44 protein-coding genes and 1 pseudogene are annotated in these 46905 nt (G+C 71.5%); 15 read left to right on the top strand and 30 right to left on the bottom strand.

All coding sequences use genetic code 11. The features are described 5' to 3' along the window. The 6 genes from AB0G50_RS31075 to AB0G50_RS31100 all read right to left on the bottom strand — a co-directional run. Positions 1–602 (bottom strand): N,N-dimethylformamidase beta subunit family domain-containing protein (locus tag AB0G50_RS31075; RefSeq protein ID WP_360115783.1); only part of this gene is annotated, 602 nt, incomplete at its 3' end. A gap of 270 nt (positions 603–872) precedes the next feature. Continuing rightward, positions 873–1988: a DegT/DnrJ/EryC1/StrS family aminotransferase gene (locus tag AB0G50_RS31080; RefSeq protein WP_360115786.1), complete on the bottom strand. Its 1116-nt coding sequence runs from the start codon at positions 1986–1988 to the stop codon at positions 873–875. Further along, positions 1988–2986: an NAD-dependent epimerase/dehydratase family protein gene (locus AB0G50_RS31085; protein WP_360115789.1), complete on the bottom strand. Its 999-nt coding sequence runs from the start codon at positions 2984–2986 to the stop codon at positions 1988–1990. The genes AB0G50_RS31080 and AB0G50_RS31085 overlap by 1 nt, the downstream gene beginning before the upstream one ends. Continuing rightward, the gene (gene rfbC / locus AB0G50_RS31090) at positions 2983–3585 is read right to left on the bottom strand and encodes a dTDP-4-dehydrorhamnose 3,5-epimerase (RefSeq protein ID WP_360115792.1); all 603 of its coding nucleotides are present in this window, start codon (positions 3583–3585) and stop codon (positions 2983–2985) included. Before rfbC ends, AB0G50_RS31085 begins: the two co-directional genes overlap by 4 nt. Then, the gene (locus tag AB0G50_RS31095) at positions 3582–4646 is read right to left on the bottom strand and encodes a Gfo/Idh/MocA family oxidoreductase (RefSeq protein ID WP_360115795.1); all 1065 of its coding nucleotides are present in this window, start codon (positions 4644–4646) and stop codon (positions 3582–3584) included. The genes rfbC and AB0G50_RS31095 overlap by 4 nt, the downstream gene beginning before the upstream one ends. Before the next feature lie 13 nt (positions 4647–4659). Beyond that, positions 4660–6078 carry a sugar transferase gene (locus AB0G50_RS31100; protein ID WP_360115797.1) on the bottom strand — a complete coding sequence of 473 codons (1419 nt, stop codon included), beginning with the start codon at positions 6076–6078 and terminating at the stop codon, positions 4660–4662. 642 nt (positions 6079–6720) lie between these two features. On the opposite strand from AB0G50_RS31100, the gene AB0G50_RS31105 reads away from it, so the two are divergent. Beyond that, entirely contained in the window at positions 6721–7242 is a 522-nt protein-coding gene (locus AB0G50_RS31105; protein WP_360115800.1) for a hypothetical protein, read from the top strand. 19 nt (positions 7243–7261) lie between these two features. Here AB0G50_RS31105 and AB0G50_RS31110 read toward each other — a convergent pair whose 3' ends face one another. Further along, a complete protein-coding gene (locus AB0G50_RS31110; RefSeq protein WP_360115803.1) occupies positions 7262–7483 on the bottom strand; it encodes an RNA-binding S4 domain-containing protein in 222 nt (73 codons plus the stop codon). Between the two features lie 118 nt (positions 7484–7601). Here AB0G50_RS31110 and AB0G50_RS31115 point away from each other — a divergent pair, with 118 nt between their 5' ends. Continuing rightward, positions 7602–8324, top strand: coding sequence for a DUF742 domain-containing protein (locus tag AB0G50_RS31115; protein ID WP_360115806.1), 723 nt, complete (start codon positions 7602–7604; stop codon positions 8322–8324). On the opposite strand, the gene mug is transcribed toward AB0G50_RS31115, so the two are convergent. The 3 genes from mug to AB0G50_RS31130 form a co-directional block, all read right to left on the bottom strand. Next, positions 8301–8810 carry a G/U mismatch-specific DNA glycosylase gene (gene mug / locus AB0G50_RS31120; protein ID WP_360115809.1) on the bottom strand — a complete coding sequence of 170 codons (510 nt, stop codon included), beginning with the start codon at positions 8808–8810 and terminating at the stop codon, positions 8301–8303. The two genes, AB0G50_RS31115 and mug, sit on opposite strands and share 24 nt — an antisense overlap. Then, a complete protein-coding gene (locus AB0G50_RS31125; RefSeq protein WP_360115812.1) occupies positions 8807–9376 on the bottom strand; it encodes a copper resistance CopC family protein in 570 nt (189 codons plus the stop codon). Before AB0G50_RS31125 ends, mug begins: the two co-directional genes overlap by 4 nt. 523 nt (positions 9377–9899) lie before the next feature. After that, the gene (locus AB0G50_RS31130) at positions 9900–10511 is read right to left on the bottom strand and encodes a hypothetical protein (RefSeq protein ID WP_360115815.1); all 612 of its coding nucleotides are present in this window, start codon (positions 10509–10511) and stop codon (positions 9900–9902) included. Between the two features lie 140 nt (positions 10512–10651). Here AB0G50_RS31130 and AB0G50_RS31135 point away from each other — a divergent pair, with 140 nt between their 5' ends. The 5 genes from AB0G50_RS31135 (at position 10652) to AB0G50_RS31155 (ending at position 17842) form a co-directional block, all read left to right on the top strand. Beyond that, positions 10652–11380 carry a response regulator transcription factor gene (locus AB0G50_RS31135; protein ID WP_360115817.1) on the top strand — a complete coding sequence of 243 codons (729 nt, stop codon included), beginning with the start codon at positions 10652–10654 and terminating at the stop codon, positions 11378–11380. Continuing rightward, positions 11358–12824, top strand: a complete 1467-nt coding sequence (locus tag AB0G50_RS31140; protein WP_360115820.1) for a HAMP domain-containing sensor histidine kinase — start codon at positions 11358–11360, stop codon at positions 12822–12824. Before AB0G50_RS31135 ends, AB0G50_RS31140 begins: the two co-directional genes overlap by 23 nt. A gap of 145 nt (positions 12825–12969) precedes the next feature. Then, entirely contained in the window at positions 12970–14769 is a 1800-nt protein-coding gene (locus tag AB0G50_RS31145; RefSeq protein ID WP_360115823.1) for a glycosyltransferase family 39 protein, read from the top strand. A 38-nt stretch (positions 14770–14807) separates the two neighbouring features. Further along, on the top strand, positions 14808–16022 hold the full coding sequence (locus tag AB0G50_RS31150) for a bifunctional glycosyltransferase family 2/GtrA family protein (protein WP_360115826.1): 1215 nt from the start codon (positions 14808–14810) through the stop codon (positions 16020–16022). After that, on the top strand, positions 16022–17842 hold the full coding sequence (locus tag AB0G50_RS31155) for a glycosyltransferase family 39 protein (protein WP_360115829.1): 1821 nt from the start codon (positions 16022–16024) through the stop codon (positions 17840–17842). Before AB0G50_RS31150 ends, AB0G50_RS31155 begins: the two co-directional genes overlap by 1 nt. Here AB0G50_RS31155 and AB0G50_RS31160 read toward each other — a convergent pair. The 3 genes from AB0G50_RS31160 to aspS form a co-directional block, all read right to left on the bottom strand. Beyond that, the gene (locus AB0G50_RS31160; RefSeq protein ID WP_360115832.1) at positions 17839–18672 is read right to left on the bottom strand and encodes an SGNH/GDSL hydrolase family protein; all 834 of its coding nucleotides are present in this window, start codon (positions 18670–18672) and stop codon (positions 17839–17841) included. The genes AB0G50_RS31155 and AB0G50_RS31160 overlap by 4 nt on opposite strands. A 51-nt stretch (positions 18673–18723) precedes the next feature. Continuing rightward, positions 18724–19629 (bottom strand): hypothetical protein, encoded by a 906-nt coding sequence (locus tag AB0G50_RS31165; protein ID WP_360115835.1) that lies wholly within the window; start codon positions 19627–19629, stop codon positions 18724–18726. A gap of 790 nt (positions 19630–20419) precedes the next feature. After that, positions 20420–22189 (bottom strand): aspartate--tRNA ligase, encoded by a 1770-nt coding sequence (aspS, locus tag AB0G50_RS31170; RefSeq protein ID WP_360115838.1) that lies wholly within the window; start codon positions 22187–22189, stop codon positions 20420–20422. 198 nt (positions 22190–22387) lie between these two features. On the opposite strand from aspS, the gene AB0G50_RS31175 reads away from it, so the two are divergent. Beyond that, entirely contained in the window at positions 22388–23071 is a 684-nt protein-coding gene (locus AB0G50_RS31175) for a peptidylprolyl isomerase (RefSeq protein ID WP_360115841.1), read from the top strand. 104 nt (positions 23072–23175) lie between these two features. Here AB0G50_RS31175 and AB0G50_RS31180 read toward each other — a convergent pair whose 3' ends face one another. Then, complete coding sequence (locus tag AB0G50_RS31180) at positions 23176–24363, bottom strand: S8 family peptidase (RefSeq protein WP_360115844.1); 1188 nt, start codon at positions 24361–24363, stop codon at positions 23176–23178. Between the two features lie 219 nt (positions 24364–24582). Between AB0G50_RS31180 and AB0G50_RS31185 the strand changes: the two genes are divergently transcribed. After that, positions 24583–25044 (top strand): GNAT family N-acetyltransferase, encoded by a 462-nt coding sequence (locus tag AB0G50_RS31185; protein WP_360115847.1) that lies wholly within the window; start codon positions 24583–24585, stop codon positions 25042–25044. On the opposite strand, the gene AB0G50_RS31190 is transcribed toward AB0G50_RS31185, so the two are convergent. Further along, complete coding sequence (locus AB0G50_RS31190) at positions 25023–26150, bottom strand: S8 family peptidase (RefSeq protein WP_360115850.1); 1128 nt, start codon at positions 26148–26150, stop codon at positions 25023–25025. The genes AB0G50_RS31185 and AB0G50_RS31190 overlap by 22 nt on opposite strands. Positions 26151–26703: 553 nt before the next feature. On the opposite strand from AB0G50_RS31190, the gene AB0G50_RS31195 reads away from it, so the two are divergent. Continuing rightward, entirely contained in the window at positions 26704–27666 is a 963-nt protein-coding gene (locus AB0G50_RS31195) for a hypothetical protein (protein WP_360115853.1), read from the top strand. 1 nt (position 27667) lies between these two features. Here the strand turns inward: AB0G50_RS31195 and AB0G50_RS31200 are convergent, their stop codons facing one another. The 13 genes and pseudogenes from AB0G50_RS31200 to AB0G50_RS31260 all read right to left on the bottom strand — a co-directional run bounded on the left by AB0G50_RS31200 (position 27668) and on the right by AB0G50_RS31260 (position 40791). Beyond that, on the bottom strand, positions 27668–28828 hold the full coding sequence (locus AB0G50_RS31200; protein ID WP_360115856.1) for an acyl-CoA dehydrogenase family protein: 1161 nt from the start codon (positions 28826–28828) through the stop codon (positions 27668–27670). Then, positions 28825–30693 carry a biotin carboxylase N-terminal domain-containing protein gene (locus tag AB0G50_RS31205; RefSeq protein ID WP_360115858.1) on the bottom strand — a complete coding sequence of 623 codons (1869 nt, stop codon included), beginning with the start codon at positions 30691–30693 and terminating at the stop codon, positions 28825–28827. Before AB0G50_RS31205 ends, AB0G50_RS31200 begins: the two co-directional genes overlap by 4 nt. Before the next feature lie 7 nt (positions 30694–30700). After that, positions 30701–32296 (bottom strand): carboxyl transferase domain-containing protein, encoded by a 1596-nt coding sequence (locus AB0G50_RS31210; protein WP_360115861.1) that lies wholly within the window; start codon positions 32294–32296, stop codon positions 30701–30703. Then, a complete protein-coding gene (locus AB0G50_RS31215; protein ID WP_360115864.1) occupies positions 32293–33435 on the bottom strand; it encodes an acyl-CoA dehydrogenase family protein in 1143 nt (380 codons plus the stop codon). The genes AB0G50_RS31210 and AB0G50_RS31215 overlap by 4 nt, the downstream gene beginning before the upstream one ends. Beyond that, a pseudogene (locus tag AB0G50_RS31220) lies at positions 33432–34930 on the bottom strand (acyclic terpene utilization AtuA family protein). The gene AB0G50_RS31215 and the pseudogene AB0G50_RS31220 overlap by 4 nt, the downstream one beginning before the upstream one ends. Positions 34931–34986: 56 nt before the next feature. Continuing rightward, a complete protein-coding gene (locus AB0G50_RS31225; protein ID WP_360115867.1) occupies positions 34987–35730 on the bottom strand; it encodes a TIGR03084 family metal-binding protein in 744 nt (247 codons plus the stop codon). Further along, positions 35727–36311, bottom strand: a complete 585-nt coding sequence (locus AB0G50_RS31230) for a TetR family transcriptional regulator (RefSeq protein WP_360115870.1) — start codon at positions 36309–36311, stop codon at positions 35727–35729. Before AB0G50_RS31230 ends, AB0G50_RS31225 begins: the two co-directional genes overlap by 4 nt. Positions 36312–36361: 50 nt before the next feature. After that, positions 36362–36730 carry a nuclear transport factor 2 family protein gene (locus tag AB0G50_RS31235; RefSeq protein ID WP_360115873.1) on the bottom strand — a complete coding sequence of 123 codons (369 nt, stop codon included), beginning with the start codon at positions 36728–36730 and terminating at the stop codon, positions 36362–36364. Between the two features lie 31 nt (positions 36731–36761). Continuing rightward, complete coding sequence (locus tag AB0G50_RS31240) at positions 36762–37436, bottom strand: TetR family transcriptional regulator (RefSeq protein ID WP_360115876.1); 675 nt, start codon at positions 37434–37436, stop codon at positions 36762–36764. Further along, positions 37402–37767, bottom strand: coding sequence for a DCC1-like thiol-disulfide oxidoreductase family protein (locus AB0G50_RS31245; protein WP_360115879.1), 366 nt, complete (start codon positions 37765–37767; stop codon positions 37402–37404). The genes AB0G50_RS31240 and AB0G50_RS31245 overlap by 35 nt, the downstream gene beginning before the upstream one ends. Continuing rightward, entirely contained in the window at positions 37764–38168 is a 405-nt protein-coding gene (locus AB0G50_RS31250; protein WP_360115882.1) for a hypothetical protein, read from the bottom strand. Before AB0G50_RS31250 ends, AB0G50_RS31245 begins: the two co-directional genes overlap by 4 nt. A gap of 73 nt (positions 38169–38241) precedes the next feature. Continuing rightward, on the bottom strand, positions 38242–38886 hold the full coding sequence (locus tag AB0G50_RS31255; RefSeq protein ID WP_360115885.1) for an NAD-dependent epimerase/dehydratase family protein: 645 nt from the start codon (positions 38884–38886) through the stop codon (positions 38242–38244). A 9-nt stretch (positions 38887–38895) separates the two neighbouring features. After that, positions 38896–40791, bottom strand: coding sequence for an intein-containing Rv2578c family radical SAM protein (locus tag AB0G50_RS31260; RefSeq protein ID WP_360115888.1), 1896 nt, complete (start codon positions 40789–40791; stop codon positions 38896–38898). 46 nt (positions 40792–40837) lie between these two features. Between AB0G50_RS31260 and pnuC the strand changes: the two genes are divergently transcribed. Then, positions 40838–41470: a nicotinamide riboside transporter PnuC gene (gene pnuC, locus AB0G50_RS31265; RefSeq protein WP_360115891.1), complete on the top strand. Its 633-nt coding sequence runs from the start codon at positions 40838–40840 to the stop codon at positions 41468–41470. Beyond that, on the top strand, positions 41467–42546 hold the full coding sequence (locus tag AB0G50_RS31270) for an AAA family ATPase (RefSeq protein ID WP_360115894.1): 1080 nt from the start codon (positions 41467–41469) through the stop codon (positions 42544–42546). Before pnuC ends, AB0G50_RS31270 begins: the two co-directional genes overlap by 4 nt. Here the strand turns inward: AB0G50_RS31270 and AB0G50_RS31275 are convergent. Next, positions 42543–43169 carry a nitroreductase family protein gene (locus tag AB0G50_RS31275; RefSeq protein WP_360115909.1) on the bottom strand — a complete coding sequence of 209 codons (627 nt, stop codon included), beginning with the start codon at positions 43167–43169 and terminating at the stop codon, positions 42543–42545. The genes AB0G50_RS31270 and AB0G50_RS31275 overlap by 4 nt on opposite strands. A gap of 173 nt (positions 43170–43342) precedes the next feature. Between AB0G50_RS31275 and AB0G50_RS31280 the strand changes: the two genes are divergently transcribed. Further along, the gene (locus tag AB0G50_RS31280) at positions 43343–44746 is read left to right on the top strand and encodes a YibE/F family protein (protein ID WP_360115897.1); all 1404 of its coding nucleotides are present in this window, start codon (positions 43343–43345) and stop codon (positions 44744–44746) included. Here the strand turns inward: AB0G50_RS31280 and AB0G50_RS31285 are convergent. Beyond that, positions 44673–45035 (bottom strand): DUF1304 domain-containing protein, encoded by a 363-nt coding sequence (locus AB0G50_RS31285; RefSeq protein WP_360115900.1) that lies wholly within the window; start codon positions 45033–45035, stop codon positions 44673–44675. The genes AB0G50_RS31280 and AB0G50_RS31285 overlap by 74 nt on opposite strands. 65 nt (positions 45036–45100) lie before the next feature. On the opposite strand from AB0G50_RS31285, the gene AB0G50_RS31290 reads away from it, so the two are divergent. Continuing rightward, a complete protein-coding gene (locus tag AB0G50_RS31290; protein WP_360115903.1) occupies positions 45101–45958 on the top strand; it encodes a fused MFS/spermidine synthase in 858 nt (285 codons plus the stop codon). A gap of 438 nt (positions 45959–46396) precedes the next feature. Continuing rightward, positions 46397–46771 carry a DUF6086 family protein gene (locus AB0G50_RS31295; protein ID WP_360115906.1) on the top strand — a complete coding sequence of 125 codons (375 nt, stop codon included), beginning with the start codon at positions 46397–46399 and terminating at the stop codon, positions 46769–46771. Positions 46772–46905: the final 134 nt, after the last annotated feature.

Raw genomic sequence — 46905 nt, forward strand, 5'->3', positions numbered from 1 at the left:
TGACCCGGACCGTCACCGAAGTACAGGCTGTTGCCCCCGTACCGGTTGTAGGCCTCCCACGTCGCGTCCGAGGTCTGGAACAGCACCTTGGAGTGACTGGAGTCGTCGCGGACCACGAAGGCGATTTCGTTCTGCAACCCGTTGTCGTTACGGGTGAGCCGGGCGTAGTAGAGACCGGACACCGCGTCGGACGGCACGTTCCACGTCACCGACACGGCCCAGTTGCCGCAGTCGATCAGCGCGGTCGGGCCGTCGCGCAGGCAGGCGGGCTGGTTCTGCGCGGTGTTGCGGGACACCGAGCCGATCTGCCGGGCGCCGACGCCGTTGTACCAACCGAGCCGGAAGATGTCGATCGTGTACGAGGAGGCGTTGGTCAGCATCTTGAACGCGACCTGACCGCCGGGGGTGGAGCTGATGTCCGTGGTGTAACCCAGGATCGAGTCGTCACGGGACTGGACCTGCCAGTCCGGCGTGCCCGCCTTGGTGTTCTCGCACGCGACCTTGTTCACCACGGGGGTGTCGCACGGGGCGGCCTGGGCCACCGACGCGCTGAGCACCACCAGCGGGGTGACGGTGCCTGCCACGAGCAAGACCGCGGACACGGTCCTGATGAGACGTCTTACCGGCGACGCCATCGACCACTCAACTCCTCGAACGCACTCCGTAGTGCGGCCGTCACTACTCCCCGTAGCGCAACCATGTTTAGTCCAATGGTCGCCTTTCACAGTCAAGCTGTTATCCCACAAAGCATCTCGATTGGGTGACAACGCGAAGGCGGTAACCGAAGTTACTCTCAGTAGTCACCTGTGGACACGCAAAGACCCGGCGGCCGGGCCCTGCCCCCGGCCGCCGGGTTCCTTCGCGACCGCTGCCTAGGCGGTGGCGGCGGCCAACGCGGCCACCACCTCGTCCTGCTCCTCGTCGGACAGGCCGACGAAGTGGGGCAGGAGGATGTGGTCGCGCGCGACGCGCTCGGTCACCGGAAGCGAAGGTGTCTTGTCGCCCGCGTGGTACACGGGTTCGAGGTGGCAGGCGGTGATCCGCCGGGTGGCGACACCCCGCTCCGCCATCGCGTTCATGACGTCGATGCGCTCGTGGTCCTTGAGGCGCACCAGGTAGGACTGGTAGACGTGCCCGAAGCCCTCCGGCTCGTACGGGAGGATCAGGGACTCGTTGTCCCGCAACAGCTCGTCGTACCGGGCGGCCAGGGCGCGGCGGGTCTTGACCACGTGGTCCAGCTTCGGCAGCTGCACCACGCCGACCGCGGCCTGGATGTCGGTCATCTTGTAGTTGAAGCCGACCTCGTCGTAGCTCTCGGCGATGACGGCGGTCGTGGTGTGCCGCGCCAGCGTGGAGATCGAGGCGGCGTGCGCGCGCAGCGCCCGCAGCTTCTTGGCGATCTCGTCGCTGTCGGTCGTGACGACGCCGCCCTCACCGGTGGTGAGGATCTTGCGGGCGTCGAAGGAGAACACCGTGATGTCGCTGATCGTGCCGAGCCGCACGCCGTCGATCGTGGCGCCGTACGCGGGCGCGGCGTCCTCGACCAGGGCCAGGCCGTGCTTGTCCGCGATGGCGCGCAACGCCTTCAGGTCGGCCGGGAGGCCGATCTGGCTCGCGGGCATGATGGCCTTGGTGCGCGGCGTGATCAGCTGCTCGACGTGCGCCGGGTCGATGTTGTAGGTGCGCTCGTCGATCTCGGCGAACACCGGCGTCGCGCCGGTGTAGGCGATCGAGTTCGGCGTGGCGATGAACGTGAACGACGGGCAGATGACCTCGTCGCCCGCGCCGATGCCCAGCGCGGCCAGCGCGAGGTGCAGACCGGTGGTCGCGCTGTTCACACTGATCGCGTGCTTCGCGCCGACCTGCTCGGCCACCAGCTCCTCGAACTTCGCCGCGCGCGGGCCGACCGACAGCCAGCCCGAGAGCACGGCCGCCGCGGCGGCGTCCGCCTCCTCCTGGCCGACGTACAGCCTGGTGATCGGGATCATCACTTCGCTCCGCTCGTCACGAGGTTCGGGTTGCCCTTCGCGGTCTCCACCCGCCACCAGTCGACCAGCTCGCGCAGGCCGTCCTGGAGGGACACCGTCGAGGAGAAGCCGAGCTTCTCGCGCGCGGCCTCGGTGCTCGCGAGCCGGCGCGGCACCGCGTTCACCTTGCGCTCCGGGCCGTGCTCGGGCCGCAGGTCGGGGCGACCCATGACCTCCAGCAGCGCGTCGGCGAGCTGCGCGAGGCTGGTCTCCTCGCCGGAGGCCACGTTGAACACCTCGTCGGTGACGTCGCTCTTGGCCGCGAGGATGTTGGCCCGCGCGATGTCGGTGATGTAGACGAAGTCCATCGTGGACGAACCGTCGCCGAGGATCAGCGGCGGCGTGCCCGCGGAGATGCGCTCCATCCAGCGCACCAGGACCTCGGTGTAGACGCCGAAGACGTCCATCCGGGGGCCGTAGACGTTGAAGTAGCGCAGCGCCACGTAGTCCAGGCCGTACATCTCGTGGAAGCTGCGCAGCAGGCCCTCGTTGTAGACCTTGGCCGCGCCGTAGAGCGTGCGGTTGCCGTAGGAGTGGTGGTTCTCCTCGGTCGGGAACAGCTCGGCCAGGCCGTAGATCGACGCGCTGGACGCGGCGACGACCTTGGTCACCTTCGCCTCGACGGCCGCCTCCAGCACGTTGAACGTGCCGGTCGCGAGCACGTCGTGCGCGAGCCTCGGCTCCTCGGCGCACTGGGTGATCCGGATCGCGCCCTGGTGGAACACCAGGTCGACACCGTCCACGGTGGACTTCACCAGGTCGACGTCGCGCAGGTCGCCCTCGACGAACTTGATCTTGCCGGCCTCGACCGGCACGGCCAGGTTCTCCAGTCGACCGCGCACCAGGTTGTCCAGCACGACGATCTCGGAGACACCCTCGGCCAGCAGCTGGTCGGCGATGTGCGAGCCGACGAGGCCGGCGCCGCCGGTGATCAGGACACGTGCGTCACGCAGGTTCACGCTTGAACTCCGTAGTGGAAAGCGGGGTTGGTCAGGTAGGTCGCGAGGCTCGGGTTGGCGCTGTCCTTCGCCGACAGGGTCGGGTTCTCGACCGGCCACGGCACGCCGACCTCCGGGTCGTTCCACGCCAGCAGCCCCTCGGCGGCCGGGTTGTGGAACCCGGTGGTCTTGTACTGCACCTCGGCGACGTCGGTGAGCACCGCGAAGCCGTGCGCGAACTCGGGCCCGATCAGCAGCTGGGTCCGGTTGGTCGCCGACAGCTCGACGCCGAACCACCTGCCGAACGTCGGCGAACCGACGCGGATGTCCACGACCACGTCCCAGATCGCGCCGACGGTGCAGCGCACCAGGCGGTGCTGCGGCGCCAGCCCGTTCTGGAAGTGGAAGCCGCGCAGCACCCCCTTCGAGGACCGGGAGTGGTTGTCCTGCACGAAGTCCAGGTGCAGGCCGTGCTGCTCCCAGCGACGCTTGCTGTAGGACTCGAAGAAGAAGCCGCGCTCGTCCTCGAACCACTCGGGCTGCACGACGAACACGCCTTCGAGCTCGGTCGGCGTGACCGTCATGTCCATGCCCTGCTTGGGGGCCGCTACCCCGGTCATGCAACCGCCTCTTCCCACTCGGCCGGACGACGGACGTCCCGCACGGAAACGAACTCGCCGCCACCGGCGAGGCTTGCCGACGCCGCCTCCAGGATCGAGAGCACGCGCAGGCCGGACCAGCCGTCGGTCAGCGGCGGGCGCTTCTCGGTGATGGAGGCCGCGAACTCCGCCATGACACCGCGCAGCGCCTCCTTCTCGGGCAGCGCGGGCGCGACGGTGTCGCCGCGGCGGTAGGAGATGATCGCCTGGGTGCGGGCCTCGTCGGTCTCGATGAGGTCCGCGCCGCGGTCGTGCACCGAGATCCGCTGGACGACGTTCAGGTCGTCCCACACGATCGTGCGCCGCGAGCCGCCCACGATCATGGTGCGGATCTTGGTGGGCGAGAGCCAGTTCACGTGCACGTGCGCCAGCACGCCGCCGGTGAGCTCGAGCGTCAGGTGCCCGATGCACGCCCGGCCGGCCCCGATCGGGTCCGAGCCGTGCGCGGACACCCGCTCCACCCGGACGCCGTCCGGCAGGATCGCGTCGAAGATCGACAGGTCGTGGGGCGCGAGGTCCCACAGCACGTCGACGTCCGGCTGCACGAGGCCGAGGTTGACCCGCACCGAGTCCAGGTACTGCACGGTGCCGATCTCACCGCCGCGCACCAGCGTGCGCAGGTGCTGCACGGTCGGCGTGTACACGAAGGTGTGGTCGAGCATGAGGGTCAACCCCCGGCGCTCCGCCTCCTCCACGAGCGCGAGCCCGTCGGCGAAGTTGGCCGCGAGCGGCTTCTCCACCAGCACGTGCTTGCCCGCCCGCAGCGCGGCGAGCGCGACCGGGAGGTGGGTGGCGGCGGGCGTCGCGATCGCGATCGCGTCGACCGCGGGGTCCGCGAGCACCTCGTCCAGCGAGCCCGACACCCGGACCGTGGAGTAGTCGCCGAGCACACGGCGGGCGCGCTCGGTGTCCAGGTCGCACAGGTAGCGCAGCTTGAGCCCCGGGGTCGCCTGGGCGTTGCGCACCAGGTTCGGTCCCCAGTAGCCGGCGCCGACGACGGCGATGCCGATCGGCTGGTCCATACCGTTCTCCATGTCAGTAGGCCCCCTGACCGCCGAAGACGGCCCTGAAGGTCTTCCACAAGATCAACGCGTCCAGGGCGAGCGACCAGTCCTCCACGTAGCGCAGGTCGAGCCGGACGGATTCCTCCCACGACAGGTCACTGCGGCCGGAAACCTGCCACAACCCGGTGAGACCGGGCTTGACCAGCAGCCGACGACGCATGTCGGGGCCGTACTTGGCGCTCTCCTCGGGCAGCGGCGGCCGAGGACCGACCAGGGACATCGACCCGGTCAGCACGTTGAGCAGCTGCGGCAGCTCGTCCATCGAGTAGCGCCGCAGGAAGCGGCCGACCGGGGTCACCCGGGGGTCGCGCTTCATCTTGAACAGCACGCCGGCGCCCTCGTTGACCTCTTCGAGCTGCGCGCGCAGCTTGTCGGCGTCGGTCACCATCGTGCGGAACTTGAAGATCGTGAACAGCCGACCGTCCTTGCCGACCCGGCGCTGGGTGTAGAGCACCGGCCCGCGGGTGTCGACCAGGATGGCGACCGCGCAGGTCAGCAGCACCGGCGCGAGCAGCGTGAGCAGCAGCAGCGAGCCGATCCGGTCGACGGTGGCCTTGATCATCCGGCGGAAGCCGGTGAAGGACGGCTCGGACACGCGCAGCAGCGGCATGCCCAGCACACCGGTCACGTGCAGCCGGGGCCCGGCGAAGTCCATCAGCGCCGGCGCGACGACCATCTCGGTGCCGGTGCCCTCGAGCTCCCAGGCCAGTTGCTGGAGGCGGCGCGGGGTCCAGTACGCGTCGGGCGTGACCGCGACGATGCGGTAACCACCACGGCGGACCTGCTCGGCGAGTTCGCCGAACCGGCCGACGACCGGGATCCCGTCGAGTTCGACGCCGATCTCCGCGCGGCCGTCCACAGTGCACACCGCGTCGACCCGCCACCCGAGGTGCGGTGCGCGGCGGGTGCGCCCGATGAGGTCCTTGACCGTGTCGACGTTGCCGGCGGCGAGCACCGGCAGCAGGCAGCGGCCCTCGCCGCGGGCCCGGTGCAGCGGGCGGCGCAGCAGGTAGCGGACCGGGAAGACGAGGAGGGCGATCGCCGGACCCACGGCGAACACCCACAGGCGGGCGCCGGGCAGTCCGGCCGCCAGCGCGCCCAGGCCGAGGACGACGACAGAGCTGAACAGGCCTCGGCCGAGCCTGCGGAACTCTTCCGCGCCCTGGCCCAACACCGAGGTGTTCCAGACGCGGTGGACGTAGAGGGATCCGACGACCACGGCGACCGTCACGGCTTCCAGTGCCAGCAGCGGCAGCGGGCCGAACGTCGCGTGGTTCGCGGACAGCAGGAAGCCCGCCAGCACGACGACTGCGATGGTGCACAGGACGTCGGCGGCGATGACTCCATAGCGGTAGGCGGGTTCCCACCCGTTGACCGTGGGGTGGGTCATGCGGTTCGTGGTCGTGGTCGCCCCCACGACGGGTCTCCGTCGCGTGGGTTGGACCTGCTCGCTCATCGTGGTGCTCCCCCGGTTCTGCCGGTTCGGACGTGCACGTTCGCAGGGCATCCCCGACGGACCCGCGTGTGTGGTCTGACAAATGTGCGCCGGGAGATTTCTCACCTCGGCAAACCGTGATTCGTCACGCCAAGGGCAGGCGTTACACACACGGTGAGCGGGACTGTCGGTCGATTCCTCCGTAGTACGGCCATCAGCACCCAGAAGGTTCACCGGGTGACTTCGCGTCACCGTCGATGACTTGCGAAAAAGCGCCCGGAAAGGCCACTCCGGACAGTCCACTGTGGTGACTTCGGGGTCCGTCCACGCCTGTGGACCACACCCATCGGTGCTGGACGGCGGAACGTTACACCCGGTTTTCGACTCCAGTCGAAATAAGGCACGCGGGCGTCCGAAAAGGGCACTGCGCCCCTAACCGGGGCAGCCGCCGGTAGCGGCCGGCGACCGCCCATTCACAGAACGCACGCGACTATTCGGCGCAACCGGTCGGGCACTTCGGGTCACCCCCGGACGAAATGTGCGGGCACGCAGGTCGGGCAACAGGTGACCCACTTCACTTCGACGCACAATGGACCCGTGACGGTCGTGACTGTGGTCGGCGCAACGCTCGGTGCGCTCCTCGGCGCAACGGCGTTGGGCGCCGGGCTGTACCCGCGCGGCGCGCGGGGCTTCGGACTGGCTGTGGTGGACGCCACGTGGAGCCTGCCGAACACGCTCGCCGGTCTGGTGCTGCTGGCGTGGGCGCTGGCCCGCGGCAACCGGGTGGACCGGGCGTTCAGCGCGCGCCGAGGGGTGCTCGGGTTGCGCGACGGCGTGCTGCCCGGGTTCGCCACGACGGTGGGTCCGGTGCAGGCGGGCGTGGGGCTCGGGGTGGACGACCACGAGGCCGTGCACGTGCGCCAGGCCCGCCTGTTCGGACCGCTGTACCTGCCGCTGATCGCGGTCAACTGGGTGATCGCGACGGTGCTGCCGTACTGGCTGCTCTACCACGACCGGGAGGCCGCGCCGATCGACGGCGTCGGCGCGTACTTCCGGTACGGGGTCTACCCGCACACGTGGCACGAGGAGTGGGCCTACCGCGAATGTTCTTCGCGTTAACCGGCCGAAGTGGACGGTGCTAGCGGTTCGCCCGCAGCCGCACCTTCTCGCCGGCCACCGCGACCACGTCGCCGTCGTGCAGCTGCGCGCCGCGCCGGGACTCCGGCCGGCCGTTGACCGTCACCTCGTCCGCCTCGACCAGCTCGCGCGCGTGGGCGCCGTGCTCGGCCAACCCGGCCAGCTTCAGGAACTGGCCCAACCTGATCATGTCGTCGGTGATCTCGACCTCGCGGATGCGCACCCGGACATCATCCGGCAGGAGCAACCGAACCGCACAATTCGTGCCGGGTAACCAGGATTGCACAAGGTCGAAACACTCCCGACACGAGAGCGACCGGGTTCCGGCTACCTTCCGACGGGTGAGCACAGCCAACTCCGACCGGGAGTTGACTGGCGGCGATGGGCGCAAGCGCCGCCGGTCCCTGCGTGGCGAGGTCGGCGCGACGGGCGCCAGGTTCGGCTCCTCCGGCCTGCGCAGGCAACTCGAGGGCGACCCGCCGGCGGGCGAGCACGCCGAGGAACCGCCACCGCCCCGAAGACGGCGGCGGTCGCTGCGCGGCGAGGTGGGCGCGACCGGCGCGCGGTTCGGCTCCGCCGCGCTGCGCAAGCACCTCGACTCCGAGGACGCCGACCGCACCGACAACACCGACCACGCCGTCGAGCCGATCGCGCCACCGGTGCCGGCTCCTCTTCCTCCACCACCCCCTGCCGTGGAGGAAGAGGAGTTCCCCGAGGAGGTCGCGCGCGGTTCCCTCGTACGGCCGTACGCGTGGACCGGCGGACGGACCACCGCGGGCTACGACCTCCGGCTGGAAACGCTGGTGTCGTTGGAGGAGAACGGGATCGCGACCGCGATGCGGGACACGAGCACCGAGCAGCGCGCGGTCGTGGAGGTGTGCGCGGTGACCAGGTCGGTGGCCGAGGTGTCGGCGCTGATGGCGGTGCCGCTGGGGGTGGCGAGGGTGTTGCTGAGCGACCTGATCTCGATGGGCGTGGTGGCGGCGCACGACAACGCGGCGGCGTCGGGCGGCCCGGACCTGCTGTTGCTGGAACGGGTGTTACGCGGGCTGCGCGAGTTGTGAGCGCAGCTCGGCGAACACATCCGCCAGGTCCTGGAGTCGGTAGTGCGCGTTGAGCCCACTGGGGTTCGGCAGCACCCACAACCCCGACCCGGCGATCCGCTCCGGCTGCGGGCCGATCGTGGCGTGCCGGCGGTCGAAGGCGGTGCGGTACGCGGTGATCCCGACGACCGCGACGACCCGCGGCCGGTACTCCTCGGCCTTCGCGGCGAGGTTCCGGCCGCCTCGGCGCAGTTCCGCGGCGGTCAGCTCGTCGGCCTTGGCGGTGGCGCGGTCGACCAGGTTGGTGATGCCCAGGCGCAGTTCGAGCAGCCGGTCCTGGTCGGCGGGCGCGAACCGGGTCGGCGTGAACCCGGACAGGTGCAGCGCGGGCCAGAACCTGTTGCCCGGCCGGGCGAAGTGCTGCCCGCGCGCCTCCGAGAGCAGCCCCGGGTTGATGCCGCAGAACAGCACGTCGAGGTCGGGCGCGAGGACGTCGGGCAAGCTCATCCGCGCCGGGACCCGCGCCGCAGGCCGATCGCCAGTCCGACGCCGAGCACCACGGCGGCGGCGACGATCCACACCCACGCCGGCACGCCGTCGTCCTCGTAGCGGACGTCGGACGGGGTGTTGCCCACCGAGCCGGCGATCGCGGTCGTCGTGGTGGTCGGGGTCGGCGCGACGGTCGTGGTGGCGCTGGTGGTGCTCGCGGCCGGGGCGTCGAGGGTGAACGCGAACGTGCCGTCCACGAAGTCGCCGTCGAGCGCCTGGACCTTCCAGGTCACCTTCTGCTCGCCGGACCCGGCGACCCCGGTCACCGGCACGGTGAGGGTCGCGTCGGTGGCGGTCGGCGTCCCGGTGCGCCACGCGACGCCGTCCGGCCCGGTGATCGTCACGACCGCGCTGTCGGCGGGGATCGGCTCGGTGAAGGTCAGCGTGAGCCGGGCGGGCACCGCGGTCAGCGTCGCGCCGGAGGCCGGGTCGCTCGCGGTCAACTCGGTGTGCGCGGACGCGACGGGCGCGATCACGAGCACGGCGAGTGCGGCCAGCAGTGCCGAGCACACGAGTCGGATCATGCGCCCTTTCTACCGCTTCGCCGGTTTCCGGTCACGGCGACCCGGCGCGGATCACGACGAAGTCCGGGCAACGGCAGGTCACCGACGACCGCCGGACTGCTGCCCTCCGGTCGCGGCGAAGACCAGGTGATCGACGACAGCCGGCACCCGGTCACGACGAAGGCCGGGTGATCGACGACAGCCGGCACCCGGTCACGACGAAGGCCGGGTGATCGACATCTGACCGGCGCGGACGACGCCGGCCACGCCGGGAGCACCGACCACTGCCCGCCGGCCGCGGCGAAGGCCGCGTGCCCGGCACCGGACAGCGCCTGATCGCGGCGAAGGCCGGGCGGCCGACAACCGACCGGTCCGGCCGACACCGGCGAGCCGAACCACCGCGTACGCCACCGCACGCGGTGAAGTCGACTGATCGACCGCCGCCCACCGACACCCGCGTCCGCTCCATCACCCACCCGATCACCCACCCGGCGCCGAACGCGGCGGAGGCCGGCGGGTGCTCCGCCGGCCTCCGCCTCGCCGACTACGTGGTCGGCGGTTGGCCGTTGCCACCCGGCGGTTGCTGACCGTTCTGGCCGTTGCCGGGCGGGAGTTGGCCCTGTTGACCGTTCTGGCCCTGACCGCGCTGGCCGTTGCCGCCCGGGAACTGGCCTCGGCCGCCGGCCGTGCCCTCCGTGATGGCGTCCGCCGTGGCGTCGGTGGCGATCAACGTCACCGTGTCGCCCTTGGCGATGGTGCTCAGCTCGCTCTGGCCCTGGTTGACCTTCGTGTCGGCGTCGATCGTGTAGGTCTTGCTGTAGCCGTCGGTGCTCTTCACCGTGATCGAGGAGGAGCTGACCTCGGTGACCTCGCCGACCTGGAACTCGCCGTGCTTCGTGTCGCCGAACGGGCTGCCCACGGCGCCGGGGAAGCCCATGCCGTCCCTGCCGTAGCCGCCGCGGCCGGGACCGCCCATTCCCTGCTGGGCCGCGTCGGAATTGCCCGCGGCGTAGATGACACCACCGCCGACGGCGGCGATGCCCACTGCGATCGCGACCGCGGCGATGGTCTTGCGGCCGGACCAGCGGGGTCCGGGAGCCTCCGCCTGCGGCGGCGGCGCCTCACCCCAGGTCGGGTTCTCGGTGTTCTCCGTCATGGGGACCACCGTCCCGGAGAACCCTGTGCGCGAGCTGTGAACCCCTTGGGCGTCCACTGTGCGCGCTGCCCGCCCGCCTCACAGGTGGTACACAGGATCGGCACAGGGAGGCCTCAAGGGCCTGGGACACGATGGAAGGCATGCGTGCGGTGACCTCCCCAGAACTCCGCCGGCCGGACGGTACTCCGGTGCGGGTGCTCGTGGTGGACGACGAGTCCACCCTGGCCGAACTGATGTCCATGGCGTTGCGGATGGAGCGCTGGGAGGTGCGCACGGCGCTCGACGGCACCTCGGCCGTGCGGGTGGCGCGCGAGTTCCGGCCCGACGTCGTGGTGCTGGACGTGATGCTGCCGGACTTCGACGGTCTGGAGGTGCTGCGCAGGCTGCGGTCGGACACGCCCGCCCTGCCCGTGCTGTTCCTGACCGCGAAGGACGCCGTCGAGGACCGGATCGCCGGGTTGACCGCGGGCGGCGACGACTACGTGACCAAGCCGTTCAGCCTCGAGGAGGTCGTGCTGCGGCTGCGGGGTCTGTTGCGCCGCACCGGTGTCACCGAGGCCTCCGCCGGCACCGAGCTGGTCGTCGGCGACCTGGTGCTGGACGAGGAGACCCGCGAGGTCTCGCGCGCCGGGCAGGCCATCGACCTGACCGCCACCGAGTTCGAGCTGCTGCGCTTCCTGATGCGCAACCCCAAGCGGGTGCTCAGCAAGGCGCAGATCCTCGACCGGGTGTGGAGCTACGACTTCGGCGGTCAGGCCAACATCGTGGAGCTGTACATCTCGTACCTGCGCAAGAAGATCGACGCCGGGAGAACCCCCATGATCCACACGATGCGGGGCGCGGGCTATGTCCTCAAGCCCACTTCTTAAGCACCCCAGGCGCTGGCCGCTGCGCACCCGGCTGATCGTCGAGCAGGTGGCGCTGCTGGCCGTGATCTGCGCGATCATCGGCGTGGTGACCGGGTTCGCGCTGCGCGAGTTCCTGGTGGGCGAGCTGGACCAGCAGCTCGTCAGCACCGCCGACCGGGTCGACAAGTTCACCCGCCAGGGCGGTCCGCCACCGGGCGGCAACACCAACAACTCCAACCGCCCCCCGCTCGACCGGCCGGGCTTCGGCGTCGGCACGGTGTCCGTGGTGTTCCGCGACAACACCGTGCAGCTGTCGTCGTGGGTGGACGACACGGGCACCGTGCAGGCGGTGCCGGCCGAGCAGCTCGCCACGCTGGCGGCGGTGCCGGCGACCGCACGGGTGCAGACGGTCGACCTCGGCCCGTACGGCACGTACCGGGTGATCGGCTCGACCAACTACGAGGGCGACCTGCTGGTCACCGGGTTGCCGCTGGCCAACGTCGACAACACCGTGCTGCGCATGGGTTTGATCCTCGGCGGCGTGGCGCTGGCCGGGTTGATCGCGGTGAGCCTCGCGGGCGCGTTCATCGTGCGCCGCACGCTGCGCCCGCTGGAACGGGTCGCCGCGACCGCGACCAGGGTGGCGGAACTCCCGCTGCACCAAGGAGAAGTGGCGCTCGCCGAGCGGGTGTCCGAACAGGACTCCAACCCCGACACCGAGGTCGGCCAGGTCGGCCTCGCGCTCAACCGGATGCTGGGTCACGTGTCCGGCGCGCTGAAGGCGCGGCACGCGTCCGAAACGCGGGTGCGCCAGTTCGTCGCGGACGCCTCGCACGAGCTGCGCACCCCGCTGGCCGCGATCCGCGGCTACGCCGAGTTGACCCGCCGGTCGTCGGACAGCGTGTCGCCGGAGATCGCGCACGCCATGCGGCGCGTCGAGTCCGAGGCGATCCGGATGACCTCGCTGGTGGAGGACCTGCTCCTGCTGGCCCGGCTGGACACCGGCCGACCGCTGGAGCACCGCGAGGTCGACCTCTCGCGGCTGGTCCTGGACACGGTGGGCGACGCCCGCATCGCCGGCCCGTCCCAGGAGTGGAAGCTCGACCTGCCACCGGAACCGGTGGTCGTGCCGGGTGACTCCGACCGCCTGCACCAGGTCCTCGCCAACCTGCTCACCAACGCCCGCGTGCACACCCCGCCGGGCACCGTCGTGACGACCTCGCTGTCGACCACGCCCACCTCGGTGGTGCTGGCGGTGGCCGACAACGGCCCCGGCATCCCCGCGGAACTCCAGCCGGACGTGTTCGAGCGCTTCTCCCGCGGCGACTCGTCCCGCTCCCGCGCCGCCGGCTCCACCGGCCTCGGCCTGTCCATCGTCGCCGCCGTGGTCTCCGCGCACGACGGCGAGGTGCGCCTCGCGAGCACGCCCGGCGACACCCGCTTCACCGTGACCCTCCCCCGCTGACCGCCCCGCACCCGGTCGTACCCGGGTGCGGGGAACCGGCGCGTCCGACCGGCCGACGCACGCGGTCCGACCGGCCGATCCGCGCACAGGTTGCTCACAGGGAGGGCACAAGGGCCGCTCAGCCTCGGCCGCCACGCTCGAAGGCATGCGAGCGCGACTCCCCCTCATCCTCCTCCTGGCCGGCACCGCCGTGCTGTACCTGTGGCGGTTGGGTGACTCCGGCTGGGCCAACGCCTACTACTCGGCCGCCGCACAGGCCGGCGCCGAGAGCTGGAAGGCCTGGTTCTTCGGCGCCACCGACGCCTCGAGCTCGATCACCGTCGACAAGACGCCCGCCGCCACGTGGGTCATGGGGTTGTCCGCACGGCTCTTCGGGGTCAACGCGTGGAGCATCCTCGTGCCCCAGGCCCTCATGGGCGTGGCGAGCGTGGGTTTGCTCTACGCCACCGTGAAGCGCACCTCGGGCCAGGCCGCCGGGCTGATCGCGGGCGCCGTGCTGGCGCTCACCCCGGTGGCGGTGCTGATGTTCCGGTTCAACAACCCTGACGCGCTGCTCGTGCTGCTGCTCGTGGCGGGCGCGTACTGCACGGTCCGCGCCACCGAAACCGCCTCCCTCAGGTGGATCGCGCTCGCCGGCACGGCGGTCGGCTTCGCCTTCCTGGCCAAGATGCTCCAGGCGTTCCTGGTGCTGCCCGCGTTCGGACTGGTCTACCTGCTCGTCGCGCCCACCACGCTCGGCAGGCGGATCGCCCACCTCGGCGCGGCGCTCGGCGCGATGGTCGTGGCCGGCGGCTGGTGGGTGCTGGCCGTCGAACTGGTGCCCGCGAGCGCGCGCCCCTACATCGGTGGCTCGCAGGACAACAGCGTCCTCGAACTCGCGTTGGGCTACAACGGACTCGGTCGGCTCACCGGCGACGAGGTCGGCAGCGTCGGCGGCGGCATGGGCGGCGGCTGGGGCACCACGGGCTGGAGCCGGCTGCTCGGCTCGGAGATGGGCAGTCAGATCGCCTGGCTGTTGCCCACCGCGCTCGTCCTGCTGCTCGCGGGCTGGTGGGCCGCCACGAACCGGGACCGCGTCGGGCTCGGTCTGTGGGGCGGCTGGCTGCTCGTCACCGGCGCCGTGTTCAGCTTCATGAACGGGATCATCCACCCCTACTACACGGTGGCGCTGGCGCCGGCCATCGGCGCGATCATCGGCATCGGCGCGGTCGCCCTGTGGCGCAAGCGGACCGAGCCGATGGCCGCCGCCGCGCTGGCCGGCGCGCTCGCCGTCACCGCGCTCCAGTGCTACCTGCTGCTCCTGGACTGGTCGACCGGCCTCGCCGCCACCGTGTTGGTGCTCGGTCTGCTGGCCGCCGTCGGCCTGTTCCTCTCCACGGTCGCGCCCGCCGCCGTCGTGGTGCCGATCGCGATCACCGCGGCACTGCTCGGCCCCGGCGCGTACTCCGTGGCCACCGCCGCGACACCGCACTCGGGCGCGATCCCGAGCGCGGGCCCGGCGGGCACCGGTCGCGGCCCGGGTGGCATGCCGACCGGAGGCGGCCGCCAGGGCGGCGGGATGGGCGGCGGCATGGGCGGTCTGCTCTCCGCCACCACGCCCGGCGCCGAACTCGTGAAGCTCCTCCAGGGCAACAGCGGCAAGTACGACTGGCCCGCGGCCACCGTCGGCTCCAACAACGCGGCCGGCTACCAGCTCGGCGCGGACGTGCCGGTGATGGCCGTCGGCGGGTTCAACGGCACGGACCCGGCGCCGACGCTGGAGCAGTTCCAGCAGTACGTCGAGGACGGCCGGATCCACTACTTCCTCGGCGGAACCATGACCATGCAGGGCGAATCGGGCAGCGACGCCGCCGCGCGCATCGCCGAGTGGGTCACCACGACCTTCACCGCCACCACGGTCGACGGCGTCACCGTCTACGACCTCACAGCCACGGCACAGCAATGACACACGAGCGACCCAGCCACGCGCCCGAGGGTGATCCCATGACAACCGCGACGCTGACGACGACCACGGTGCTCGACGTTGTGGTCCCCGTGTACAACGAGGAACGCGACCTGGCCCCGTGCGTGCGCAAGTTGCACGCCGACCTCACCCAGACCTTCCCGTACCGCTTCCGGATCACCATCGCGAACAACGCGAGCACCGACGCCACCGCCGCCGTCGCGGACGAACTCACCCGCGAACTGCCGAACGTCTCGGCCGTGCACCTGACCGAGAAGGGCCGCGGCCGCGCGCTGAAGGCCGTGTGGAGCGCGTCGGACGCCGCCGTCCTCGCCTACATGGACGTCGACCTGTCCACCGACCTGGCCGCGCTCGCGCCACTGGTGGCGCCGCTGATCTCGGGTCACTCGGACATCGCCATCGGCAGCAGGCTCGCCCGAGGGGCGCGCGTCGTGCGCGGTCCGAAGCGCGAGTTCATCTCCCGGTGCTACAACCTGATCCTGCGCGGCACCCTGCACGCCCGCTTCACCGACGCGCAGTGCGGTTTCAAGGCGATCCGGGCCGACGTGGCCCGCCGACTGCTGCCGCACGTCGAGGACACCGGCTGGTTCTTCGACACCGAACTGCTCGTGCTGGCCGAACGGGCCGGCGCGCGCATCCACGAGGTGCCGGTGGACTGGGTCGACGACCCGGACAGCCGGGTCGACATCGTGTCCACCGCCGTGGCCGACCTGAAGGGCGTCGTCCGGGTCGCCCGCGGCCTGTTCTCCGGGAGGATCCCCATCGGCGACCTGCGCGCCCAACTGGGCCGACAACCCCTCGAACCCCACGCGCCGGGCGTGCCGGCCGGGCTGCTCAAGCAACTCGTCCGGTTCGGCGCGATCGGCGTCGCCAGCACGTTGGCGTACCTGCTGCTGTTCGTGCTGCTGCGCGGCGGTCTCGGCGCGCAGGGCGCGAACCTGGTGGCACTGCTGGTCACCGCGATCGCGAACACCGCCGCCAACCGCCGCTTCACCTTCGGCGTGCGCGGCCGCGACGGCGCGGGCCGCCACCAGTTCGAGGGCCTGATCGTGTTCGGCCTCGGACTCGCCCTCACCAGCGGTTCCCTGGCCGTGCTGCACTCCTACTCCGACCCCGGCGGCGTGGCCGAGGTGGCCGTCGTCGTCGGCGCCAACCTGCTGGCCACCGTGCTGCGCTTCCTGTTGCTGCGCAACTGGGTCTTCCGTCCCCGTCCGTCCACTTTGGAGACTCCCTGATGACCGCCACCCTGACGGCGGGCGACGCGCCCGCCGACCAGGCCCCGAAACCCGCGCCACGCGGCTGGACCACACCCGCCCTGGTGGTCCTGCTCGTCGGCACCGCGGTCCTGTACCTGTGGGACCTGACCGATTCCGGCTGGGGCAACAGCTATTACGCCGCGGCCACCCAGGCCGGCGCGCAGAGCTGGACCGCGTGGCTGTTCGGCGGCCTCGACGCCGGCGGCGTGATCACCGTCGACAAGCCGCCCGCCGCGCTGTGGGTGAGCGGCCTGTTCGCCCGCGTCTTCGGCTTCTCCAGCTGGACCGTGCTGGCACCGCAGGCGATCGAGGGCGTGCTGGCCGTGTGGTTGTTGTACGCCACGGTGAAGCGCACCTCGGGCGCGGTGGCCGGGCTGCTCGCGGGCCTCGCGCTCGCGCTGACCCCGGTGGCCGTGCTGATGTTCCGGTTCAACCTGCCGGACGCGCTGCTCGTGCTGCTCATGGTCGCCGCCGCCTACTGCACGGTGCGCGCGATCGAGAAGGCCGGCTTCCGGTGGCTCGCGCTCGCGGGCGCCGCGATCGGCTTCGCGTTCCTCACCAAGATGGGCCAGGCGTTCCTGGTGCTGCCCGGCATGGCCGTGGCCTACCTGGTCGCCGCGCCCACGTCGCTGCCGAAGCGGGTGCTGCACCTGCTGGGCGCGGGCGTGTCGGTGGCGGTGTCCGCGGGCTGGTTCATCGCGCTGGTGGAGATCTGGCCGAAGGAGTCCCGGCCCTACATCGGCGGCTCGACCAACGACTCCCTGTGGGAGTTGGCGTTGGGCTACAACGGCCTCGGCCGGATCTTCGGCGGCGGAAACGGCGGCGGTCCCGGCGGCGGGGGCGTGGGCGGCGGCAACATCGGCTTCGGCGGCAGCACGGGCATCGGTCGGCTGTTCGGCGCGAGCATGGGCGCGGAGATCTCCTGGCTGCTGCCCGCCGCGCTCATCGGCCTCGGCGCGGGCCTGTGGTTCTCCCGCCGCGCCAAGCGCACCGACCGCACCCGCGCCGCGCTGCTCCTGTGGGGCCTGTGGGTGATCGTCAACGGGGTCACGTTCAGCTTCATGAGCGGCATCACGCACCCGTACTACACGGTGGCCGCCGCGCCCGGCGTCGCCGCGCTGGTCGCGATCGCGGGCCGCGAACTGTGGCGCGGCCGCAAGCACCTCCCGGTCCGGATCTCGCTCGCGGCGATGGTCGCCGCGTCCGGCTTCTGGGGCTTCTCCCTGCTCAACCGGTACGCGGACTGGCTGCCCGCGCTGCGCTGGACCGTCGTCGCGCTGACCGTGCTGGTCTCGACCGCGATCGTGCTCGGCGTGCGCCGGGTCGCGGCCCTCGCGGTCGCCACGTCGCTGTTCTCGGCCGCCGCGTTCAGCGTCGCGACCGCGGCCACGACGCACTCCGGCTCGATCCCGATGTCCGGCCCGGCGGGCTACTCGACCGACGGCATGGGCGGCGGCTTCCCGGGCGGCGAGGGCACCCAGTCGTCCGAGCTGACCGACCTGCTCAAGCAGACCACCGGCACCTGGGCCGCGGCGACGACCAGCGCGCAGGGCGCGGCGAGCCTGGAACTGGCCTCCGGCAAGGCGGTCATCGGCATCGGCGGCTGGAGCGGCGGCGACCCGGCCCCGACGCTGGAGGAGTTCAAGCAGTACGTCGCCGAGGGCGACATCGGCTACTACGTCGCCGGCGGCGGCATGGGCGGCGGACCCGGCGGCGGCAACAGCGACATCACCGCGTGGGTCGAGGCGAACTTCACCGCCCGGACCGTCGGCGGGCAGACCGTCTACAAGCTGGGCTAGGGAGTCTCGATCGACAGGCGGTGGTCACCGAGATCGGCGGTGGCCACCGCCTCGTCGTCCAGCATCAGCGCGCGCCGGGTTTCCGGCCGGCCGATCCACGCCCGGTAGAAGATCGCGATCGCGTACGGCAGCAGGTCCCGGCTGCGCCGCCACACCCACGGGATCCCCTTGATCAGCAGCCACGCCACGTGGTGCAACGGCGTGATCCGCAACCCGCCCGTGCACACCAGCGACACCGGCTCGGTCACCGCGCACCCCTGGTCGGCGAGCCGGTTCGCGAACGCCAGCGCCAACCGCCGGTGCCCCAACTCCGAGGGGTGCAGCCGGTCGACCGCCCACGTGTCCAATTCGTACGCGCCCTCCATGAGATCCAGGTCCACGCACCCCGCGCCGTGCCGCTTGACCACCGCGTCCACGACCGCGTTCAACTCCTCGATGCGCCCCTTGAGCGCCCGCCGCAACGCGCCGGGCAGCCGGAACACCCGACTGTGGTCGTGGAACCGCACCGTCACCACCGCCGAGCCCGCCGCGACCAGTTCACCCACGATCGCGTCCAGGTCCTCGTGCAGCCGCACGGCGTCGAAATCCGACCGCAGCGTGTCGTTCATCCCGACCAGCACCACCGCGGCGTCCGGCACCTGCGCCAACGCCGCCGGCAACTGCTTGCGCCGGACGTCGGCGACACGAGCGCCGGGAAACGAGGGATTCGTGTACCGGGCACCGGCGAACGCCGCGGCGAGCAACCGCCCGACACCACGCCACCCACCGGACACGGGGTCACCGACCCCCACCGTCGTCGAGTCACCCAGAACCACCAGGCTGCGCACCACGACAACACCATCGCGCAGCGAGTTGACCACCCGGGAACAGCAGGCGGAACGCTACCGGAATGCCGGGTACAGCGGCAGTTCCGCGATCTCCGCCCCGTACCGCGCCACCAGCGCGGCGATCACGGCGTCGGCGTGCGCGGCCTGCTCCTTCGCGCCCAGCGCCAGCGCGTCCGTGCGCAACCTGGTCCACCGGTGCACCAGGACGTGCGTGCGCGGCGGCGAGTCCACCGACCGGTGCCCGGAGGGCAGCGCCTGGTCCAACCCGGGCAGCCCGCGCCACGTGCCGAGCCACACCCACAGCATCTGCGACTCCAACAACCGCGGCAGGAACACCGCGTCGTCGTCCAGGTCCGGCCACACCGACCCGACCTCGGCCCGCCACGCCGCGACCATCGCCTCCGACATCCCCGCCGGCAACCCGTACCCGCACCAGCACGACGGGAACGGCACCCGCAGGCACGCCGCGTCGAACACGATGTCCCGCACGCAGCCGCCCTCGAAGTCGAGGAACCGCACGCCCTTGCTGGTCACGAGGTGGTTGTCCGGGCACGACGTGGAAGGGCTGAACGCCCGCCGCCGCGACGCCACGAAGTTCCGCCAGGCCTGCACCGCGACGTCCAACACCGCCGCGGACGTCTCCACGCCCAACACCTCGTCGAGCAACCGCGGCAACCCGTCCAACGCCTCGTGCAGATCGACCGCGACGGGATCGGCACAACACTGACTGCCCTGCCGCCGCATCAGGGCGTCGAAATCCGCGTCCCGCCCCGCGGTGGTGGCGTGCAACCGCCCCATCGCGTGCGCCCACGCCAACAACCCGCGCTCGGCGGCCCGGGCATCCCGCCCCAACAACTTCTCGGCCAACCGAGGCGCCTTGCCCAGGTCCTCCAACACGACCAACCGCTTGCGGTTGTCCTGCGCCACCAACTCGGGCGTCAACCGATCCTCACCGGGCATCGCGGTGAGCAACTTGTGACTGACCGCCTCGTGCGCGAACGGATCCCGATCGGCGACAGCCGACGGATACCGCTTCACGACCAACGTCCGGGGCAACGAAAACGGCGTCGAAGCCACCCGAACCCGCACGACGACAGACCGGCCGGTCCCCCCGAGGTCCTCGGGATCGGCCAGCCGAACAGCAGCTCCGAACCGCCCACTCAACACGGATTCGGCGGCCCTCACCGCATCCCACAACTCGGAGGGTTCATCGTCGTCGGTGTCCGTTGAGCCGGCGGTGATCTCCACGCTCATCCCCTCCGACCCTACCCCCGCTGGCAGCCGGCCTGACAAAACCCGTGCAGCACCCGTGACGCACCGCAACCAACCACGCCACAACCACCACACTCCGTTCCGAAAGCGGACCACTACACAGAGCCCACCACCAGAACGCCAACACCCGAAGCCCCGATGCCTACCAGTTCCCCCAACCCCAAACCAGGGAAACCCCAGAACATCCCACTCCCCGAGACCCACCACACCAAGCGCAACGGTCGCGCCCGACCAGACCAGGGGCCTCGTGTTCTCCCCGTATGGCCTGGGCGAAGCCCAACCGCATGTGTCAAGGGGGCACATTCAGCGCTACCGCCGGCCAAAGTCACCAACGGCCCCCTTGACGCATGTGGTTGCCTCAGGCAGGCCATACGGGGAGAACACGACGCCCTAACCCCCGGAGGCGCTGCCCGTCCGGCGAGGACGCTCTTCACGCCCTAAACGCGAGCCGCACCCCACACGCGAGCCGCACCCAGCCCTACGCGGGCTTGGGCTTGAAGTCCACCCCGGCTTCCTTGCGCTGCTGAGCACTGATCGGCGCCGGCGCCGAGGTCAACGGGTCGAACCCGTTCCCCGACTTCGGAAACGCGATCACGTCCCGAATCGACTCGTACCCGCCCAACAACATGGTCACCCGGTCCCACCCGAACGCGATGCCACCATGCGGCGGCGCCCCGAACTTGAACGCGTCCAGCAGGAACCCGAACTGCTCCTGGACCTCCTCGGCCCCGAGCCCCATGATCCCGAAGACCTTCTGCTGCACGTCGGCCCGGTGGATACGAATCGACCCACCACCGATCTCGTTGCCGTTCACCACGATGTCGTACGCGTACGCCAGCGCGTTCCCGGGGTCCTGCTCGAACCGCTCGATCCACTCCGCGTTGGGCGAGGTGAACGCGTGGTGCAACGCCGTCCACTGCCCGCTGCCCAGCGCGACGTCGTCGCCGATCTTGTCCACGGCCTCGAACATGGGCGCGTCCACGACCCACACGAACGACCAGGACCCTTCCTCGATCAAGCCGACCCGGGCCGCGATCTCGTTCCGCGCCGCGCCGAGCAACGCCCGAGCCGAGTCCGCGTCACCCGCGCCGAAGAACACGCAGTCACCGGGAGCCGCGCCGACCGCCTTGGCCAACCCCTCGCGCTCGGCCTCGGACAGGTTCTTGGCCACCGGCCCGCCGAGCGTCCCGTCCGCACCCACGAGCACGTAAGCCAACCCGCGCGCCCCGCGCTGCTTGGCCCACTCCTGCCACGCGTCGAGCGTCCGCCGGGGCTGGTCCGCGCCACCGGGCATCACGACCGCGCCCACGTACGGCGCCTGGAACACCCGGAACGGGGTGTCCTTGAAGTACGCCGTCAGCTCCGTCAGCTCCAGCCCGAACCGCAGGTCGGGCTTGTCGCTGCCGTACTTCGCCATCGCCTCGGCGTAGGTCATCCGCCGGATGGGCCCGCCGATGTCGTACCCGGCCAGCTCCTTCCAGAGCCGCCCGAGGATCTTCTCGGCCAGCGCGATGACGTCGTCCTGCTCGACGAAGCTCATCTCGATGTCGAGCTGGGTGAACTCGGGCTGCCGGTCGGCCCGGAAGTCCTCGTCCCGGTAGCAGCGGGCGATCTGGTAGTACCGCTCCAACCCGCCGACCATCAGCAGCTGCTTGAACAGCTGGGGCGACTGCGGCAGCGCGTACCAGGAGCCGGGCCGCAGCCGGGCGGGCACCACGAAGTCCCGCGCGCCCTCGGGCGTCGACCGGGTCAGCGTGGGCGTCTCGACCTCCACGAACCGCTCGCCGGCCAGCACCTCGCGGGCGATCCGGTTGGCCTCGCTGCGCAGCCGCAGCGCCTTGGCCGGACCGCTGCGCCGCAGGTCGAGGTACCGGTGCTTGAGCCGGACCTCCTCGCCGACCTCGAGGTGCTCGTCCAGCTGGAACGGCAGCGCCGCGGACTCGCTCAGCACCTCCAGCGTCGAGGCGTAGACCTCGATGTCACCGGTGGCCAGGTCGGAGTTCTCGCTGCCCTCGGGCCTGCGGGTGACCTCGCCGACGACCTTGACCACGAACTCGGAGCGCAGCCGGTGGGCGCGCTCGGCCATCTCACCCTCGCGGAACACCACCTGGGCGATGCCCGAGGCGTCCCGCAGGTCGATGAAGATGACACCGCCGTGATCGCGCCTGCGGGCGACCCACCCGGTCAGGGTGACGGACTGCCCGACGTGCTCGGCCCGGAGAGACCCGGCCTCGTGCGTGCGCATCACGGGTACTGCACTCCTCGTATACGTGGACGACTGCTGGCGGCCAAGGCTAGCCAACACCCAGGTAGGCCGCGCCACCAGGTTTCCCGCAAGGCCCACCGCGCCCCGCGAGCCACCGCCCGCCGACCACGCGGATCACCCACCACCCACCGCGCGGATCACCCACCACCGACCACGCGGATCACGCCGTACTATCTGCCGGTGTCACGACGTCTGCTCGCGAGTGCGCTCCCGCTGCTGCTGCTCTCCGCCGGGTGCGCCCAGTCGGTGATCGGCTCGCCGGTCGCCGACCCGAACCCCGAGTTCCCACCCGTCGACTGCGAGTACACGAAGGACACCTCGACCGCCGCGGCCAAGCCGGTCGAGCCGCCGGCGGACGGCAAGGTCGAGTCCTACGGCACCCACACGTTCGTCGTGAAGACCAACCAGGGCGAGATGGAGTTCGAACTCGACGCCAAGAGCGCGCCCTGCACCGTGCACAGCTTCAAGTACCTGGTCGAGAAGCAGTACTACCTCGGCACGTCCTGCCACCGACTCACCGTGCAGGCCTTCTACCTGCTGCAATGCGGCGACGCGGGCGCGACGGGGCGCGGCACGCCCGGCTACCAGTACGACGACCCGACCGCGACCAAGACCGGGTTCAGCCGGGCCGTCATCGCGATGGCCAACACCCGCGAGGCGGGCACCAACGGCAGCCAGTTCTTCATCATGCACAAGGACTCGCTGGACATCACGCCGGACTTCCCGGTGTTCGGCACGGTCACCAAGGGCATGTCGGTGATCGACAAGGTGGCCGCGGGCGGGGTGGCCAAGGGCACCGGCAGCTCCGACGGCGAGGGCAGGCCGAGCACGCCGCTGAAGTTCGAGTCGATCTCGGAGAAGTAGGGGCCGCCTCCCCACGAACCGGGGAGGCGGCCCCACGAAGATCACCCGATCACACCCGAGCCCGGCTCACCGGACCCCGGACCAACCGGACCCGGATCACCCGCTCAGAGCGTGGGCGCGAGGTACAGCAACCGGTTGGGCGAGCCCGACCCCGGGTTGGTGACCTTGCTCGGCGTGGCCTGCCCGGTCAGGTAGCTCGCGACCTGGGCCGGCGTCGCCGTCCGGTTGGTGGCCAGGTACCGAGCCGCCGCCCCGACCACGTGCGGCGTGGCCATCGACGTGCCCGAGATCGAGTTGGTCGCCGTGTCGTTGGTGTTCCACGACGAGGTGATCGCCGACCCCGGCGCGAAGATGTCGAGCACCGAGCCGTAGTTCGAGTAGCTGGCCCGCGCGTCGGTCTTGTCCGTGGCGCCGACCGTGATCGCCTCCGTCACCCGGGCGGGCGACGAGGAGGACGCGTTGGTGTTGCTGTTGCCCGCCGCGACCGCGTAGGTCACGCCGGCCGCGATCGACTTGCGGACCGCCGCGTCGATCGTGGAGGACGCGCCACCGCCGAGCGACATGTTCGCCACGGCCGGCTTGACGTGGTTGGTGGTCACCCAGTCGATACCGGACACGACACCCGCGGTGGTGCCGGAGCCGTTGTTGTCGAGCACGCGCACCGCGTAGATCGTCGCGCCCTTGGCCACGCCGTACTGCGAGCCCGCGATGGTGCCCGCGACGTGCGTGCCGTGGCCGTTGCCGTCCTGCGCCACCGAGTCGTTGTCGACGAAGTCGTACCCGTTGCGGGCCCGGCCGCCGAACGTGGAGTGGCTGATCCGCACACCGGTGTCGATGACGTAGGCGTTCACGCCCGAGCCGGTGGAGGTGTAGCTGTAGGCCGAGTCCAGCGGCAGGTTCTTCTGGTCGATCCGGTCGAGACCCCAGGACGGCGGGTTCGACTGGGTCGTGTCGGTGTGGAAGACCTGGTTCTGCTCGACGTACTCGACCGCCGGGTTGGCGGCGAGGCGCTTGGCCGCGGTCTCCGACAGCGACACGGTGAACCCGTTGAGCGCCTTGGAGAAGACCCGGTCCACGCGGCCGCCGTACTGGCCGGCCAGGCCGTCGGCCGACGTCGACGCGCCGTCCTTGAGCTTGACGATGAAGCTGTTCTGCACCTTCTCGGCGGCGTCGGCGGCGCGGATCTCGCCCGTCGCGGCCTGGGCCGGAGCGGCCAACAGGGACGTCGCGGCGGCGGCGATCGCAGCCACCCCGACGCCGGCCAGGAACCGGACCTGTCGTGACTCTCGCATGCGGCATCCGTTCTCGAAGTGGTGAACCGGACGAGCACCCCGAGGAGCTGCAGGGCTCGGGGGTGACGCTCGGCCACCAGACCCTCGCTTACGGTCACCAACCTAGGGAACCGGACCATCCGCCCGGAAGTGTGAAAGATTGCCAGTTATTCCCCAGCGTGAATGAATGCGCTGACCTGCGCTTTCCCGCCACTTGAGCCGAATGGTAGAAGCTCTGCCATGCATCTGGCACCCGTCACGAAGGACAACTACCCCGCCGTCATCGCCCTTGAGGTCCACGAAGACCAGCGTCTCTTCGTCGCCACGAACCTGCGCTCGATCGCCGACGCGTGGGTGCACCGGCCGACGCTCCAGCCGCTCGCGCTGATCAACGGCGCGGACCTGGTCGGCTTCACGCTCCTGGAGCGCACCGAGCCCGACGTGCTGCGCGTCGCGCGGTTCATGGTCGACCGCCGCGCGCAGGGCCGGGGCCTCGGCCGCAAGGGGCTGACCGCGATCGCCGACGTGGCCCGCGCGGAGGGCCGCACCCGACTGGTGCTCGGCGTGCTGCCGGGCAACGCGGTCGCGCGCGGCCTGTACGCCGCGTTCGGGTTCCACGAGACGGGCGAGGTCGCCGAGGGCGAGATCGTGATGAGCCACGACCTCGCCCCCAGCCACGATCACCTGGTGGGCGACCAGTAGAGCAGCCGGCCCCAGCCCAGCGGGGTGGCCTCGCGGACGACCTCGGCCTCCACCTGCGCCGGCGTCGCCCTCGGGTTCGCCTGGAGGTACCGGCTCGCCACGCCCGTGACGAAACCGGTCGCCATCGAGGTGCCGCCCACCGTGTTCGTCGCGGTGTCGCCGGTGTGCCACGCCGAGGTGATGGCCACGCCGGGCGCGTACACGTCGACCCCGGGCCCGTAGTTGGAGTACGACGCGCGCTGGTCGTTCTGGGTCGACGCCCCGGACACCAGTGCCTCGGCGACCCGGGCCGGCGAGACGTTCGCGACCGTGGTGCCGCTGCCGCCCGCGGTGACCGACGCGGTGACGCCGGACGCGATCAGCCGGCGCACCGCGTCGTCCAGCGCGACCGACACGCCGCCGCCCAGGCTGAAGTTGGCGACCGCGGGCTTGACCGCGTTGCGGGTCACCCAGTCCACGCCCGCGATCACGCCCGCGGTCGTGCCGCTGCCCTGGCCGTCGAGCACCCGCACGGCCACCACCTTGGCGCCCTTGGCCACGCCGTAGGTGCGGCCGGCGACCAGGCCCGCGACGTGCGTGCCGTGGCCGTTGTCGTCCTGCGCCACGTCGTCCTTGTCGATCGCGTCCCAGCCGTAGGACGCGCGACCGCCGAACTCGGCGTGCGTGATCCGCACGCCGGTGTCGATCACGTACGCGGTCGTGCCGGCGCCGGTGGTCGTGTAGTCGTAGGTCGTGTTCAGCGGCAGGGCGCGCTGGTCGATCCGGTCCAGTCCCCAGGGCGCGTCCTTCTGGGTGGAGTTCGCGCGCACCACCTGGTCCTGCTCGACGTAGGCGACGGCGGGGTCGGCGGCGAGCCGGCGGGCCTGCCGCGCGGTCAACCGCACCGCGAAACCGCGGTACGACCCGGTGAACGCGCGCGTGACGCGATCGCCGAACCGGGCCGCGACGTCGGTCGGGTTCGCGGTGTCGGCCGGCTTGACCAGGTAGCTGCCGGGCACCGCGGCGGCCGAGCCGGCGTGCAGGACCACTCCTTCGGCGGCCGCGGGTGTGGCGACGACGGCGATCGCGAGGACCGCGGCGAGACCGCCGGGTAAGAGCTTGCGCATGGGGTTTCCTCCGCAGGGCGAGGTGGGTCCCGGCACACCTCGCGCGCCGGGACCCGTCGGAACCACCGAGCGTGGCAGGCGCCGCCCGACCGCGTACAGGCGCCGGTTCGGCGACCCGGACCGGTGATGATCGTCCACTGTGGTCGGGAAATCGCCCGTCCGTCCACAGTGGAGGACGTGCGGACAACAGCCGCGGGACAACCCGGAGAACTCCCGGAGAAACCATTCAACTCCGTGGCGAAAATACCGCGGGTACCACCCGCCGCCGGCTAGCGGCCGGTGCGCCGTGATGTGCCTGAAATCACCTCATACCCAGACGTTGTGAGGCACCCGGCGGACCGCGCGGGACCAGACGACCCAGCGCCGGTGCGCTGATCGCCCAACCGGGTCTTCACACGCCATCTGTTAATGAGAATTCAAACATTCCGGGGTGCCCGGATTTCGCCCGCCGATTCGGTTAAATTCACTCCGGGAAACCCGATCGGCTGTACCGCGGCGAGGATTTCGCGCGATAACGTCGCTCGCCTTGTCCTTGGGAGAGAAGGAGCGCAGGATGCCAGCGCCAGTCGCCGGACAGGAATCGCGGGTTCGCGATCCCCGGCGGATCGAGACGGGAGCGGACCCCTTCGCGGACGCGTTGAGAGCCGCGATCCGGGCGAAGGGCTTGAGCCTGGAGCGCATCCAGCACAAGCTGCGGTCGCGCGGCGTGGCGGTGAGCATCGCCGCGCTGAGCTACTGGCAGTCCGGCAGGCGCCGCCCGGAGCGACCGGACTCGCTCGCCGCGGTCGGCCACCTGGAGGAGATCCTGGAGGTCGGCGAGGGTGGTCTGAGCACGCTGCTGGGACCGCCGAGGCCGCGCGGGAAGGCCCGGCCCCGGCTGCGGTCGTCCAGCCCGGAGGGGTGGGTCGCCTCGGCCGACTACGAGTCCATGGCCGAACTGCTCGCGGACGTGGACACGAGCGCCGACGAGGACCTCACCCGGTTGTCGTTGCGCGACCAGGTGGAGCTCGCGCTGGACGGCAGCACCCGCCGGGTGCGGTCGCGCCAGGTGCTGCGAGCCGAGCGCGCGGGCGTCGACCGCGTGCTGCTCGGGTACGACACCCGGCTGCCGGGCGACCCGCTGCCGGTCATCGGCACGCTGCGCTCGTGCAGACTGGGGCGGGTCTCCGCCGATCCGCGCAACGGTCTGATGATCGCCGAGCTGCTGTTCGACCGACCGCTGCGCAGGGGAGAGCGCACCGCGGTCGAGTACGAGCTGATCCACGTCGCGCCGCACCACCCGACGTACGACAACACGCACTCCAGGCGCTTCCGCCACCCCGTGCGCGAGTACGTGCTGGAGGTCCGCTACGACTCGCGGTGCCGCCCGGCGCGCTGCGAGCAATTCACCACCGGTTTGCAGGGCGGGGCGCCGACCGACGTCCGCGAAACCCCGGTGGACACGTGGGGCTACGCGTACGCGGTCGCGCTGGACTTCGGGCCGGGCGTCGTCGGCCTGCGCTGGGAATGGGCCTGAGTCAATACGACCGCGGCAGCCCGAGGGTGTGCTGCGCCACGTAGTTGAGGATCATTTCCCGGCTGACCGGCGCGATTCGGGACAACCTGGACGCGGCCAGCAGGGAGCCGAGTCCGTACTCCGAAGCCAACCCGTTGCCACCGTGCACCTGGATCGCCTGGTCGACCGAAGCCGCCACCGCCTCACCCGCCGCGTACTTGGCCATGTTGGCCGCCTCACCCGCAGCCCGGTCCTCTCCGGAGTCGTAGAGCGCCGCGGCCTTCTGGGTCATCACCCGGGCGAGTTCGACCTGGATCGCACACTGCGCCAGTGGATGCGCGACGCCCTGGTGCGCCCCGATGGGCGTGTCCCAGACCTTCCTGGTGCGGGCGTACGCGCTCGCCTGGTCGAGCGCGCGGCGGGCCATGCCGGTGGCGAACGACGCCGCCATGACGCGTTCCGGGTTCAGGCCCGCGAACAGCTGCGCCAAGCCGCCGTCCTCGCTGCCCACGAGGGCGTCGGCGGGCAGCCGCACGTCGTCGAAGAAGCAGGTGAACTGCTTTTCCGGGGACACGAGGTCCATCGGGATGTGCCGGTAGGAGAAACCCGGCGCGTCGGTGGGCACGACCATCAGCGAGGGAAGGAGCCGTTGTCCGGAGTCGTCCACGTGCCTGGCGACCACCAGGACGGCCTCGACCTCGTCCACGCCGGAGATGTAGTGCTTGCCGCCGGAAAGCACCCACCCGTCGCCGTCGCGGCGGATCGCGGTGGCCAGTCGGTGCGAGTTCGAACCGGCGTCCGGCTCGGTGATCGCGAACGCCATCTTGGCGCTCCCGTCGGCGAACCGGGGCAGCCACCGCCGTTTCTGGGAGGGCGTGCCGAAACGCGCGATCACGGTCCCGCAAATCGCCGGCGACACCACCATCAACAGCATCGGGCACCCCGCCGCGGCCAGTTCCTCGCACACCGCGGCGAGGTCCCCGATGCCACCGCCACCACCGCCGTACTCCTCGGGGACGGCCACCCCGAGGTAGCCGAGCCGGCCCGCCTCGGCCCACAGCTCGTCGGTCTTCTCCCCGGCCCGCGCCTTGGCCTCGAAGTACTCGTGGCCGTACCGCGACGCCAGTGCCCGCACGGCGGCCCGCAGCGCCACGCGCTCCGCGCTCTCGGTGAAGTCGGTCATGCCCGCTCCTCCACAACGGCCAGCACGTCGCCGGCGTCGACCTGTCGACCCGTCTCCACCAGCACCTCGGCGACCACTCCCCCGGTGGTCGCGAGCACCCGGTGCTCCATCTTCATCGCTTCCAGCACAAGGAGTTCGGCACCGGCCTCGACCGGGTCCCCCACCGCCACCGACACCCGCACGACGGTGCCGGGCATAGGGGCGGCCGTCGCGCCAGGGGCCAATGTCGTTTCAGGTTCCGGGAATCGCGGAACGATCGTGAACCCGACCGCACCCACATCGACGTGCCGACCGCACACCACCACCGGGAAAACCGTCCGGACGCCGCCCGACTCCAGCACGACGGAGTCGACCCCCGTGCGCACGACGTTGACATCAAGGTTTGTCGTTACACCCGAACGGCCGTGTCGGTACTCCACCTCGACTACACCGCCCCGGTGCGCGAATACCGCTCTTTGCGGCTGGGACGGCAGGTTGCGCCAACCCGGGGGTGTCGTTCGCCTCCTCCGCTCCGCCAGGGCCAGTGCCGCGGCCAGCGCGGCGGGCCGCACATCCGCGGCCACGGGCTCGGTGAGGCGGTTCCGGTCGAGGAAATCGGTGTGAGTGGCGCCACGCGCGAATTCGGGATGCCGAAGTGTCCGGACGAGCAGTTCCCGGTTGGTCACGAGCCCGTGGATCTCCGCCCGCTCCAGCGCGGCGGCGAGCTTGCGGATCGCGCCGGACCGGGTCGGCGACCACGCGATCACCTTCGCCAGCATCGGGTCGTAGTGCACGCCGACCTCGCTGCCGTCCTCCACGCCGCTGTCCACCCGCACCCCGGCGGGCACCCGGAACCGCCGCAGGGTCCCGCTCGCCGGCCGCCAGTCGTGCTCGGGGTCCTCGGCGTAGAGCCGGACCTCGATCGCGTGGCCGTTCGGCGCGGGCGGCCCCGCGGGCAGCCGGTCGCCCTCCGCGATCGCGATCTGCCAGGCCACCAGGTCGATCCCGAACACCTCCTCGGTGATCGGGTGCTCGACCTGCAACCGGGTGTTGACCTCGAGGAAGTGGAACCGGCCGTCGTCGGCGAGCAGGAACTCGACGGTGCCCGCGCCCACGTACCCGATGGCCCGCGCCGCCGCCACGGCCGCGGTGAAGAGCCGTTCGCGGACCTCCGGCGTGACGGCCGGGCTCGGCGTCTCCTCCACGATCTTCTGGTGCCGCCGCTGGATCGAGCACTCCCGCTCGCCCAGCGCCCACACCGCGCCGTGCCGGTCCGCGAGCAGCTGCACCTCGACGTGCCGGGCGTGCTCCAGCAGCGGCTCGCAGAAGACGGTGCCGTCGCCGAACGCCGACTCGGCCTCCCGCCGCGCCGCCGCGACCTGCTCCGCGAGGTCGTCGGGTGACCGGACGATCCGCATACCACGCCCACCGCCACCGGCGGAAGCCTTGACGAGCAAGGGGAATTCGGTCGCCGAACCGGGGTCGAGGTCCGGCAGCACGGGCACGCCGGCCGCGGCCACGAGCTTCTTCGCCGCGACCTTCGACCCCATCGCCTCGATCACGTCGGGGTCCGGTCCGACCCACGTGAGACCGGCCTCCAGGACGGCCCGCGCGAAGGCGGCGTTTTCCGACAGGAAACCGTATCCCGGGTGCACAGCGTCCGCGCCGGCCGCGAGCGCGGCGGCCACGAGCGCGTCCGCGCGCAGATAAGTGTCCGCGGGCGCGGCGCCGGGCAGCACGACGCAGGCGTCCGCCTCCCTCGCGTGCGGCGCGTCGACGTCCGGGTCCGAGCACACCGCGACCGAGCTGATGCCCAGCTCACGGCAGGTGCGGAAGACCCGGCGGGCGATCTCGCCCCGGTTGGCCACGAGCAGTGTGCCGATCATGCCGCCCTCACATCCGGAAGACGCCGTAGCCGTCGGCGCCCCTGATCTGTCCACTGTGGATCGCCGACAGGCACAGCCCCAGCACCGTGCGGGTGTCCCGGGGGTCGATCACACCGTCGTCGTAGAGCCTGCCGGACAGGAACGCCGCGACCGACTGCTGCTCGACCTGACCCTCCACCATCTTCCGCATGGCCGCGTCGTGCTCCTCGTCGTAGTCCTGGCCCTTGGCCGCCGCGGCCTGCCGCGCCACGATCGACAGCACGCCCGCGAGCTGCGCCGGACCCATGACCGCGGACTTGGCGTTCGGCCAGGTGAACAGGAATCTCGGGTCGTAGGCACGGCCGCACATGCCGTAGTTGCCCGCGCCGTAGGACGCTCCCATCACCACGGTCAGGTGCGGCACGGTGGAGTTGGCCACCGCGTTGATCATCATCGCGCCGTGCTTGATGATGCCGCCCTGCTCGTAGCGCGCGCCGACCATGTAGCCGGTGGTGTTCTGGAGGAACAGCAACGGGGTGTGGCTCGCGTTGGCGAGCTGGACGAACTGGGCGGCCTTCTGCGCCTCCGCGCTGAACAGCACGCCGCGCGCGTTGGCCAGGATCCCCACCGGGTACCCGTGCAGGTCGGCCCAGCCGGTGACGAGGCTCGTGCCGTAGTCCGGCTTGACCTCGTCGAACCGCGAGCCGTCGACCACCCGCGCGATCACCTCGCGCGGGTCGAACGGCACCCGCAGGTCGGTCGGCACCACCCCGAGCAGCTCCTCCTCGTCGTACAACGGGGCGTCGACCGCCTTGGGCTCCGGCCCGAGCTTGCGCCAGTTGAGCCGCGCCACCACCCGCCGGGTCAGCCGGATCGCGTCCACCTCGTCCTCGGCGACGAAGTCGGCCAACCCCGAGGTGGCGCCGTGCATCCGCGCGCCGCCGAGCGACTCGTCGTCGGACTCCTCGCCGGTCGCCATCTTCACCAGCGGCGGCCCGCCGAGGAACACCTTCGAGCGGTCCTTGATCATCACCACGTAGTCCGACATGCCCGGCACGTACGCGCCGCCGGCCGTGGCGTTGCCGAACACCGTGCTGACGGTGGGGATCCCGGCCGCGGACAACCGGGTCAGGTCCCGGAACGCCCGCCCGCCGGGGATGAAGATCTCGCTCTGGCTCGGCAGGTCCGCGCCGCCGGACTCGACCAGCCCGATCAGCGGCAACCGGTTGCGCAACGCGATGTCGTTGGCCCGGAACGTCTTGCGCAGCGTCCACGGGTTGGTCGCGCCGCCGCGCACGGTCGGGTCGTTGGCCACGATCACGCACTCGACGCCCTCGACCACGCCGATCCCGGTGACCACGCTCGCGCCCACCGGGTAGTCGGTGCCCCACGCGGCCAGCGGCGAGAGCTCCAGGAACGCGCTGTCCTGGTCCACCAGCAGCTCGATCCGCTCGCGCGCCAACAGCTTCCCGCGCCGGTGGTGCCGCTCGGTGTACTTGGGCCCACCGCCCGCCAGCGCCTTGGCCTGCTCGGCGTCCAGGTTCGCGATGCCGGCCAGCAGCGCGGCCCGGTTCGCCTCGTACTCCGGTGACCGGCGGTCCACCGCCGTCCGCAACGTGCTCACGCCGTGTACCCCAATCGCCTGGCCGCCAACTCCGTCATGACCTCGGTGGCGCCGCCGCCGATGCCGAGGATCCGCGCGTCGCGGTAGTGCCGCTCCACCTCGCTGTCCCGCAGGTAGCCCGCGCCGCCGTGCAGCTGGACCGCCGCGTCGACCACGAACGAGCAGGCCTCCACCGCCGCGTTCTTCGCGAAGCACACCTGTGCCACCACCTCCTCGCCGCGCGCCACCCGCACCGCGACGTCGCGGACGTAGGTGCGCACGAGATCGGTCCGCTGCGCCATCTCCACCAGCCGGTGCGCCACGACCTGGCGCGCGATCAGCGGCTTGCCGAACGTCTCGCGCCGTCGGGTGTACTCGACCGCCAGGTCCAGGCAGCGCTGCGCGGTCGCGTAGGCCTGCACGGCCAACGAGATCCGCTCCACCTGGAATTGCCGCATGATCAGCGCGAACCCGGAGTTCTCCGCGCCCACCAGGTTGCGCACCGGCACCCGGGCATCCACAAAGGACAGTTCGGCGGTGTCCGAGCAGTGCCAGCCCATCTTCTCCAGCCGCCGGTCGACCGCGAACCCGGGCGTGCCCCTCTCCACCACCAGCAGGCTCACGCCCTGATGACCCCGGCCACCGGTGCGCACCGCCGTCGTGACGAAATCCGCCCGGGCGCCCGAGGTGATGAACGTCTTGGTCCCGTTGACGACGTAGTGGTCGCCGTCGCGGACCGCGCGGGTGGTCAGCGCCGCCACGTCCGACCCGCCGCCGGGCTCGGTGACCGCGAGCGCCCCGATCAGCCCGCCCTCCAGCGTCGGCCGGACGAACCGGTCGACCAGGTCCGCGTCACCGGCGTCCACGATGTGCGGCAACGCGATCCCGTGCGTCAGCAGGCCCGCGACCAGCCCGGACGAGCCGCCGGCCGCGATCAGCTCCTCGGTGAGCACGACCGTGTCGAGCAGGTCGCCGCCACCGCCGACGGCCTCGGGGAACCCGATGCCCAGCAACCCGATCGCGGCCGCCGACCGGTGCAGCTCGCGCGGCAGCTCGCCCGCCCGCTCCCACTCCGCGAGCCGCGGCACGACCTCGCGCTCGGTGAACCGGCGCACGGTGGACCGCAGCTCCCGGCGCTCGGGGGTGTCGAAGGGGTTCACCGCAGTTCCTCCGGGATGTCGACGTGCCGGGAGCGCAGCCACTCGCCCAGCGCCTTGGCCTGCGGGTCGAACCGGGTCGACGACGCCACGCCCTCGCCCAGGAGCCCGTGCAGCACGAAGTTCAGCGCCTTGAGGTTGGGCAACTCGTACCGCGTGACCTCACCCGCCTCGGGCAGCAGCACCCCGAGCCGCTCGACGGTCAGCTCCGCGACCAGCCACCGGTACTGCTCCTCGGTGCGCACCCACACGCCGAGGGTGGCGTCACCGCCCTTGTCGCCGGACCGCGCGCCGACGATCGTGCCGAGCGGAACCCTCATATCGCGACCACCTCCCCACCCGGCAGCACGGCCCGGTGCGGCACCGAGTCGCGCGGCACGTACGCCGCCCGGTACACGCCGAACGGCGTGCCGTCGCCCGGTGGCGCGGTGACGTGGAAACCGGGGTAGGACCCCAGCGCCAGCTCGATCCCGGCCCGGGCGAACGCCTTGGCGCGCTTCGGGTCCGCGGTTTTGACCACCACGTGCAGCAGCGCGGACGCGGCCTCCTCGGTGTCCGCGTCGACGTGCTCGGTGCGGGCCAACGTCCAGGTCAGGCCCTCCGCGCCGATCGCGTCCTCCAGCTGCCGCCGCGCCAGCGCCGCCTTCGCCTCGACGTCGAGTCCACAGAGGACGAACGTGGTGGCGTTGCGGAACCCGCCGAGCGAGTTCAGGCAGACCTTGAGCGTGTCCGGCGGCGGCGAGCCGACCACACCCGAGATCCGCACCCCGCGCTCGTGCGGGTCGAGCCGGATCGTGTCGAAGTGGCTCACCACGTCCGGCCCGGGGTAGGCCGGGTCGCCGATCTCGTAGAGCAACTGGGCGGTGACCGTGTCCACGGTGACCGCGCCGCCGGTGCCCTCGTGCTTGGTGATCACCGCCGAGCCGTCCTCGTGCACCTCGGCGATCGGGAAACCCGGTGTGCCCACGTCGATCCCGGTGAAGAACGCGTAGTTCCCGCCGGTGGCCTGGGTTCCGCACTCCAGCACGTGCCCGGCGACCGTGGCTCCCGCCAGCCGGTCCCAGTCCGCGCGACCCCACCCGAAGCGCGCCGCGGCCGGGCCGACCACCAGCGACGCGTCGGTCACCCGCCCGGTCACCACCACGTCCGCGCCGGCGCGCAGGCACTCCGCGATGCCCCACGCGCCGAGGTAGGCGTTGGCGGTCAACGAGTCCGGGAACTCCGACCGCAGGTCGTCACCGGTCACGCAGGCCACCTTCGCGCCGAGCCCGAGCCGGTCGACGGCCGCCGCCAACCCCTCCGGGTTCAGCCCGCCCGCGTTGGACACGATCTTCACGCCGCGCTCCAGCGCGAGCCCGAGCGCGTCCTCCAGCTGCCGCAGGAACGTCCGCGCGTACCCGAGCGAGGCGTCCCGCGCCCGGTCCCGGCCGAGGATCAGCATGGTCAACTCGGCCAGGTAGTCGCCGGTGAGCACGTCGAGCGGCCCGCCCTCCAGCATCTCCCGCACGGCGGAGAACCGGTCGCCGTAGAAGCCCGAGGCGTTCCCGATCCGGATCACGACCGCTCCCGTCCCGCGCCGGGCGGACCGGCGAACGCCTGCGCGATCGGCACCCACGCCGCGGCCACCTCGCCGGTGGCCACCACGGCCAGGTCGTCGCGGTGCCGCCGTTGCGTCGCCAGCAGGCAGAAGTCCAGCGCCGGCCCGGAAATCCGGTCGGCCGCGCCCTCGGGTCCCCACGTCCACGCCGAGCCGTCCGGCGCGACCAGCTCGACCCGCACCGGCGCCGCCGGCACGGGTTTTCCGTTGACCAGGAACGCGTACCCGAACGCCCGCACCGCGATGTGCGCCACGTGCCGCAGCCGGTGCGTCGGCTCGCGGGTCACACCCAGCGCGTCGGCCACGTCCTGGCCGTGCGCCCACGTTTCCATCAGCCGGGCGGTGGCCATCGAGGTCGGGCTCATCGGCGGCCCGAACCACGGCACCTTCACCCCGGCGGGCACCGCGCGTAACGCCTCGGCCAGCGCGCGCCGGGACGCCCGCCAGTCGGCCAGGGTCACCGGCTCCGCCGCGCCGCGCTCGACCAGGTCCGGCGGCGCGGTGCGCAACCGCTCGGCGAACGCGTCCGGCTCGGTCGCGGCCTGCGCCGAGATCCGGTCGGTCCACCGCAGGTGGGCGATCTGGTGGGCGATCGTCCACCCCGGCGCGGGCGTGGGCGTCGACCAGTCGGGCAACGGCGCGACCAGGTCGTCCAGCACCCGGCTCTCCGCGTCGAGGTCGGTCAGGACGGCGTCGATCACAGCGCGGCCTCCAGCATCCCGGCCCAGTGCCGGACGATCCGCGCGCGCCGCTTCGCGTCGTCGGTGAGCTGGTTCGCCAGCGCCAGGCCGCGGACCAGGTCGAGGGTGATCTGCACGGCTTCGCGGACGCCCGGACGGGTTTCGTCGGCGTCGAGCAGTTCCACGGCGAGGCGGTGGGTCTCGCGACCGAGCCTCACCTCCAGCGGCACCACCACGGTGCGCAGGTCGGGGTCGGTGCGCGCGGCCACCCACAGCTCCAGCGCCGCGGTGAACAGGTCGCTGGCGTAGAAGTCGGCGATCAGCCCGACCACCGCGGCCGTGCTGCCGCCGACCTGCGCGGCGCGGTCCCGCAGGTGCGCGACGCTCTCCGCGCCCAGGTGCTCGACGGCGGCGGCGACCAGCTCGCCGCGGGTCCGGAAGTGGTGCAGCTGCGCACCCCTGGACACCCCGGCCAGCTCGGCCACCACCGTCGTCGTCGTGCCCGCCCAACCCCGGTCCACCAGGCACTCGACGGTCGCCTCCATGAGCTTCCGCCGGGTTTCCCGGGTGCGGTCGGCCTGCCGCCGCGCCTCCACTGCCATGTCCGGCAGTGTTCAGCGCTACTTACAAACAGTCAAGACTGTTTGTAACTTCACCACCCGCCCTGGGCCATCGTCTGGAACAACCACTCCCCCTCGACCTTCACCAACAGGTCCCCGTACCGCGTCCGATGACCCCCGATCGTGGCGTCGGTGATCACGAACACCAGCCCCTCGTCGACGAACGTCGGCGTGCGCACCGACGTCATCTCCACCTCGCCCTCGCCGAGCGCGGCCCGCATCGCGACCAGGAACCGCTCCCGGTCCCACTGCTCCGCCGACCCGTCGGTCACCGCGTTGACCGGGAACAGCGACATCCCGGCCAGCGCCTCCACGTCCTTGGCCGCGGCCAGCGCGTCCCACCGGTCGAACCACTCCAGGACACCGCGGACGTCGTCGTCCGAAGGCACGAATGCACTCATGCCGTACATCGTACCGTACAGCGTACGGGTACTACCGGGCCCAGCCGACGTCCCGGAACAGCTGGGTCGCCTCGCGGGCCACCTTCCGCACCCCCGGCACCCGCGAGAGCTGCAACAACCGGCCGACCATCGGCGCGCTGCGGCGCACGAGCGTGCGGCTGTTCGCCTGCCCCTCGGACCGGTCGTGCACCCAGAACAGCACGATCCCCATCTGGAACAGCCACAGCAGCTCGGGCAGGTCGTCGCGCAGCTGCGGGTCCACCTTCACCCCGTCGAGCAGCGCCCGGTGCAGCGCGATCCCGTCCGCCCGCGCCGCGCCGGACTCCTCGGAGAACGGGCTGAGCGGGCTGTTCGGGTCGGCCGCGTTCTTGAAGAACTGGGTGGCGAACGCGTGGTAGGGCCCCGACACGTCCAGCCACGCCAGCAGCACCTCGCGCAACCGGTCGGCGAAGTCGCCGCCCGCCGCCAGGACGGGCGCGGACCTGGCCCGGTGCTCGGCGACCATGTGGTCGTAGAACCCCTGGACCAGGTGCTCCTTGGACTCGAAGTAGTAGTACGCGTTGCCCACCGACACGCCCGCCTCCTTGGCGATGGCGCGCATGGTGGTCTTGTCGTACCCGTTCTCCCGGAACAGGCGCAGCGCGGTCTCCAGGATCAGGGCGCGGGTCTGCTCACCCTTGGCCGGGGGCTTGGCATCGGTCTCCACAGTCCTCATCCTTGGCCATCGCGCGCCAGCGCTCACCCCACCGCGCCGCGAACGCCACGAACCCCCGCCGGTCCGACATCGGCCGCCACGACTCCAGCGCCCACAGCACCACGGCCCACGCGGTGTCGCCCCGGTACACCGCGCCGTCCGCGCCGACCACGGTGATCTCCCGCCGGGTCCGGTCGTGGTCGAGCGCCGGGAACCGCTCCCGGGCCGCCGCCGACCCGGCGGGCACCAGGTCCAGCCGGACCAGCTGCACCTGCCGCGCCAACCACCCCGCGGCGCCGCGGCAGACCGGGCACCCGGCGTCGTACAGCACGGTCAGGCTCACCGCGCGACACCCGGCACGAACCCCGAGGGCGGGAACGGCGGCACGGTCTGCGCCTGCACGACGCTCCGCCGCCGCATCCGGTTGAGCACGAAGACGTTGGTCAGGTGCAGCACGCCCAGCACCACCAGCACGGTCCCGATCTTGACCGAGAGCGTCTCGAACACCTGGGTGGTTTTGCGCACGTCGTCCTCGGTGCGCAGGTACCACGCCACGAAACCGAAGTTGACCAGGTAGAACCCCACCACCAGCAGGTGGTTCACGGTCCGCGCCAGCTCCTCGTTCCCCCGGAACACGTCGACCAGGAACACCTTGCCGTTGCGGCTGAGCGTGCGGCCGACCCACACCGTCAGGCCGATGCTGATCGCCAGGTACACCAGGTAGGTCACCACGAGCGGTTCCATCGTTTCCCCCTTTTTGAACGTGTTCAACTCCTGGGCAGGACGGTACACCCAGTTTTTGAACGCGTTCAAGTACCTACCGGCGATTGATGTCGACCGACTCCAGCCGGGTCACCTCGGACCCGTGCTTCGCCACCGACAGCATCGCCCGGCCGAGCTGCCCGGTGGTCGTGGTGAACCGCGGCAGCAACCGGGCCAGCAGCGGGTACACCGGCGTCAGCGCGGCGTAGACCCAGCGGTACCAGCGGACCTTCGGGCGCACGCCGTGCCGCGGCTGGATGTAGCCCGGCCGGAACGCGTACCCGCGCAGCGGCAGGGCGATCACGTCGTCCTCGACCCGCTTCTTCACCTTCGCCCACGCGGCCCCGCCGTCGGTGCCGGCACCCGAGACGTAGCCGAACACCGAGCCCGGGTTCACCTCCGCCAGCACCCGCGCGGCGGCGAGGGTGAAGTCGTAGGTGACGTGCTCGTAGGCCTGGGCGGACCTGCCGACCGACGAGACGCCCAGGCAGAAGAAGCACGCGTCGTACCCGGTCAGCTCGGTCGCGACGGTGGAGAAGTCGGTGAAGTCGGCGTGCCGCAGCTCGGTCAGCTTCGGGTGCGCCACCCCGAGCGGACCGCGGCCGACCGCGAGCACACCGTCCACATCGGAGTCGAGCAGGCACTCGCGCAGCACGCCCTGACCGACCATTCCCGTGCCGCCGAACAGGATCACCCTCATCGGGGCAGCCTAGAGCAGCGTCAACTGCTCCGGGTCGACCCGCGCCTGCCCCGTGACGGGCATGCTCCCCGCGGGCCACGAGGCCTCCTCCTCGCCCGGCACGCCCGAAAGCCGCTCCGACGGCGCGAGCCCGTGCGCGGCGAGCAGGGGCGCGACCCTGGCCGCGAGCCACCTGCGGTAGGCCGGGTCGACCGACGAGCCGCGCGCGTACAGCCTCCGGTACCGGTCGCCCAGCCCGGGGTGCGTGCGCACCAGCCAGCGCGCGAACCACTCCCGCGCGCCGGGTCTCAGGTGCAGCGGGAACACCGTCACGCCGGTCGCGCCCGCGTCGGCGACCTGCGCGAGCAACGCGTCCAGCGCCTCGACCGAGTCGGTCAGGTGCGGCAGCACGGGCGCCACGAACACCCCGCACGGCAGGCCCGCGTCCCGGATCCGGCGCACCAGGTCCAACCTCGCCTTCGGACTGGGCGTCCCGGGTTCCAGCGACGCCTGCAACTCGCGGTCCAGCAGCGCCAGCGACACCCCGATGCCCACCGGCACCGAACCGGCCGCCGCGGCGAGCAGCGGCAGGTCGCGGGACAGCACGGTTCCCTTGGTGAGGATGGAGAACGGCGTGCCGGAGTCGGCGAACGCCCGGATCACGCCCGGCATCAGCGCGTAGCGGCCCTCGGCGCGCTGGTACGGGTCGGTGTTGGTGCCCAACGCGACGTGCTCGCGCGTCCACCGCCTCGACCTCAGTTGCGCGGCGAGGACTTCCGGCGTGTTGACCTTGACCACCACCTGGGTGTCGAAGTCGCGGCCGGCGTCCAGGTCGAGGTAGGTGTGGCTGTTGCGGGCGAAGCAGTTGTGGCTCACCAGGCCGTTCGCGACGAAGTCGCCGGTGCCCGTGGTGATGTCGTACAGCGTCCGCTCGACACCCAGCGCCTCCACCGACACGACACCCAGCCGCGTCGGCGCGGGCACGACCGCGCCGCTGATCGCGTTGCCGCGCGCGATCGCGGGCCGCGTCAGGTGCAGGAACCGCAGCCGGTCCGCCAGGTCGCCGACGAGCCGGATGCCGCGCACCTCCACCACGTGCGGGACCTTCAGGCGCAGCAACGCCTCCACCGCCGCCTCGAAGACCGCACTGTCCGCACTGGACACCACCAGCTCGCCGCCGGTGGACGAGCCGCGCGCGTCGAACAACCCGGCGAGGAACCCGCGCGACCAGTCGTCGTTCGGCGCGGTGGGCCACTCGACCAGGTCCGACTCGCGCGGCGTCCGACCGCCGGCGTACTCGGCGACCCGCGCCAGCACGTCCGGCTGACCGGGCAACCCGCCGCGCACCACGCCCCACAGGTAGCCCGCGCGGTAGTCGGCGCCCTCCGGCGGCGGCGTGACGAACCGGCCGGTGCCCAGCAGCCGGTGCCCCCGGGTGAGGAACGGCCGCTCCTCGGCGTCCGCGCACCGGCCGGCCGTGACGTGCTTCCAGCCGTCCTCGGTGAGGAACCGGTGGTCGCCGCTCGCCACCACCCGCGTGCCGTCCTCCAGGGTCAGCCGGAACGCGGGCTTGCGGGTCGACCAGTGCCCCAGCACTCGGGTCGGCACGAACCGGCCCTCGTGGGTGCCGAACACCTCCTCGCCCACCGAGAGGTCGGCGATCGGTCTCGTCCGGCCGTCGGCGAGCAGCACCGGCGTGTCACCCGCCAGGCAGTACGTGCAGCCGTGCGTGCAGCCCCGGTACGGGTTGACCGTCCAGGAGAACGGCATCCGCCCGCCGGGCACCCGGTTGAGCACCGACTTGGCCCTCACCTCGTGGAACACGACGTCCTCGAACTCGGGAGTTCGTACGCTTCGGACGAGACCCGGCAGTCCCGGCAGAGCCTGTTGGCGGTCGACCCGGTCCTTCTGCCCGTCCCATCGCATGACCTCATTCGAACACGTGTTCGATAACTCGTCAAACGGAGTATCGGTGTCGCTACTGGACGTCATCCTCGCCCCCTTCACCACACCGGCGGTCACCGTCGCGGGCGCCACGACCAGCTGGGGCGAAATCGCCGGTTTCGTCACCGGCGCGCTGTGCGTGTGGCTCGTGGCCCGGCAGAACCCGTGGAACTGGCCGATCGGCATCCTCAACAACCTCGCCTTCCTCGTGCTGTTCGCGACCAGCGGCCTGTACGCGGACTCGGGCCTCCAGGTCGTCTACATCGGACTCGCGCTGTACGGGTGGTGGGCGTGGCTCCGGGGCGGTGTAGGGCACACCGCGCTGCCGATCACCCGGACCACGTCCGGGCAGTGGCGGTGGTTGGCGGCGGTGGGTGTGGTCGGCACGGTCGGGCTGGCGTTCGCGCTCAAGGCGCTGACCACGTCCACGGTGCCGTGGCTCGACTCGGTCACCACGGTCCTGTCCCTGCTGGCCACCTGGGGCCAGACGCGCAAGAAGCTGGAGTCGTGGTGGCTGTGGATCGCCGCGGACGTGATCTACGTTCCGTTGTACGCCTACAAGGGCCTCCTGCTCACCGCAGTGCTCTACCTGGGGTTCCTGGGGCTGTGCGTGTTCGGCCTGCGCAACTGGACCCGGTCGCGGGAAGCGGTGCGGGCGTGACCTTCGACCACGCGCTCGTGCTGGGCAAGTTCTACCCGCCGCACGCCGGCCACCACCACCTCGTGCGCACCGCCGCCGCGCGCAGCAGGCGCACCACCGTGACCGTACTGGGGTCGAGCGCGGAGTCGATCCCGATCGCGGACCGGGTCGCGTGGCTGCGCGCCGAGCACGCCGACGACCCCGGCGTGGTGGTGCTCGGCGACCTGGACGACCACCCGATGGACTTCGACAGCGACCCGGTGTGGGAACTGCACATGGGCGTGACGCGAGCGGTCCTCGCCCGGCGGGCCATCGCGGACGGCGACCCGTCGGCGGCGGCCGTGGACGCGGTGTTCTCCAGCGAGGACTACGGCGAGGAGATGGCCAAGCGGCTCGGCGCGCGGCACGTGCTCGTCGACCGGGACCGGACGGCGTTCCCGGTGTCGGGCACCGCGATCCGGGCGGACCCGCGGGCGCACTGGGACCGGCTGGCGCCCGCCACCCGGGTCGGGCTCGCGGCCCGGGTCGTCGTGCTCGGCGCGGAGAGCAGCGGCACGACCACGCTGTCCCGCGACCTCGCGGCCCGGCTGGACGCGCCGTGGGTCCGCGAGTACGGCCGGGACCACACCGGGCACAAGCTCGCCGCCGCGCGGGCCTTCGCGCCGGACGCGGCGTTGGGGAGTCTGGTGTGGACGGTCGGCGACTTCCAGGACGTGGCGCGGCGGCAGGGCGAACTGGTGGACGAGGCCGCGACCCGCGGGCCGGTGGTGTTGTGCGACAACGACTCCTGGGCCGCGACCGTCTGGGGTCACCGCTACCTGGGCGCGCCTCGCCCGGAGATCGCGCCGGACGCCCGCCGTCCCGCCCTGTACCTGCTGACCGACCACGAGGGCGTGCCGTTCGAACAGGACGGGTGGCGGGACGGCGAGCACCTGCGGCCGTGGATGACCGCGCGGTTCACCGAGGGCCTGGCGGCGCGCGGCGTGCCGTGGCTGCTCGTCACCGGCGACCGGGAGGAGCGGCTGGCCCGCGCGCTCGCGGCGGTGCGGGAGGCGGTGGCCGCGCACTTCCGGTTCGCCGCGCCGCCGGTCGGCTAAACCGTGACGACGACCTGGTCCAGGGACTTGCGGACCAGGTCGGGCACCACGCAGTCCTCGGCCGGGTAGCCGACCGGGATCACCGCGAACGCCTTCTCGTTGCGCGGCCGGTTCAGCACCTCGCCGAGGAACTTCATCGGTGACGGCGTGTGCGTGAGCGCGGACAGGCCCGCCAGGTGCAGCGCGGTCAGCAGCATGCCGACGGCGATGCCGACCGACTCGTCCACGTAGTAGTGCTTGCGCGTGCTGCCGTCCGCCTCGAGGTAGAACCGCTGCTGGAACACCACGATCAGCTCCGGCGCGTCGGTGAGGTGCGGCTTCACGTCGTCGGTGCCGAGCGGGCGCAGCGCGTCCAGCCACTCGTCGCCGAGCCGGCCCGCGTAGGAGATCCGCTCCTCGTTCTCGGCCGCCTCGCGGATCTGCTTGCGCACGTCGGCGTCCTTGACCCGCACGAACGTCCACGGCTGCTGGTGCGCGCCGCTGGGCGCGGTGGACGCGACCGCGATCGCGTCCAGCACCACCTGCTCGGGCACCGGGTCGGTGGAGAACATGCGCACGGTCCGCCGCTCGTCCATCCGCGCGCGCAGGTCGGCGGCGGTGCGCACGGACACTTCGGTGGGCATCCGCTCGGGCCGGTAGGGCACCGGGTCGTAGTCCTGACCGTGGTTGGGAGTCCAGTTCGTGGTCACCGTGGGAGCGTGGCACCGGGCATCTTGCCCCGAAAGAGGGTCCCCCGAAATACGCACCGAACTGTCCGCATGTCGAACGGCGGGCGGCCGTCCGGCAGGATGAGCCCGTGCACGCCCAGCATGGTCATGGCCACTCGCACGGCCCCGCGGAACCTTCGTCCGCTCCTGTCCGGAAGCTCCTGCTCGTCCTGCTGCTGCCGCTCGTGGTGGCGACGGTGGTCGGCGCGGTGCTGCTGTACCCGTGGGGGCACGACCAGAAGACCGGCGCGGAGGCCGGGTTGACCCAGGTGCCGGTGCGCGGCGACGTGACGGCGGTCGCGAGGGGCGGCTGCGGGCCCGAGGGCGCCAACGGCACCGGGTGCTTCCTCGTCACGGTGAAGATGAGCGACGGCGCGGCGGCCGGGAGCGAGGTCCGGGTGCCGGTGCCGGACCAGGCGACGTCGCCGTCGTTCGCGGTGGGCGACGCGGTGGTGCTGTCCTACGCGGGCGGTGATCCGCGGGCGAGCGAGTCCTACCAGCTCGCGGACTTCCAGCGCGGCGTGCCGATGCTGCTGCTGGCGGTGCTGTTCGCGGCGGCGGTGCTGCTGCTCGGCCGGTGGCAGGGGTTGGCCGCGCTCGGCGCGCTGGGGTTGAGCCTGGTCGTGCTGGTGCTGTTCGTGCTGCCCGCGATCCTGGCCGGCGAGAGCCCGGTGACGGTGGCGGTGGTCGCGGCCGGGTTGATCATGTTCATCGTGCTGTACCTGACGCACGGCGTGTCGGCGCGCACCACGACGGCCGTGCTGGGGACGTTGGTCAGCCTGGCCATGATCGGCGTGCTCGGCGTGCTGTTCTCGGCGATGGCCAAGCTCACCGGGTTGGACCAGGACACGGCCAACCTGGTCGCGCTGCTCGGGCACGGCGTGGACACCCGGGGGCTGCTGCTGGCCGGCACGATCATCGGCGCGCTCGGCGTGCTGGACGACGTGACGGTGACGCAGACCAGCGCGGTGTGGGAACTGCGCCGGGCGAACCCGGCGCTGGGGTTCCGCGAGCTGTACGCGGCGGGGTCCCGGATCGGGCGCGACCACCTGTCGTCGGTGGTGAACACGCTGGTCATGGCGTACGCGGGCGCGGCGCTGCCGCTGATGCTGGCCTTCGCGCTGTCCGGGCGCACGCTGTCGGAGATCCTGACCGCGCAGCAGGTGGCGCAGGAGGTCGTCCGCACCCTGGTGGGCAGCATCGGCCTGGTGGCGGCCGTGCCGATCACCACCGCGCTGGCGGCGTGGGTGGCGGGCCGCGAGGACGTGCCGGCGAGCCCCGAACCCGAGCCCGCCGAGGAACCGCCCGCCGCGCCGCTGCCGGCCGTGGAGCCGATCGAGCACCCGGCGAACCCGACCCGGCGCATCACCGGCGACCTGCGCTTCGGCTACGACCCGCAGAAGGGCCCGTGGCGCAGGCCTAGGCCGCGACCAGCACCGCGACCAGCGCGAGCGTCGCGGGCACGGCCTGCACCAGGAGAATCCGCCGACTGACCGTCGCCGCGCCGTACACCCCGGCCACGACCACGCAGATCAGGAAGAACACCGCGAACGCGAACCCGACGTCACCGCGGACCACGAGCGCCGTGATCAGGCCGGCGGCCAGGAACCCGTTGTAGAGCCCCTGGTTCGCGGCCAGCGTCTTCGACTGCTCCGCGAACTCCGGCGTGGTGCCGAACGCGGCCCGGCCGCGCGGGGTGGTCCACAGGACCATCTCCAGCACGACGATGTAGAGGTGGATCAGGGCCACCAGCCCGGTGAGCACGTCAGCCAGGATCCGCACGGCGCGTACCGTACCCACCTCACGCGGGGTGCGCCGCCCGCGGGGGCGCCCTGGATAATCGCCGGGTGGGACGCACCCGGAGAACCGACGAGACCATCACCAGGGAGGTCGACTCGGGCGTGGCCGAACTGGTCCCCGACCCGGACGTCCCCCGATCGTGGCTGCTGCGCCTGAACGGCACACCCCAGTCCCACGTGGACCTGGACGACGCCACCCACCTGGAATTCGAGTACGTCCGGAGGCTGGGCCACGTGGTGGACCTCCTGACCACACCGGGCGACCCGATCCGAGCGCTCCACCTGGGCGGCGGAGGCCTGTCCCTGCCGCGCTACATCGCCACCACCCGACCCAGGTCGGCACAGCAGGTGGTGGAGATCGACTCGGCCCTGGTGGAACTGGTCCGCGCCCACCTGCCGTGGGACAGGACGTGGCGGATCAAGGTCCGCACCGGCGACGCGCGCGCGGTGCTGGCCAACGCCCCGCCCGCGACCTTCGACCTGGTGGTGACGGACGTCTTCGCGGGCGCCCGAACCCCGGCCCACCTGACCTCGGTGGAATTCGTCCGCCAGGCCTCCGAGGTACTGGCACCGGGCGGCGTGTACACCGCGAACATCGGCGACGGCGGAGGCCTCGGCTTCGCCAAGGCGCAAGCCGCAACCGTACGAGCGGTATTCCCCCACGTAGCCGTCCTGGCCGAACCAACGGTGTTCCGAGGCAGAAGATTCGGAAACTTCGTCCTGGTGGCCTCCCACAAGGACCTCCCCATCCCCGCCCTGACCCGAAGAACCGCAGGCGACCCCTTCCCGGGAAGGGTGGAACACGACACGTCCCTGACCAGGTTCATCGGCGGCCTACCTCCGACAACGGACGCAACGGCAACAAAATCCCCACCCCCACCAACAGGCACCTGGGGCCAGTCCTAAAACGCCGCAGACGCGCGCGCAGCGCAAACCAGCTGCGCTGTGTTTCCCTCCCGTATGGCCCGGGCGAAGCCCAACCACATTTGGCACGGGGGCGCCGCACCTCTCAGGACCGCAGCCCACACTCCCAAGCCGGCGCCCCCGTGCCAAATGTGGTTGCCTCTGGCGGGCCATACGGGAGGGAAACACAGCTACCCAACCCGACCAACACCCCAACGCACGACGAAGACGTCAATCCAGCACCGCCCAAGCCCCCTCCCCGGAGGCTCCGCCCGTCCGGCGAGGACGCTTTTAATCTTTTACGCTTTTACTCTTTTACTCTTTCATCTTTCAAGACCTCCACCAGAGCCACCCGGCCACGAACCAGCACGCAGGCCAGAAGCAGAAGCCCCTGATCTTGACCTTCGCCAGTCAAGCCCACCGATTTCCAGGGAGATCCACGTGAGTCAGCACTTCTGGGTAGGCGACAACTGCGTGTGGAACCCGTCGAACGGCGTAGGCCTGCTGTTCCTGCGCTCAGCCGACGCGATCGCGCCGCTGGTCAACCGCCCGACAGGCATCCACCCGGCCTACCACCTGGCGGACGCGGACGACTGGGCGATCCACCTGCCCGTCTTCGAGCGGTTCGTGGGAGCGTTGGTGGACGAGTACCAGCGGGCCACCCACGTGGTTCTGCGGGCTCTGCTGGAGGGGTTCGTCGCGACCGCGGTCGTGCTGGTCGAACGGGGAGGTGGCGAAACGCCGGCGCTTTCCGTCGAGGTCGGTGCGCGGCTGATCGAATTGAAGGCGATTCATTCTCGGGGGATGGTTTGTTGAGTCTCCGGCGGGTTGGGCGTAGAGAGTAAAAGCAAAAAACGTCCTCGCCGGACGGGCAGCGCCTCCGGGGAGGAAGGGCGTCGTGTTCTCCCCGTATGGCCTGCCAGAGGCAACCACATTTGGCACGGGGGCGC

The organism is Actinosynnema sp. NPDC020468, from assembly GCF_040642015.1.
Taxonomy (GTDB): Bacteria; Actinomycetota; Actinomycetes; order Mycobacteriales; family Pseudonocardiaceae; genus Actinosynnema.

Bases quoted from the DNA above. Each gene is read 5' to 3' on its own strand.
- AB0G50_RS31165 (WP_360115835.1), bottom strand. From the start codon at position 19,629: ATGCCCGGTGAGGATCGGTTGACGCCCGAGTTGGTGGCGCAGGACAAC.
- rfbC (WP_360115792.1), bottom strand. From the start codon at position 3,585: ATGACCGGGGTAGCGGCCCCCAAGCAGGGCATGGACATGACGGTCACG.
- AB0G50_RS31135 (WP_360115817.1), top strand. From the start codon at position 10,652: ATGCGTGCGGTGACCTCCCCAGAACTCCGCCGGCCGGACGGTACTCCG.
- AB0G50_RS31095 (WP_360115795.1), bottom strand. From the start codon at position 4,646: ATGGACCAGCCGATCGGCATCGCCGTCGTCGGCGCCGGCTACTGGGGA.
- AB0G50_RS31195 (WP_360115853.1), top strand. From the start codon at position 26,704: ATGCCAGCGCCAGTCGCCGGACAGGAATCGCGGGTTCGCGATCCCCGG.
- AB0G50_RS31130 (WP_360115815.1), bottom strand. From the start codon at position 10,511: ATGACGGAGAACACCGAGAACCCGACCTGGGGTGAGGCGCCGCCGCCG.
- AB0G50_RS31180 (WP_360115844.1), bottom strand. From the start codon at position 24,363: ATGCGAGAGTCACGACAGGTCCGGTTCCTGGCCGGCGTCGGGGTGGCT.
- AB0G50_RS31250 (WP_360115882.1), bottom strand. From the start codon at position 38,168: ATGGAACCGCTCGTGGTGACCTACCTGGTGTACCTGGCGATCAGCATC.
- AB0G50_RS31205 (WP_360115858.1), bottom strand. From the start codon at position 30,693: ATGATCGGCACACTGCTCGTGGCCAACCGGGGCGAGATCGCCCGCCGG.
- AB0G50_RS31145 (WP_360115823.1), top strand. From the start codon at position 12,970: ATGCGAGCGCGACTCCCCCTCATCCTCCTCCTGGCCGGCACCGCCGTG.
- AB0G50_RS31235 (WP_360115873.1), bottom strand. From the start codon at position 36,730: ATGAGTGCATTCGTGCCTTCGGACGACGACGTCCGCGGTGTCCTGGAG.
- AB0G50_RS31155 (WP_360115829.1), top strand. From the start codon at position 16,022: ATGACCGCCACCCTGACGGCGGGCGACGCGCCCGCCGACCAGGCCCCG.
- AB0G50_RS31190 (WP_360115850.1), bottom strand. From the start codon at position 26,150: ATGCGCAAGCTCTTACCCGGCGGTCTCGCCGCGGTCCTCGCGATCGCC.
- AB0G50_RS31200 (WP_360115856.1), bottom strand. From the start codon at position 28,828: ATGACCGACTTCACCGAGAGCGCGGAGCGCGTGGCGCTGCGGGCCGCC.
- AB0G50_RS31230 (WP_360115870.1), bottom strand. From the start codon at position 36,311: ATGGCAGTGGAGGCGCGGCGGCAGGCCGACCGCACCCGGGAAACCCGG.
- AB0G50_RS31100 (WP_360115797.1), bottom strand. From the start codon at position 6,078: ATGACCCACCCCACGGTCAACGGGTGGGAACCCGCCTACCGCTATGGA.
- AB0G50_RS31080 (WP_360115786.1), bottom strand. From the start codon at position 1,988: ATGATCCCGATCACCAGGCTGTACGTCGGCCAGGAGGAGGCGGACGCC.
- AB0G50_RS31275 (WP_360115909.1), bottom strand. From the start codon at position 43,169: ATGCCCACCGAAGTGTCCGTGCGCACCGCCGCCGACCTGCGCGCGCGG.
- AB0G50_RS31125 (WP_360115812.1), bottom strand. From the start codon at position 9,376: ATGATCCGACTCGTGTGCTCGGCACTGCTGGCCGCACTCGCCGTGCTC.
- AB0G50_RS31140 (WP_360115820.1), top strand. From the start codon at position 11,358: ATGTCCTCAAGCCCACTTCTTAAGCACCCCAGGCGCTGGCCGCTGCGC.
- mug (WP_360115809.1), bottom strand. From the start codon at position 8,810: ATGAGCTTGCCCGACGTCCTCGCGCCCGACCTCGACGTGCTGTTCTGC.
- AB0G50_RS31260 (WP_360115888.1), bottom strand. From the start codon at position 40,791: ATGCGATGGGACGGGCAGAAGGACCGGGTCGACCGCCAACAGGCTCTG.
- AB0G50_RS31150 (WP_360115826.1), top strand. From the start codon at position 14,808: ATGACAACCGCGACGCTGACGACGACCACGGTGCTCGACGTTGTGGTC.
- AB0G50_RS31185 (WP_360115847.1), top strand. From the start codon at position 24,583: ATGCATCTGGCACCCGTCACGAAGGACAACTACCCCGCCGTCATCGCC.
- AB0G50_RS31255 (WP_360115885.1), bottom strand. From the start codon at position 38,886: ATGAGGGTGATCCTGTTCGGCGGCACGGGAATGGTCGGTCAGGGCGTG.